Origin of the sequence: Micromonospora sp. NPDC050417, from assembly GCF_044458865.1 — a bacterium.
In the GTDB taxonomy this organism is placed as follows: Bacteria; Actinomycetota; Actinomycetes; order Mycobacteriales; family Micromonosporaceae; genus Micromonospora_G.
In genome coordinates this window covers 405174-462302 of sequence record NZ_JBITIH010000002.1, presented here as the reverse complement: position 1 = coordinate 462302, position 57129 = coordinate 405174, and the positions used below count along the sequence as shown (strand labels likewise).

Below are 57129 nucleotides of genomic sequence, written 5' to 3'. Positions count from 1 at the left end.
CACACACTCGTCACCCTCGGACCAGCCGGCAACCTGGACCATCGCCGCCAGCTTGCGCCGGGACGGCACGTGGTCCTCGGGGCCGAGCACCATGCCGATCCGCTCGTGGCCGAGCGAGCGCAGGTGCCCGTACGCCTGCTCCACCGCCACCGCGTCGTCGGTGGAGACCCGGGGGAACCCCAGCTCGTCCACGCCCGCGTTGACCAGCACCACCGGCAGACCCCGATCGGTCAACCGACGGTAGTGGTCGTGGCGGGCGTCGGCGAGCGCGTACGAACCACCAGCGAAGATCACCCCGGAGACCTGGTGGTCGAGCAGCATCTCGACGTAGTCCATCTCCGAGACGCCGCCGATTGTCCGGGCGCAGAGCGCCGGGGTGAAACCGCGCTGGGCGAGCGAACCGGTGACCACCTCGGCCAACGCCGGGAAGATCGGGTTCTGCAATTCGGGCAGGACCAGACCGACCAGTCGGGCCCGTTCACCCCGCAGTTTGGTCGGCCGTTCGTAGCCGAGCACATCGAGAGCGGTGAGCACGGCGGTCCGGGTCGCCTCGGAGACGCCCTCACGACCGTTGAGCACCCGGCTCACCGTGGCCTCGCTGACACCGGCCTTCTTCGCTACTTCGGTGAGTCGTTTAGTCACGGCCGCAATGGTACGGCAATTTCTTGCAAGAAATTAACTGGGTTCTACCGTGTTGCTACTTCAGATTGTTCACCGCGTCACCGATCGCGCGATGGAAAGTCGGGTACGCGTAAATCATCTGACGCAGCGTCGCCACCGGAACCTCCCCGTGCACCGCCACGGCCAGCGCACCGAGCACCTCCCCGCCGGACGGACCGGCCGACGTCGCGCCAATCAGGATGCCGCGTTCGGCGTCCTCGATCAGCTTGATGAAACCCTCGTTACCGACCTTGTGGATCCAACCCCGGGAAGAGTCCGGCAGCCGGGTCTGGCCGACCCGGATGGTGAACCCACGGTCACGCGCCTGTCGCTCGGTCAACCCGACCGCACCGATTTCCGGATCGGTGAAGGTGACCCGGGGCAGCGCCCGATAGTCCGCCCGGGGCAGCACCCGATCATCGCCGCGTGACTCCGCACCGCCGCCGCTCAGGATGTCCTGGATCACGATCCCGGCCTCGTACATCGCGATGTGTGTGAAGGCACCGTGGCCGGTGACGTCACCGACCGCCCAGATGCCGTCCGCCACCCGCATCCGGTCGTCTGTGCCGAGGTAACGCTGTGCCGGATCGAGGCCCACACTCTCCAGACCCAGCTCTTCCAGGTGAGCCCGCCGCCCGGTGGCAACCAGCAACCGGTCGGCCCGGACCGTACCGTCGCCCGCCAGGTACAGGGTGAATCCGTCCTTGTCGTGACTCACCCGCTCGGTGCGCATCCCCGTGTGGATCTCCACCCCGTCGGCCCGCAAAGCCGCCGTGGCGAGTTCCGACGACTCCGGCTCCTCCATAGCGAGCAGCCGGTCGGAACCCTCGACCACGCTCACCCGTACGCCGAAGCGGGCAAAAACCTGGGCAAGCTCCAGGCCGATGGCCCCACCGCCGAGCACCGCCACCGAAGCGGGCAACTCAGTCAGTTCGACCGCATCGTGGTTCGTCCAGTACGGCGTACCGGCCAACCCCTCGATCGGCGGGATCACCGGGCTCGACCCGGTGCCGATCACCACACCACGACGGGCCCGGAAGACGTCGTCGCCGACCTGCACCAGACCAGGTCCGACGAGCCTCCCCGTGCCACGAACCAGTCGCCCGCCCTTGCCGACGAACCGGTCGGCGGCGCGCTTGTCGTCCCAGTTCGCGGTCGCCTCGTCGCGGATCCGCGCCGCGACCGGTGCCCAGTCCGGCGTGACCGTCGCCCGTCCCGCGAGCTGGTCCACCCGCGCCGCCTCGACCAGGGCGTTCGCCGCTCTGATCATCATCTTGCTCGGGATGCACCCCCAGTACGGGCACTCGCCGCCGACCAGGCCGCGTTCGATCCCGAGTACGGCCAGGCCCGCCTCCGCCAACCGGCCAGCGACCTCCTCGCCCCCGACACCGAGCCCCATCACGATCACGTCGAACTGCTCCGGCTGCGTCACCCAGCCAGCATCCCGCACCGAACCGACCCGGACCACCCGGGTCGCCTTTCCGCTCGCCTACCGTGTGTCGGGTGAGCGCAGACCAGGTACGCGAAGATCGGGTCGACGGGGACTGGGACCGGCGCTTCGTCGCCGTACGGGACGCCTTCGCGGCCCTGCTCGGCGACGAGCGTCCACCGGACCACCGACCGTTACCCGGCACCACCGACGACCTGCCCGGCGGAGCGACGGCCGGAACCGGCACGGTGGCTGAGACCGGTGCGAGCCTCGTCGTGTGGCACCGCGGACGGCCGGTGCTGGACCTGTACGGCGGCTGGCGCGACTCCGCCAGAACCCGCCAGTGGAGCCCGGACACCCTGGTCAACGTCTACTCCGTGGGTAAACCGGTGGCGGCGCTCTGCGTGCTGCTCCTGGTCGAACGGGGCCGGATCGGCCTCGACGACCCGGTCGCCCGGCACTGGCCCGGGTTCCGTGCCGAGGCGACCGTCCGGCACGTGCTGAGCCACACCGCCGGCCTGCCCGTCTTTCCGGTGCCCCGCCCGGAACAGGACCTCGACGACTGGTCGCTGCTCACCGGCGACCTGGCCGCCGCCGAACCGCTCTGGGCGCCGGGCACCGTCGCCGCCGAACACGCACTGACCTACGGACACCTCCTCGGCGAACTGGTACGCCGAGTCGACGGCCGCACCATCGGCCGGTTCCTGGCCGACGAGATCGCCGGGCCGTGGCGACTGGACCTGCACTTCGGGCTCGCCCCGCTCGACCAGGCGCGCTGCGCCGACCTCGGCTACGGGAACCCGGACTGGCCGGTCACCATCCTCGGCGCCCCGGGCTCGCTGCGCGCCCGCGCGCTCGGCAACCCGGCCGGTTGCCTGGACCTGGCCGTACTCAACGGTCCACGGTGGCGGGGCGCCGAGGTGCCCGCCGTGAACCTGCACGCCACCGCCGCCGGCCTGGCCCGGCTCTACGCGGGTCTGCTCGCCGGCGGTGAACTGGACGGCGTACGCCTCTTCGGTGCCGACCTGGTCGCCGAGGCGACCCGGGCCCAGTACACCGGTGACGACCTGCTGTTGGAGCGCCCGGTCCGCTGGACGCTCGGCATGCAGGTCGAGGAGGACGGCAGTTGGGGCATGGGTGGAATCGGCGGCAGCGTGGCCTGGGCCGACCCGGCACGGGACTACACCTTCGCGTACGCCACCCGCCACCTTGCCGGATTTGACCGGGTGGAGCACCTGGTCGACGTACTGCACACCTGCCTCGACGGTTAGGAAGGGCCCCTTCCTATACAGATTCCGATAACAAGGGGCCCTTCCTTACCCCCGGCAGGGCGACGGGGGTGCCGGTACGGGTGAGGAGGGCGCGGACGGCGACCGTGGCCCGGCGACGTCGGGGCACCACGGCTCGGCGGACGAAGACGTCGTACCCGGCGGCGGCGACTTCGTCGAGGATGCCGCCGTAGAGCGCGTACGCGGTCCGCATACACGCCTGCGAGGCGGGGTTGAGCAGGACGATGCCGGGTGCGGCGGCGGCGTAGTGCGCCTGTGCTCGGGTCACCTCGTACTCGATCAGTTCCCGGATGGCGGCGCTTGCCCGGCCCCTGGCGGCGGCCTGGACCAGGTCGTCCCGGCTGACCCCGAACGTCGCCAGGTCCTCGTCGGGTAGGTAGGTGCGCCCCCGGTCGAGGTCTTCGGCGACGTCCCGGATGAAGTTGGTGAGTTGGAACGCGAGGCCGAGTTGGCGGGCTGGTTCGCGGGCCGCGATCGGGTCCGGGGAGCCGAGGATGGGCAACATCATGGTGCCGATCACCGCCGCCGAGCCCTCCATGTAGTCGAGCAGGTCGTCGTAGCTCGGGTACGAGGTGACGGTGAGGTCCATCGCCATGCTGCGCAGGAAGGACGCGAAGTCCTCCGGGTCGAGGTCGAACGTGGCGATGGTGTGCAGGACGGCGGGGAGCAGGGGGTCGGTGACCGGGCCGCCGCGCAGGCCGGCGACGAACCGCTCGGACCAGAGTCGGAGCTGGGCGGCGCGTTCGGCGGGGGGCAGGTCGTCGGTCCGGTCCACGATCTCGTCCGCGTACCGGGTGAAGCCGTAGAGCGCGTGGACATGCCGTCGTTTCCACCGGGGTAGCAGACGGGTGGCGAGATAGTAGGTGCGTCCGTGCTGTTTGTGCAGCTCACGGCAGCGCTCGTAGGCCGCCGCGAGATCGGCCGCCGCGAGACCGGCCAAGGCGGGATCGGTCTCGGCCGTCGGACCCGGCGCCTGGTCGGACTTCGGTGACGCCTCCTGTTCCACCACCCAGCTCCTTCGAGTAATCGACGCACCAATCGACGCAACTCGTAACCCTAAGGTACGCTCCAGCGACGCCCAAGGCCCCACGCCGGAGCACAATCTCCCCGCACTTACTCGTCTTGCTGTGGTAACGACCCATCGGCGGGCATGATGAGGGATCGCAGCAAGGAGGTGATCGAGTGCGGACCGTGAGTGGACGGACCGACCGGGTCGTGGTGGTCGGGGCGGGACTCGGTGGTCTCGCCTGCGCCCTGCACCTGGCCGGCAGTGGCCGACAGGTCACGGTGGTGGAGCGGGAGCCGGTGCCGGGTGGCCGGGCCGGACGCCTCAGCCTCGGCGGGTACGAGTTCGACACCGGCCCGACCGTGCTGACCATGCCCGACCTGATCGCCGAGGCGCTGGACGCGGTCGGCGAGGAGCTGACCGACTGGCTCGACCTGACGCCGCTCGACCCGGCGTACCGGGCCCACTATCCCGACGGCTCCACGCTCGACGTGCACACCGACCCGCACCAGATGGCGGCGGAGATCGCCCGGGTCTGCGGGCCCTGGGAGGCCGACGGCTACCTGCGTTTCGTCGACTACGCCCGGGACCTGTGGCAACTCGAACGGCACGACTTCATCGAACGCAACCTCGACTCGCCGACCGACCTGCTCACCGGCAACCTGGTACGCCTGGTCGCCGCCGGCGCCTTCCGCCGCCTACAGACGAAGGTCAACCAGTTCTTCCGCGACCCCCGAACCCAGCGGATCTTCTCCTTCCAGGCGATGTACGCCGGCCTCGCCCCGCACGACGCGCTCGCCATCTACACCGTGATCTCCTACCTCGACTCGGTCGCCGGGGTCTACTTCCCGCGCGGCGGCATCCACGCGGTCTCGAAGGCGCTCGCCGGAGCGGCCGAGAAGCACGGTGTGGAGGTCCGGTACGACACCACCGTCACCCAGGTGGAGACCGCCGCCGGTCGGGCCACCGCCGTACGCACCGCCGACGGTGAACGGATCCCGGCCGACGTGGTGGTGCTCAACCCCGACCTGCCGGTGGCCTACCGGGATCTGCTCCCGGCGACCCGGCAGCGCCGGCTGCGCTACTCCCCCTCCTGCGTGGTGCTGCACGTCGGCTCGACCCAGGGCTACTCCGGGATCGCCCACCACAACATCCACTTCGGCCGATCGTGGCGGGGCACCTTCCAAGAGGTGATCAAGCGCGGCCAGTTGATGTCCGACCCGTCGTTGCTGGTCACCAACCCGAGCCGAACCGACCCGTCGGTGGCACCGACCGGGCGGCACAGCTACTACGTGCTCGCCCCGGTGCCCAACCTCGACCGGGCCGCGCTGGACTGGCGCGGCGACCTGGCCCGGCGGTACGCGTCCGAGCTGATGGCCACCCTGGAGGACCGGGGCTACGTCGGATTCGCCGACGGTGTCGAGGTTTCCAAAATCATCACCCCGGCCGACTGGGCCGACGCCGGGATGGCCGCGGGCACCCCGTTCGCCGCCGCGCACAGTCTTTTCCAGACCGGACCATTCCGTCCGTCCAATCTGCACCGCACACTCTCCAATGTGGTCTTCGTCGGTTCGGGCACGCAGCCGGGAGTAGGGGTTCCGATGGTCTTGATCTCCGGAAAGCTGGCCGCGGCCCGGGTCACCGGCGGTGGCCGATGACCGCCCGGGAGGAACACCTGGTCGAGCTGGTCGACAACGACGGCACGGTGGTCGGCTCCACCACCGTGGCGGCGGCGCACCAACCGCCGGGGCAACTGCACCGGGCCTTCTCCGTGCTGCTGGTCGATCCGGCCGGCCGGGTGCTGCTGCAACAGCGCGCCTCGGTCAAGACCCGCTTCCCGCTCCGCTGGGCGAACTCGTGCTGCGGCCACCCCGAGCCCGGCCAGTCGCTGCGTAACGCGGCGAACCGGCGACTGATGGAGGAACTGGGCGTCGGCCCGGTCGGGCTGACCGAGGTCGGGGTCCACCTCTACTTCGCCGAGGACCCGTCCACCGGGCGGGTCGAGTTCGAGTACGACCACGTGCTCTGCGCCGCCTTCGCACCGGACCAGCCGGTGTCACCGGATCCGACGGAGGTGGCCGACCTGCGCTGGGTCGATCCGGAGGAGCTACGCGCCGACATCGCGGCCGTACCGGACCGGTACGCCCCGTGGCTGGTCGGGGTGATCGAGCGCTACCTCCAGTCCGCCCCGGTCGCCGGCAACGCCACCGTCCCGACCGGCGGCTCCGGCGCTGCCGGTGTTCCCGCCGGTGCCGCGAGCGGGTCGACGGGGCCGACCGACAACGCGGCGGAGCCGCCGGGTGGGCGATGACGGTCTGAGCGCGGGTACGGTCGCGCGCCGGCTCGGCGTGGCGGTCACCACCCTGCGCACCTGGCACCAGCGGTACGGCCTCGGGCCGAGCCAGCACGTACCCGGCCAGCACCGGCGCTACACCGCGCAGGATCTCGCCCGGTTGGAGGTCATGCGAAGGCTCACCGCCGAGGGGGTGGTTCCCGCCGAGGCCGCCCGCTGGGCGCAACGGACGACTGCACCCGGGTCGGTTGAGCGGGGAGCCGACGTACCCGATCGGGAGTCGGGGTGGTCGACGCACCGGCCGGTGGTGAGGCCGCGCGACGGCGGCGGCCGGGCGATCCCGGTGGCGAACGCCGGGCCGGCTGCCCGGGGGCTGGCGCGGGCGGCCATGCGGCTCGACGCGGTGGCGATGTGCGAGACGATCGAACGGGCGATCGCCGCCGAGGGCGTGGTGGCCGCGTGGGACGGCATGTTGCGCCCGGTCCTCGCCGGTCTCGGTGAACGGCATGCTGCCACCGCCCATCTGATCGAGGTGGAGCACCTGCTCTCCCGATGCGTCTCCGAGGTGCTCTCGGTGGTGGCCCGTACGGCGGCCAAGACCCTGAAGCCGCCCGGTGTCGGTGGCCCGGCGCGTCCGGACCTGCCACATGTCCTGCTCTCCTGCGCGGACGAGGAACAGCACACGCTGCCGTTGGAGGCGTTGGCCGCTGCGGCGGCACAGGCCGGGGTGGCCACCCGACAGCTTGGTGCGCGGATGCCGTCGGCGGCGCTCGTGGACGCGGTGACCCGGACCGGGCCGGCGGTGGTGGTGCTCTGGTCGCACACCCCGGCCACCGGCGATCCGGCCCAACTGCGGGCGGTGCTGGCGAGCCCTCGTCGGCCGGTGCTGCTGCTCGCCGCCGGCCCCGGCTGGCGGGCCGAGGCACTGCCCGCCGGGGTGCTGCGTCCGGCCAGCCTGAGCGAGGCGCTGACGCTCACCGTGGCCGTACCCGAGTCGGGCGACCGCTCGCTGACCGGCTGACCGGCGCATTCCGCCGATCGATCGGCGTCTTGATTCGAGCGGCTTTTCCGGGGCTACGGTGGGTCCTTTGTTGGGCTAGCGTGAGGCGTTCCGCCCCCGCACCCCCTCGCCCGATACCCCTCGGGAGTCAACGATGACTCGACCCGCCGCGCTCGCGGCCGGGCTGGTCCTGGTGGCGCTGTTCGCCACCGCCTGCGGGCCTGATCAGCATGATCAGGCGGGCCGCCCCCAGTTCAGCCCCTTCACGCCGGCAACCAGCGAGCCGGCACCGACGACCACGCCGACAACCACGGCGCCGACGACCGCGCCGACGCCACCGCCGACCGAACCGACACCGAGCCGCCCGCCCGCGCCCCGGAGCACGGTCGGCCCACTCGACACCCGGCGGACGACGGGGTCCCGTGGGGTCGCGCTCACCTTCGACGACGGCCCGTCGCCGGACTGGACTCCGAAGGTGCTCGACCAACTCCGGAAGACGCAGGTCAAGGCGACGTTCTGCGTGGTCGGTACCCGGGTCCGGAAGTATCCACAGCTCGTCGCCCGGATCGTGCGGGAGGGCCACACCCTCTGCAACCACAGTTGGCAGCACGATCTTGAACTGGGCAGCCGGCCACGGGCCGATATCCGGGCGGACCTGACCCGGACCAACGGGGAGATCGGACGGGCGGTACCCGGGGCCCGGATCGGCTACTACCGCCAGCCGGGTGGGAAGTGGACTCCGGCGGTGGTGCAGGTGAGCCGGGAACTGGGGATGGTGCCGCTGCACTGGGACGTCGACCCGAGGGACTGGGACAGGCCCGGCGCCGCCGCGATCAGTAAGCGGGTGCTGGCGCAGGCCCGCCCCGGTTCGATCATCCTGCTGCACGACGGGGGTGGAGACCGCAGCGGCACCCTCACCGCCTGTCCCGGCCTGATCGCTGCTTTGAAGCAAAAGTACGGGATCACGCGTTTGAAGTAGATTTGATGGCAATTTCGACGCGTCCGATACCGGTTTGGTCCGCCGGCCCTCGATCACGTATGCTTTCCAAGCCGCCGGCGGGGCCGGATGGGAGCAAACGCAGGAGTTGCCTTGTGCAATGATGGCGGGGCCGCCCTCATCGTCTAGTGGCCCAGGACGCCGCCCTTTCAAGGCGGTAGCACGGGTTCGAATCCCGTTGGGGGCACGTGTAACATCCGTCCAGCCGGGCGGTGCAAGTGTAAGTGTAAGTGCACGGTAAGTAGCTAGGTCCTGTGGAGCAGTTGGAGTGCTCGCCGCCCTGTCAAGGCGGAGGTCGCGGGTTCAAGTCCCGTCAGGACCGCCAGCGCCGTACGCCGCGCGTACCAACGCGCGGCGTTCTGCGTTTCGGGGAATGTCACCTGTACTGCGGCTCATCCGCCAGACAGGTAACATGACCCGAGCAATACCAGGCCAGGTAGCTCAGTTGGTACGAGCGTCCGACTGAAAATCGGAAGGTCGGCGGTTCGACCCCGCCCCTGGCCACATAGCCTTTCGCCGGGCTACAGCATCGCCCGCCTGCGTTTCCGCAGGTGGGCGTTTTGCTTTCCGGACCATAGCAGCAGTTCGGCCGGCACGGTCTGCGGCATCAGGGCGGCGGCCGAGAACTGGGCGACCCGCTCCGCGCGACCTAAACTGAACTGTCAGTTCAGTTCACTCGACCCGGAGTTCAGATGACAGACGCACCCTCCGTCACCGCAGCACCCAGCGGATCGTTCCTGCTCGGTGGGGACCTGCCGGTGACCCGGCTCGGATTCGGCTCGATGCAACTTACGGGCGAGGGCGTGTGGGGTGACCCACGCGACCCCGACGAGGCCGTACGCGTCCTGCGGCGCTCGGTCGAACTCGGCGTCGACCTGATCGACACCGCCGACTCGTACGGTCCGTTCGTCGCCGAGCTGCTGATCAAGAAGGCGCTCCACCCGTACCCGGAGAATCTGGTCATCGCGACCAAGGCCGGCTTCACCCGCCAAGGTCCGTCCCAGTGGACGGTGGTCGGTCGTCCGGAGTACCTGCGCCAGCAGGCGGAACTGAGCCTGCGTCACCTCGGGGTGGAGCGGATCGACCTGTTCCAGTTGCACCGGATCGACCCGGCGGTCCCGCTGGCCGACCAGATCGGCGAGCTGAAGGCACTCCAGGACGAGGGCAAGATCCGGCACATCGGGCTGAGCGAGGTCTCCGTCGCCGACGTCGAGGCCGCGTCGAAGTTCGCCGACATCGTCTCGGTGCAGAACCTCTACAACGTCGCCAACCGGTCCGCCGAGGCCCTGCTCGACTACTCGACCGAGCACGGCATCGGCTTCATCCCGTGGTTCCCGCTGGCCAACGGCCCGCTCGCCCGCGACGGAGGCCCGCTGGCCCGGATCGCCCGTGACCATGGCGCCACCCCGGCCCAGCTCGCGCTCGCCTGGCTGCTCAAGCGGTCGCCGGTGATGCTCCCGATCCCGGGAACCTCGTCCATCGCCCACTTGGAGCAGAACATCGGGGCGGCCTCCATCGAGCTCACCGACGCCGAGTTCGACATCCTGGCTGCTGCCGCCTGATGAACGTCTGGTTCATCACCGGCGCGACGCGTGGTGACGGTGGTGAACCGAACTACTTCCGTACCGACGAGACGGTACGTCGAGAACTCGCCGAATGGCGCGAGCTGGTTGAATCGACGGACCATGACAATTTCCGGGCCGGCTGACGGCATGACGGCCAGTGGGGTAGGCGGGGAAACCCTCCTCGCCCACCCCACTGGCCGCCGCAGTGACCGCATCCACGAGGCCGTGCTCCGCGCGACCGAAGAACTGCTACGCGAGGGCGGCCTGCCCACCGCCACCGTGGACGCGATCGCCGGCCGCACCGGCGTAAGCAAGGCGACCATCTACAAACACTGGCCCTGCCGTACGGCGGTGGCGGCCGAGGCGTTCGGCCGGATGATGGCTGACGCGCTCCCGCTGCCCGACACCGGCAACGCCGTCGGTGACCTCACCGCCCAGTTACGCCAGGTGAGCGCCTTCTACGCCAGCCCGTACGGGCACATCTTCGCCCAACTCCTCGCGGCCTGCGTGGACGACCCGAAGGCCGCAGCTTACTTCCGCGAGTATTTCCTCGCCGACCGTCGCCGTGCGTTCGCCCATCTCTGGCAACGCGCGGCGGACCGGGGCGAGACCCGCCCCGGCGTCGACGTCGAAACCGCCACCGACATCCTGTTCGGGCCGCTCGTCTTCCGCCTCCTGACCCGCCACCAGCCCCTCACCGACGCTGAAACCAACAAACTGGCCGCCGCCGCCATCCCCGCCCTCCTCTTCCCCGCCCCACCCGCCCGCTGATCGAGGCTGACGGATCATCTGTTTCGGTCTGCGCGGTCACGGCGTCGCACCTCGCAGTAGCACCGGTACCGGTGAGATCGGGTTACCTGCCGCCCGTTGCCGGATCGCCCAGGCAAGTTGGTTACACCCGTCCGGGCGGCACTGGGGGCAGCGGCGGCCTCCGGTGTGTCCGGTGATGGTCATACCGGCTGACCACCAGATGCTGGCCGGGGTGAGTGGTTCGTCGTTGCGGCTCATCAGAAGACGGGGCGGTCGATGTCGTTGCGGAACCGGGTGACCAGTTCCCGGATCACGTACGGCTCGGGCAGCGGGTAGGGCTGGTAGTTGTCACCCATCGCTTCCAGCACGACACAGGCTCGGACGAAGGCGGTGCAGGTCCGTCCGATCAGACAGCGTTGGCAGCGCCCGCCGACCGGCCAGTGCCGGCGCACCATCTTCCGCGCCCGCAACTGGGTCAGCCGCAGCCGCTGGTGCGGCAGGAGCACGCTCACCACTCACCCGGCTTGGTCAGACCCTCCGCCGCCGCGAGCGCCGGACACCCGTCCTCGGTGCACTGCTCACACCGCATGGTCTTGTGCAACTCGACCACCCGCAACGCCGTCCGCACCTGCTCCACCGCATCGCTGGTCACGCCGACCACCGCCCCGAGTTCCGCCGAACCGACCGCGTCCCGGTGCCATTTCGGCGGGAAAGACCGACCGTCGCCATACCCGGCACCGGCTCCCGGTCGCTGCGCCTGATCGGCTCCGTGACCCGTGGCGTTACGGGCAGAACGGCTGGGCTTGGCGGCTCGTCTGGCGGGTCCAGGAACCACTTTCGGCGAGTGCTGTTGATCGACATCTGCCACCTCCGTCGACTGGGGAGGGTGACCAGCGCAGGTTGCCTACCCCTAAAACAACCCTCTGCGCTGGCCACCTAAGAGCAAGCTACACCCGTATAGACTGCCCGTCTAGATAGGTGCATGGACGGGAAGGGCAACCGTCCGAACCACGTTGATCGAAGGTACGGTGACGAACGTGCCTGCCCCGCACGAGCGGCCCCGATATCGACGGGTCGCCGACGAACTGCGTCACCGGATCATGTCCGGTGCGATTCCTGCTGGATCCATCCTGCCGTCCGAGACCAGCATCATGGCGGAGTTCGGCGTGGCACGCGGTACTGCCCGCGAAGCCATCGCCCTGCTCCGCTCCGAGGGCTTGGCCATCACTGAGATGGGACGCGGCACCTTCGCGCGACCGGTGTTGCCCATCCGTCGGCTCGGATCCGAGCGGTACCGCCGCGAACTGGAGCAGATCCGTGGCGACCAGTCGCCCGAGACGTCATTCACCGTCGACCAAGGTGTCCGGTGGAACGACTACCGGCTGGACAAGACGTTCCACGAGGTGCCTGCTGGCGTCGCCACCGCCGACCTGTTCGGGGTGCCGGCCGGGACGATGCTGCTGGAGCGTCGGTTCGTGTTCTACACCGAGGGTGTCGCCCAGCAGATGTCCACCTCGTGCTACCTGCTCGCCATGGTGGCTGGCACACCGGTGGCCGATCCGAACCGGGAGCCATGGCCCGGCGGGAACACCGCGCAGATGCACAGCCTTGGTGTGACAATCACCGGCATTCGGGAACGGGTGCGGTCTCGGATGCCAATGGCGAACGAAGTGGAGACGCTACACATTCCGGGCGGTACCCCGGTCGTTACGATCGGCCGGCAGACGTACGCCGGGGACCAGGTGGTCGAGGTCGCGGACATCGTGATCCCGGCCGACCGCGTGGAGCTGGGCTACTGGATCGACCTGACCTGAACACAGGCCCATGCCAGCGGAGAACGGACCCCTGAGCAGGACCGGCGGTCCCAGGCCAGGAATGCTGGCTGTCTGGGCCAAGAATCTGGCGGCATTCAGCGCTGGTGGCTGGGCCGGCTTCGTCGTTGATGTGGCCGTACTGCTCGGCTTGAACGGGCTGCTCGCGCTTGTGCTGATCGCAACCGGAAACCGCGAACTGTTGCCGCAGGTCGGGATGGCGTTCGTCGGGTTTGCGCTGAGGGGCCCACTTGTGGGGCCACCACCAGGCGGAGGTAGGTGTGTGCCCCTCGCCGCGCCTGCCCCTATCGTTAGGCCGCACGAAGATCGTCACCAGGAGTTACCTGTCCGGCACCTGTCCGGTGAGCGTCGGACAGCCCCTCAGCCGCCGATGCCGGCAAGCGCCTGCCGGTACTCCGTTGTCCACTCGGCACCGCGCTGGTCGTCTGGCAGGCCATCCAGTCCTGCACGCAGGTTGTCTTCCGCAGCGACTGTGTCACCGAGTGCCAGGTAGGCCAGCCCGATGCCCATTCGGGAGAACGTGGGCGTCAGCCAGTACGCGGTAGCCGGCGGCGTCTCGGCCTCGGCGGCGGTGGTGAGGTCGCTCGCCTCACCCAGCAGGCGTCCGGCGGCAGACTGGTCTCCCAGCAGCGCGTAGCCGTGCGCGGACTGCACCGCGTCCCCGACCCGTTGCAGTGCGGTCGCCCCGGGCGTGTGGTACGCCGCGAGGAAGTGCCGAACGATGCCCCGGGCGTTCCCCCGTTGGCGCTCAAGGTAGCCACGAAAGTTCTCCGCCTGGGCCGCAAGCGGGCCATCGTCGATCTCATCAGCTTGGTCAAGGGCCTCGCCCAGCACCTGCATTGCGTCGCTGTCGTTGCGGGCCTCGGCGTGCAACCAACCAACGAACTGGGTCCACTCCGCAGCGACAGCTTGCAGCTTGGGAGCGTGGGGGCCGCGAGCCTGTGCGGTGAGATCCAGAACGGTACGCCACTGAGGTACCGCCCACGGCAGCATCACCGGGGCGGCCAGCACGTCGTCAAGGCGTCGCTGCGCGGCCAGTACCTCGGCGAGATGGTGGACGGCTGCCGCGTCCAACCGGGCGGGCCGGTCGATCACGTACGCGATCCGCTGGTCGTCGTCCGGCGTGGTTACGGCTGGTGCGTCGACGACCAGCGCGGCGAGCACCCCGCCTGCTTCGAGTACGTCGTCCAGGCGCTGGGCGGTCTCGGACGTTGGCCGGCAGCGGCCGGTCTCCAAGTCATGCAGGTAGCTCTTGCTGAAGTAGACACGTCTGGCGAGATCGCGCAGAGACAGGCCACGGGCGAGACGCAGCTCAGCCAGGCGTGCCGAAAATCGCGGGTCGATAATGGGTGCAGGCGGCATGGTCGCTCCCCCAGGTAGCGGTCTGGGCGGCGGCCCCGCCGGCCGCTACAACCAGCGAAGGCCGCCACATCGGACGGTACACGCATCGACGTCTCGTGCTGCTCCGAAGCGCCCGTGGCTGAAGCGCAACGTACCAACGGCCGATCGGACGAAGCGACAGATAGCGCCCGGTAGCCACACTGCGTCTCATGAGCTATCCGCACCCGCAGCAGGACCCGTGGGCCGATCCGAGCGGCGCGCACCCAGCGCCACCGCCCTCGCACCTTCCCCCGACACGGTCGTTCGAACTGCCCGTGGAGCACCACCTGCCGGCCCCCACCTCGCCGGCGCAACCGAATCCGCCGGTTCAGCACCACCCACCCACCCAGCCGTACCCGCCGGCCCAGCAGTACGCGCCAGCGCCGTCGCCGTACCTGCCGGTGCAGCAGCAGCCGTACGGGATGCCGCACCCGGGACAGCCGGTGTACGCCGTGCCGGTGGTCCCCGCGAAGTCGGCCGGGGCGGCGGTCGCACTGGAACTCGTCCCCGGACTGTTCGGGATCTTCGGGATCGGCAGCATGTACGCCGGACGGGTCGGTGCCGGCATCGCGCTGATGGTGTCGTACTGGGTGCTGTTCTGGATCAACGTGGCGCTGTTCCTCGTCGGCATCGGCTTCGTGACGATCTTTCTCACCTGGATGGTGTTCATGATCGTCGGCCCGCTGCTGGCACTGAGCGCGGTGGGACGGCACAACTCCGGCAGGGTCGTGCGCTGACCGGGACGGGCGCGCCTCCGGGCGGACGGCCGGGGCCGACCAGCGTCACCGCCGATCGACCCCGTCCCGGGTGGGCTGACCAGGTCAGTTGCTGTTCCAGACGTACACCTTGGGGTTCGCGGCATCGGCTTGCACGGTCGCCAGGCTGCCCGCGAAGAGCGAGTTGACCCTGGCCGCCTCGGCCGCACTCGGGTTGGCATTGGCACAGGAGACCGGGGCGCTGCTGCCGGACATGAGGTCGGAGCAGAGCCCGGTCCGGTTGTCCGGCAGGCCGAGGATGTGCCCGAGTTCGTGGGTGGCGATCCGGGTCCGGTTGTAGCCCTGGTTGACCGCCTGCCATCCCATGTAGACCCGGCCCGAGCCGAGTCCGGTCACGTACGCCCGGGGCCAACCGCTGTCGACGTAGATGACCACACTCGCCGGAGTGCCGGCGACCAGGCGTACGTTGCTGACCCGGCTGTTCCAGATCTGCGCCGCCTGGGTGAAGTTGGTGGTGAACTCGCCGGCACGGCTGGCGTCGTAGTAGACGGTGCGTACGGCGATGGTGGCGTCGGCCACCGCGGGCGCCCCGCCGACCGCCTGTACGCCGATCACGGAACAGGCCGCCACCAGGGCTGCCGCCACGGCGCGGAGGAAGCGTCGTCTGACCATCGCGGACTCCTTACTCGACGGGTCGCGGAGAGGCTCCCCAATGAATCGATGGCCATTAATCTAATTCGCCTCGGGATCGCGGCCCGCATAGCACTTGCCCCATACCGACCAAGCCAGACCGGGCGGGGGAATCGGATCGTCGTACATCCATGGCGACACGGCGTGACCGCGCGCTCGGCGCAGAGATTCAACCGCTGGTCGGATGGACGCTGCAACGGGGGTCAGGGGCCGGTATGGTCCGGGCCTATGGGACAGGAGACCACCGACCCGGCCGACATCCACCAGGACGTGACCAGGTACTCCCTACGAAGCACCCTGCGCGTCTCCGCCCCGCCCGAACACGCCTTCGCCGTCTTCACCGGAGGACTCGCGGACTGGTGGGTGATGGAGTACACGTGGTCCGGGCCGGGGGCGCTCGCCGAGATCGGCTTCGAGCCGCACACCGGCGGGATGGCGTACGAGATCGGGCCACACGGCTTCCGCTCCGACTGGGGACGCGTCCTGGACTGGCAGCCGCCCCACCGGCTCGTCTTCACCTGGCAGATCGCCCCCGACCGGCTACCGGTCCCCGACCCGAGCAACGCCAGCGAGGTCGAGGTCCGGTTCCTGCCCGACGGCGTCGACCAGACCCGGGTGGAACTCGAACACCGTGCCTTCGACCGGCACGGCGAAGCCGCCGAGGGCTATCGGGAGGCCCTCACCGCCGGCTGGCACGAACTGCTCTCCCGGTACGCCGCCTCCGTCCGGGCCAGCACCAACTGACCAGCCGACCGGCCCGGTGATCAACCGGATCGGCCCGGCAGTTCGCTGGTCGTGCCAGCGTGAACACCCGTGCCACCCAGGTCGGCGCGACGTCCCGCCTCGGCACCGTGGCCCGCGCCGCCGCCGGCCAGTCGTCGGGCCGACGCGGTACGCAGCCTCGGGTAGACCTCGGCCATCCGCCGCTGCACCTGACCGCTCCGATCGGCGAGCACCAGCGCCACCGACGTGTCCCGCGTCGAGGTGTCCGTACCCGCCGCCGCCTCCGCCGCCGACTCGGCCGTACGCAGTCGCTCCGCCACCGCGTACGCGAAACCCGCGAGCCAGGAACGCCGGAACGCCGCCGGTTGGTCTCCCTCCGGCACCGGGGTGGCGGCGAGCCCGTGTGCCGCCTGCACCAGCAACGAGGTGAAGAGGAGTTCGACCCGTTCCAGGTCGCTGGCGAAACCGAACAGGTGCATCGCGAAGCCCGACTCCGACCGACGCCGTACGGCCCGGCACCGCAGCGCGTCCGCGACCGCCGCGAGCAGCCCCGCCTTGTCCAACGCGTACGGTGCCAACAGGTCGACAACCCGATCACCGACCGGGTCGGTGGCCGGGTCCCGGGCGGCGAGCAGAGCCCGGTCGACGCCGTACCGGGCGATCAACTCGGTGGCCTTGGCGGTGAACGCCTCCGCCTCAGCCGCCGTACACGCCGGGTCCTCGGCCATCGCGAGCAGCTTGCGAACCTTCTCCAACACCCGTCCAGGCTCCCATTACCGGCGGCTGTGCCGCTGTGCCGGGGCAGGTCAGGGTGCCCGGTGGCGCAGCGTCGCCACGGCGGAACCGGCGAGGGTGAGCAGACAGTCGGGGAGTTGACCGTCGGTCAGCGCTGCACCGAAGAGCGCCTCGGCGGTGTCGATGTCGGAGTTCGCGTACGCGCTGACGAAACGGGCAACCCAGCGCGCGTCGTAACCGGCCTCGTCGATGCCCGGGAACTCCAGCGTCCAACTACCGCGCGGCACCTGGTCGCCGACCATCGTGGCGGCCAGATACCAGGCGACCTCGTAGGCCCCCGCCACACCGGACCGGTCGACCACGGCATCGAAGGTGCCGACCACCGCGTCACTGTCGCCGACCAGCGCGGAGCGGAGCACCGCGTTGGCGTCATCCAGCGTGTCCCGGGGAACGTCCATCACGTGCGGAAGGGTATGCCGCGAGGTCAAGCCGACGAGCACGAACAGCCAGAATCGATGAAACCGCGTATATTACCGGCGGGTTGGAAGATCCAATTGCGACCACCGTCACACCGTTGGCCAACGACACGCTAGTGTGCGCAGCGGACCTTCGGGGAGGAAGGACGACGTCATGCTCGTACGACGTGGCTCGCGCAACGCTGGTCTCGCCGCCTGCGCCGCGCTTCTGCTCGCCACCACCGCCTGCGGGTCCGACGACGCGGAACAGCCGGCCGCGTCTCCGGTGCGCCTCTACGGCACCGACGGCAACATGCAGAACTCCTTCGTGAAGGAGTTCGACGGGCAGACCAAGCTACTGGACGGCATGAAGGGCACCATCCCGCTGACCCCCCTCTCCGAGGACTTCAAGGAGCGGGTCACCGGACAGGACCCGGGACTGACCGACTTCCTCTACTCGGCCGAGGTCTACGACGCGATCGCGGTGAGCGCGCTCGCCGCGCAGCTTGCCGGTTCGACCGCACCGGCCGAGATCGCGAAGCAGATCAACGGTGTCACCACCGGCGGCCAGCGGTGCGACTCGATCAAGTCGTGCCTGCCGATCGCCCGCAATGGCACGGACATCGAGTACCGGGGCGTCTCGCTGAATCGGGGCGGCTTCACCGAAGCCGGTGAGCCCTCCACCGCCAGCTACGCCACCATGCACTTCGGCGAACAGGCCAAGATCGACGAGGGGAAGACCGAGTTCGTCGGGGCCGGCGACGAGTCGGCGGCGAGCACCCAGGCGCCGCCAGCGCCGAAAAAGCAGGTCGGCGGCAAGACCGACCGGCGCGACGGCTCCCCCCTGAAGATCGGTGGGCTGCTGCCGCAGACCGGTGACCTCTCGCTGGCGTACCCGCCGATGGCCGCCGGCGCGAAACTCGCCATGCGCGAGATCAACGACGCGGGCGGGGTTCTCGGCGAACCGGCAATCTGGGTCGACGGCGACGACGGGACCAACCCGGACGTGGCAAAGGCGACCGTCGCCGAGCACGTCGCGGCCGGCGTACACGTGATCATCGGTGCCGGCGCCTCCGGGGTCTCCCGTGCGGTGCTGCCGGACGTGGTCGCGGCCGGTCTGGTCCTCTTCTCCCCGTCGAACACCGACGCCGGTCTGACCACCATCGACGACCAGGGCCGTTACTTCCGCACCGCCCCCTCGGACATCCTCCAGGGGCGCGCGTTGGCGGACGTCATCATGCGGGACGGGTCGCAGAAGATCGCCATCGTGGCCCGGAAGGACTCGTACGGCGAGGGCCTCCAGGGCAACGTACGGGCCGAGTTGGAGCGGGCCGGGATCGCCGCCGACCGGCTCAAGCTGCTCAGCTACGACCCGCCGGCCAAGCCGGACTCCCCGCCGGTCGACTTCAGCGCGGGCGCGCAGGAGATCAAGCAGTTCGGCGCGGACGCGGTGCTGGTCATCGGGTTCGGCGAGTCCGCTCAGGTGATCAAGGCGCTGGACAGTGCCGGGGTGCAGATCCGGCACTGACGTCGGTCGGCGGCGGTCTGGCACGTTTCCGGGAGCAACCGGGGGCACCGGTCGCCGTACGGTTTCGCTGACACCGAGCGAGCTGACCGAGAGGCGACAGACGATGAGTGACTTCACCAACCCGCTGATTGAGGACGTCGACTTCGACTCGACCGGCGTGGAGGAGCAGGGGCTCGGCCCGAGCGCCACCCCCGACGAACTGCCCGGCTACGACCTCGTCGGGTTCCAGCCGGAAACGGTGGTGGAGCACCACGCCGACGGCTCGACCGAGGTGCTCACCGACTTCGACGGCGACGGCATCGTGGATCTGGCGCAGCGGGACGCCGACAGCGACGGCACCGCCGAGATCACCCTGATCGACGGCGACCACGACGGCTCGCTCGACACCGCCCTGCGGGACTACGACGACAATGGCGTCGTGGACAAGATCGCCAGTGACACCAATGCCGACGGCGTGATCGACCGGGTCGCCACCGACACCAACGCCGACGGCCTGATCGACGCCGTGGCCCGCGACACCGACCTCGACGGCCGGGCGGACACCTGGGCGACCGACGTCAACCACGACGGGCGCGCCGACCACTCGATCATCGACCTCGACGAGGACGGCCGAGCCGACCAGGTCATGGTCGACGTCGACTTCGACGGCGGAGTCGACCGGGTCGGCTACCTCGACGGGGACAGCAACCCGTACGCCAGCCGCTGACGGCGGCCGGCGGGCAGGGTCGAACGGGTCGTCAGCGGTTCTTCCGGTCCAGGAACTCGGTCATTCGGCGGTGCTTCTCCGGATCCTCGAAGAGCACCGCCTGGCTGAGCAGGTCGAGCTGCGGATGCGCGGCGGCCGGCGCGTCGACCGCCAGCTTGGTCAGGCGTACCGCCAGCGGCGACGCCTTCGCGATCTCGTCCAGCAACTCGTGGGCGACACCGAGCAGATCGGCCGGGGAGTCCACCACCCGGTTCACCAGACCGATCCGCAGCGCCTCGGCGGCGTCGATCCGCCGACCGGTGTAGAGCAGTTCCTTCGCCCGGGTCTCGCCGATCAGGGCCGGCAACCGGTGCGTGGCGCCCGCCCCGGCGATGATGCCCAGGCGCACCTCGGGCTGGCCAAAAAACGCTCGCGCCGTACAGATGCGCAGGTCGCACGCGTACGACAGCTCGGCTCCGCCGCCCAGCGCCGGCCCGTCGACGGCTGCCACGGTGGGCATCGGCAACGCCCGGATCCGGGCGAAGACGGCCGAGTTGATCGCGGCCAGGGCGTCGATCCGGTCTCGTTCCCGCAGTTGGGCGATGTCTGCCCCGGCGGCGAAGACACCCTCCGAGCCACCGGTGAGCAGCAGCAGCTTCGGCTCCCGTTCCAACCGGGCGCAGAGTTCGTGCAACGCGGCCACCAGGTCCGCGTCGATGGCATTGCGCTTCTCCGGCCGGTCGAGGGTGACCACCAACCGGTCGTCCCGCTCCTCGATCCGCAGGCCGGCCGGTCCGACGCCGCTCACTGCTTGACCCCGTTCACCCAGCGGTAGAAACCGTGTCCGGACTTCTTGCCCAGCCGGCCCTGCTCCAGCATCGACTCCAGCAGCGGCGGCGGGGCGAACCGGTCGCCGTACGCCGCCTGGAGGGTGCGGGCGATGTCGAGCCGTACGTCGAGCCCCACCAGGTCGGTGAGTTCCAGCGGCCCGACCGGGTGGCGGTAGCCGAGCGTCATCGCCTTGTCGATGTCGGCCGCAGCGGCGACCCCGTCGGCGACCATCCGGATCGCCTCCAACCCGAGCGTGACCCCGAGCCGCGAGGTGGCGAACCCGGGCAGGTCGCGTACGACGACGGGGTCCTTGCCCAGCCGACCGGCGAGGGCGACCGCGGCGGCGGTGGTCTCCGCGCTGGTGGCCTCCCCGACCACCACCTCGATCAGCGTCATCGCCCAGACCGGGTTGAAGAAGTGCAGCCCGATGAAGCGATCGGGGTCCGGAACCGCGTCGGCCAGCTCGGCGATCGCGATGCTCGACGTGTTGGTGGCGAGCAGGGCGGGGTGACGCTTGGCTGCCGCCGCGAGCACGCTCCGCTTGAGGTCGGGGCGTTCGGGCACCGCCTCCACGATCACGTCCGGTCCGTCGGCCACCTCGGCCAGGTCGCGGCGGAGCACCAGCCGGGTACGTCCGGCGGCGGCTTCCTCGGCGGAGAGTTTGCCCCGCTCGACCGCCCGGTCCAGCAGCTTCCCCAGGGCGACAGTGGCCGTTGCGGCCCGCTCCGGGTCGACCTCGACCAGCTCCACCTCGTAACCGGCGGTGGCGGCGACGTAGGCGATGCCCAAGCCCATCGTCCCGGCCCCGATCACTACGAAACGCTCGTTCATGCGGCGACCCTATGCAGTACGACCCGAGCCGCCAACTCGGTCACCTGGTGCCCCGGCGTTCCGCTCGTACTTCGGCGGCACCCGCCGCTCGCCGCCGCTCCGCCCCGGAGCACTCCGACTCAGAGCGCTCCGGCGGTGTCACGAGTGCGCCGCCGGCGGAGGAAATACCCGGCGAACGCCGTCGTGACCAGTAACAACGCCAGCCCGGCGCCGATGGAGAGGGAGAGCAGAAGCGGTCGCGGGCCGGACGACTCGGCCGCTGCGACGGCGCCTGACAGGGAGACCCGCCCCTCCAGGGTGCGTTCGACGGTCCCGCTGAACAGGGTCATCCGGACATCCCAGCGGCCGGATGACAGCGGTTGGTCGATCAGTGCGCTGACCTGGCCGCTCTCTCCGGGGAGGATCGTGACGCCGCTCGCCACGGTGAACGGTCCGGCGCTGACCCTGCCCGACTCGCTGGTCAGGGAGACCGAACCGCCCATGTCCAAGGCCCGTCCGCCGGTGTTGTGGACCCGCGCGGTGAGTACGGGCCACTCACCGCCGCCCAGGCCGACCGCGAGCCCGTCGATCCGGAAGTCGGTCGGCGGTTCGCCGCCCGACCCGATGTCGAGGTACATCCGAATGCCCACACGATGGATCTTGCCGACGTTGTCCTGCGCCGTGGGTGGTTTGGTGATCTGCGCCCAGACCGCCCCGTACCGCTCGCCCTTCGAGGCGGTGTCCGGTACGGCGACGGTGACCTCCACCTGTTTCCGGTCACCAGGTTCAAGGTCGGCACTGCTGGACTCCAGGCTCACCCAGCCGCTGAGTTCGTTGCCGCCACGGCCGTCCGCAGCGGTGAAGACGTTCCTCTCGACCGTCGCCGCCCCGACGTAGAGATCGACCTGCTGAGGCTCCGGCGAGGTGTTGCGTACCTCGACCCGACGGCTGAGGGTCGTTCCGGGCTTGAGGTGGTCGATGATGTACGCCCGCGCACGCGGGTCCTTCGCCCGCGCGGCGGGAATCTCCAGGAGCTGTATTCCCAGCCCCACCGCCTCGCCGTCCGGCCCCCTCCCCGCGACGTGTTCTCTCCCCGCGACGTGTTCTCTCCCCGCGACGTGCTGATCCGCTGAACCGCGCACGGCGACGGCTGGTGCCGTGTGCGGTCCAGACGCCAGGATGGCGGCGGACGCCAGCAGCAGCAGCCGCCGGACGCGGTCAGAGGACCGAATGCGTCACCGTCCCGGTGTACACGCCGACGACGGCGTCGGCGGGAATCGCGACCGCCACAGTGGGATTCCAGGTGGCGAAGTTGTTGGCGGTGCCACCGGTGTGGCTGAACGCCGTACGCGGGACGTTGATGATCACCGCGTCGCCGGCCGACGCCTGACCGGGCGTGAAGGTGCCGCTGCCGGCGGTGGCCGTGGCCCCACCGGACCAGTACGTGATGTTGATGTTGGGAATCGTCTCGGCGGGGGTGCCGCCACCGGTGGTGAAGTCGGTGGCGATGACGGTGGCCGTCCAGTTCGGAGTGAGCGAGGCTCGTTGGTCGATCACGGTGACCGGTCCCAGTTGCCCGCTGACCGTCGTGCCCCCCACCCCGGTGCCGAGACTCACCGAGGCCGGAACCGTGATGGTGAGGCCACCTGCGGCAGCGACGTTGAGGGTGACGGTGGTTTCCTCGGCGTGCGCGGGTGCGGCGAGTCCCACCGCCATCAGAGTGCCGGCAACGACGGCAGTAAGAAACTTTTTCCTCATAAAGTCCCCCGTTTTACGGAAAGCGAGCTTCGCGTAGAGAGCAGACTAACGAGGCGATTCGGCACCAAGAAGGGGATTAGGTAAATTTCGACGCCTGCCAGCGCAAGGGGTGAACCCCTCGTGTCATCGGCCGGCTCCACCCTGAACAGGCTGCGGAGCCAGGCGCGCGTCGAGGCCGGATCGAGGGCACCGGGCCAGCCCCGCCGACGGCTAGCGTATGCGGGGCCGCGGTTCTGGGTACTGCGGACGAGCACCGCCTCAGTCAGCCGGAGAAAGGGCTTCCCCCATGAGCGAGTCGCAGCCGACCACCGAGCCGCAGGAGACCGTCGAAACGCGTGGTGACGAGCGGGTCGACCTGATCCGTGCGGACACCAACAACGACGGTCGTACCGACCTCTGGGTGGCCGACACCGACGGCGACGGCAAGGCCGACCTGTTCCAGTTCGACACCAACGGCGACGGCAAGGTGGACATCACCATGGTCGACCTGACCGAGGACGGTACGCCTGACGAGGTGGTCGACGGCGACGGCGGTCTGCCGCCCGCGCCGCTCCCCCCAACCGTCGCGGTCTGACCCTGCGCCACTGCTCCACGGCACCCGTGTGACGGTTAGGAAGGGCCCCCTCCTATACAAAAAACGATAAGAGGGGGCCCTTCCTTCTCAGGAGGTGAGGGCGGGGGCGGGTTCGGTGAGCTCGTCGAGGCTGACGTGCCGTCATCGCGCGCCACCTGACATGCCGTGCCATGTGGCAGAAGATGACACGTGAGTCGCCATGCCATCCTGTGGGGGTGACATCATCGGAGTCCGCGCTGCCCACCGCGCCGCCGGCCGCCACCGCACCGTCGGCTGACCGACGGGAGCCGCACACGGACCCGCCGGCGAACCGTCGGGAGCGCAAGAAGCTGGAGACCCGGGCGGCGCTGGAACAGGCCGCACTACGGCTCTTCGGCGAGAAGGGCTACGAACACACCACGGTCGAGGAGATAGCCGCCGAGGCCGACGTCGCGGTACGCACCTTCTTCCGCTATTTCGCCTCCAAACAGCACGTCCTCTTCGGCGACGTGGCGCATCAGCGGATCAACCACCTGCGCGCGGCACTCGCCGCGAGTCCACCCGACGAGACTCCGTTGCAGGCGATCAGCTCGGTGCTCAACGCACTCGACCTCGACGAGGACGAGCAGAAACAGATCAGCGTACGACTGCGCCTGTTGGAACGTCAGCCCACGTTGATCAGCATGTACCTGATGCTGAACCACCGGCTACGACAGACCATCGTCGAGTTCGTCGCCGCCCGGACCGGGCTCTCCCCGTGGCACCCGTACCCACTCCTGCTGGCCGGGGCGGCGGTCACCTCGTGGGACACCGCACTGCACGCCTGGCTGGCCGACGACACCGCAACCCTGGCCGACCTGCGCCGGCAGGCGTACGCCGTACTCACCGCCGGCATCCCCGCCGACCCGCCGGCACCTGCCGGACCGACGCTCAGTCGGCCAGCGGGCGGATGACGTCAGGCGGGACGGCGTCGGTGAGCCACACCCCGTTGTCACTGCGGTAGAAGTCGTGCCCCCGCGCGGCCAACTTCGCCGCGTCGACCATCAGCACCGACACCGCACCGCCCCGGCGTCGACCGACGGTCACCGCCGTCGCCACGTCGACCGAGAGGTGTACGTGGTGCCGGCGCCCCGGCCGGAGCCCTTCGACCAGGATCGCGGGCACGTTGACCGCCGCGGTGCCGTGGTAGAGCTGCTCGGGTGGGGTGACCGGGATGAGCGCCAGGTCCACCTGCACCCGGGCCGAGTGCCCCTGGCTGGCCCGTACCCGGTCCACCCCGTCCGGTCCGGTGCGTACCGCGAACCGTTGCTTGTCGTTGCCGGCCACCACCGCGTCCAGCTCGTCCCGGGTCACCGGCCGCCCGTGCCGGGAGAGCGCCGCCAGCAGCTCCGCTACCGGCACCCAACCGTTGGCGTCCAGAGTCAGCCCCACGCTCTCCGGCGCGTGCCGCAGCACCTTGGACATCCGCTTGCTGATCGTGCGCAACTGCGTCGGTTCCATCAGCCCACCAACCGGAGCGTCGCCAGGTAGTACGGCGCATCCGCGTCGTCCACGTCGACCAGCCGCCAGGCGCTGCCCCGGACCAGCTCGGCCAGCTCGTCCGGGGTGCAGACCAGATAGTCGAACCAGGGCGTGCCGAGTTCGCGGTAGCGCAGCCGCAACCGCAACTGGCCGCCGAGCCGGCCCCGAGCCCGGTTCCGCTCGTGGTAGCCGGTGTGCACCGGGTCGGTGGTGCCGTACGGGTCGGTGCCGTGCGCGATGATCTCCGCCCCGGGTTTCGCGAGCGCGGCCAGCGCGGCGAGGAACCCCGGCGCGCGGTCGCGCCCCTCGATCAGCCCCAGGTTGTTGCCGAGCAGCAGGAAGGTGTCGAACCGGTGGGTGTTGGTGGCGTACTCGTCCACCGTGCCGAGCACCAGGCCCCGTACGCCCCGCTTGCGGGCCACCCGGATCGCGCCGGGCGAGATGTCCAGCCCGGTCACCGGCACCCCACGGGCCTGCAACTCCAGCGCGATCCGCCCGGCGCCCACCCCGATGTCGAGCACCTGGCCCCGGACCCGGTCGACGGCCCGGTGGTCGTACGGTTGCCAGTCCTCCGGCCCGTCCAGATAGTGGGCGGCCGGAGCACCGTTGATCAGGCCGTCGTCGCGCTCGATGACCTCGATGACCGGACGGGGCAACCGCCCACCGACCAGCGGTCGGGGCCCGATCCCGGTCGCGACCGCGAGCGTGTCCCGCAACAGTTCGCCGAAGACGTCGCCGATCTGCGGTTGCACCACCATGGGGTAGACGCTAGCCGCCAGTCGCGGTACGCGCGGCGCGAGATCCACGCAGGGTGAACGTCATCGATCCCTTCGGCGCGCAGACGTACCGACTTCCACCGCACGCCGGGCGACTTCCACCGCACGCCGGGCGACTTCCACCGCGCGCTGGGCCGACTTCCACCTCATCGCGCGGCCGACACGACGCGGGCCGAGGGTTCCGCTGGCTGGCCGGGCGGCGGACTGCGAGTGCTGGTCAATGACACGGATCACCGACCCGTCGACACCAGCGAGATAAGGGGTTATTGGGCGGAATTACGGAGCGCTCGAAGGGCCGACCTTTTTCGGTAGCCGCGTCCCGCAGAGTCCCAATGAAGCCATCGACATTGGCGCTGACCTGCGGGAATACCCTGGTAGCCTTGCCCGCTCCCGTTCGCAACGAGTTGATCTCGATTAGGTAATGGCCGCATCACGAACGGCCGGTGGGAAAAATTTCTTCCACCGACTGCGAACCTTTCCGGCCAGCTCACCAATCAGGAGCGATGAGGGCGGCCGGTGGCGTCGCCACGATAGGCAACGAGGGGACGCGGTGGAATGAGGCTGGTGCTACGGCGCGCCCGTGCGGTGAGAGGGCTGTTACTCGCCGCGACTGGGGCGACCTTGATCGCCGCCGCCCTGCTCACCGGCCTCGCTGGCTACAGCCAGCAGGTCGTCGAGACCGGCGCCGAGAGGGCGATCGACTCCGCCAGTCCGCAGGAGCGGTCGCTGCTGGTCCGCGGCTCGACCGGTGGATCAATAGAGGCACTCCGGCAGCGGGACGCGGCACTCCGCAAGGAGGTCGCCGGAGGGCTCAGCGGGTTGCCCACCTCGGTCTCGTCCGCCGGATACGGCGCCGGGCGCCAACTCTCCGGCCAGGTCGGCGAGGCCGTGCCCGACGCCGACGGTGTGGTCTTCGCCTCGGTGGTGTTCCTCAACGATCTCGCCGCGCACGCCGACCTCAGCTCCGGCGCGTGGCCGCAACCGGGCCTCAGCCCGGTGCAGACCGTGCTCGCGGAGCGGATCGCCGGGATCCTCGGCGTGAAGGTCGGCGACCAGGTACCGGTCACCGACCGGGTCAGCGGAAAGATCACCAACCTCTCGGTGGTCGGCATCTGGCACCCACGTGACCCGGCGGCAAGCTACTGGCGGCTCTCCCCGGACGTGGCCGACGGACATCTGCCACAGTCGTCCACGTACGGCCCGTTCGTCGTTGACCAGGCCGACTTCATGAGCCACTTCATCGCCAGTGCCAGCGCCGCCTGGCTGGTCGAGCCCGGCCTGACCGGCGCCAGCGCGGCCCAGCTCAGCCGGCTCGGCAACACGATCTCCCGGCTGACCACCGAACTACCCAAGGCCGCCGGACTCGGCACCTCCGGTGTCGCCACCACCTCCATCGACGCCCTGGCCCAACGGCTCGAACGGGCCAACCTGGTCGGCCGGTCCACCCTGGTCACCCCGATGCTGCTCGTCATCGTGCTCGGCGGCTACGCGTTGGTGCTGGTCGCCGTACTCCTGGTCGAGCAGCGCCGGGGCGAGAACTCCCTCCTGAGAGCCCGTGGGGCGGCCCGCAACCAGATCGCCGGCTTGGCCGTACGGGAAGCGACGCTCGTCGCCCTGCCGGCGGCACTGCTCGCCCCGCTGCTGGCCACCGAGGGCCTGCACCTCGCCGACCGGATACCGATGCTGGCCTCCGTGGGGCTGCGCTTCGACACCCAGCCACGACCGATGAGTTGGCTGGTCGCCGGGCTTGCCGCAGTCGGTTGCGTACTGGCCATCGCCGGTCCGTCGCTACGCCGCAGTGGCACGTACGTCGCCGAACTCGCCAACCGTTCGCGACCGGGCCGGCGGGCCGCCGCCCAGCGGGCCGGCATCGACCTGGCCCTGATCGCCCTGGCCGTACTCGGCTGGTTCCAGCTTCGGCAGTACTCCTCACCCCTGTCCAGTGCGCGGTCCACCGGTCAACTCGGCATCGACCCGCTGCTCGCCGCCACCCCGACACTGGGGGTGCTGGCCGGGGCAGTGGTCGCGCTACGGGTGCTGCCACCGCTCACCCGCTTGGCGGAACGGTTCGTCGACCGGAAGCCCTGGACCGCCACGATGTTCGGCACCTGGCAGGCCGGCCGGCGCCCGCACGCGGGGCCCGTACTGCTGCTCGCCCTCGCGGTCGCGGTCAGCACCCTGGCCTGGTGCCTGGCCAGCACCTCCGAACGGTCCCTGGTCGACCAGGCCAACCACCAGGTCGGCGCAGACCTGCGGCTGGTGGAGACGACCGGGATCCCGAGGGAGGAACGCGCGGCGGAGCTCGCCGCGTTGCCCGGTGCCCGCACGGTGCTGGCGGCCGGGCGGGAGAATCTCCAACTGGGCCCGGCGGCGGAGCCGGCCTCGCTGGTGGCGATCGACGCCCTCGCCGGCGCCGACCTGATCCAGATGCGCGACGACCTGGTCCATGGTGGGTCCGCCGCCGACGTCCTGCGCGGACTCGGGCGACAGCGGGTCAACGTCCCGTACACCGAACTGCCGGCGGGTGCCCGACAGCTCTCCGGCGTGATCAGCACCACCGTCAATGGACCGGACCTGGTCTCCGACCAGATCCGGAGCGAGGCCGTTTTTGTCGATTCGAACAGCAGTTTGCTGAGGGTGCCGATCGGCACCAGCCAGAACGGCAGAGTGCTCCGGTTCACCATCGACCTGCCGGCCGGCGCGACCCCGGCCCGACTGGCCGGATTCACCACCGAAGGCACCGGTCAGAGCGGGATGAAGGTCGACTGGCTGCTGACCGAGCTACGTGCCGGCGGCGGCGACGCCGCCACCCAGGTCGACCTGCGCCCCGGCACCGAATGGCGGGTGGTGAACCCGTTCGACCGGGAGGAAGCGGCCATCGCCGGTCCGGGTTCCCTCTCGACCAGCTATGTGTACATCGGTCCGCCGAACAGCACAGGTGTCAGGGTGACGCAGATGGCGATCACCCGAGCCACCGGCGACGCGCCGGTCCCGGTGCTGGTCACCCCACCCGTACTCGCCGCGCTCCGGACCAAGGTCGGTGAAACGGTAAAAATACCGGTCGGCGTGGCGAAGGCCGAGGCCAAGATCATCGGTACGGTGGAGTCGGTCCCCGGTGACACCGAACCGGCCGCGATCCTCGCTGACCTCCCCTCGCTGAACAACGTGTTCTTCAACGACAGCGGCGTCATCCGGTCGCCGCAGGAGTGGTGGATCGCCACCGAGCCCGGCCAGCAGGCAGCCACCGCACACGCGGCAGCTCAGCTCCCGGACCTGGAGGTGCTCGACCGCCAGGCGATCGCCGGCCGGGTCGACCCGTACGGGGTCGGCGCGCGGGGTGCGCTCTTCGCTGCGGCGTTGGGCGCGCTACTGCTCGCCGCGGTCGGCATAGCCGTCGACGTGAGCGCGACCGCGCGTCGGCGGGCCAACGAGATGGCGGTGCTCCACACCCTCGGCGCCGGGCACCGGCTGCTGGCCCGGTCGCTCATCGCGGAGCAGGCGTTCCTCTCCGGGATCGGCGTCCTCGTCGGACTCGGGGTCGGGGTCGCGGTCGCCGCCGCCATGGCGCCGCTGGTGATCCTCACCCCGTCGGCGGACCGACCGTCGCCGACGCCACTGCTCGACGTGGACTGGCCGCCGGTGATCGGCACCACACTCGGCCTGCTGCTGCTCGCGCTCCTGCTGAGCGGGCTGGTGGCCGCCACCATGCGGCAGCGCCTGGTCGCCGCCCAACTCCGGATCGGGGACGACCGGTGAGCCGCCGGACAGGGGGAGCGGTGGTGGGCGACCCCACACCGGCTCAGGGCACGGGAAACGGATCGGCGAACCCGAGGAAGACATTGATGACACTCACCAGGTCCGGGCCGCTACGTCGGCTGCGTGCCTTCGCCGGTCAGGTCGGGCTGCTCGCCGTACTCGGGCTGCTGGCTGCCGCACTACTCACTGGCGCACCACGACTCGCGAACGAGTACGCCGACCGGGGACTCGCCGCCGACGTGGCGACGCTGCCGCCTCTGGTGCGGGACATCTCAATGCCGATGGTCATCGAACCCGACAACACCGCGCCGGCAGCCGCGGGGGTCGACTCGCTCGACAAGTACCGCGACAAGCTGCCGGAACCGCTGCCGGGGCTGATCGACGACGGATGGTATTCGGCCACGGTCGGCCCGAACGGTGTGAACGCCTCCGGCGACTTCATCCCGCTCAACGGTGACACCAAGCCGGGCATGGCGCTACGGGCTCAGACCGGGCTCCAGGAAGCGGTCCGGATGGTTGACGGCGGTTGGCCGGCCACCAACGGACGGGCTCCCGGTGGCGGGATCGCGATCACCGTGTCGCAACTGACGGCGGAGGTGCTGTCGCTCCGGGTCGGCAGCAAGTTCGAGGTCAATGGCGGCCTCAAGCCGACCGCCGTAGAGGTGGTCGGGATCTTCGACCCGCTGGACCCGACCGCGCCGATCTGGAACGACATGCGGCTGGCGGTGGAGCCGCTGGTGCCGATGGCCGACGGCGACCCGTTCAAGACGATGGCGGTGACCACCTGGGCCGGAATGGACCTGGCCCGTCGGGACGTGGGCATGCCCGTCTACAACTGGTACTACCGGGTCGACGAGAAACGGCTGGATGCCGACGGAATCGAATCGGTGATCACCGCCCTGACCCAGCTCAAGCAGACCCCGCCGGTGCTGGAGAGCAAGGTGGCCACGTCGCTCGATACCGCGCTGGTCAAGATCGGGGAGCGGTTGGCCTCCGTACGGGCGCTGCTGGCGGTCGTGCAGACCGGGGTACTGGCCAGCCTGATCGGTCTGATCCTGCTCGCCGCCCGACTGTCGTTGGAGCGCCGTCGCGAGGAGCTGGCCCTGCTCCGCGCCCGGGGTGCCTCGACGAGCACCATCGGTGTGCGGGTCCTGGCCGAGTCGGTGCTGGTCCAGCCGCTGGCGGTGCTCATGGGCTGGCTGCTCGGCACCCTGGTGCCCGGTCGTTCGGCGGGGACGGAGTGGCTGGTCCCCGTGCTCGCGGTGATCACCACCGGTGCCGTCGCGGTGCTGGCGATGTCGAGCCAGCGCCGGGTGACGTTCGTCGTACGTCGCCAGGACCTGATTCGGCAGCGACCGTCGGCCCGACGGCTCACGGCCGAGATCAGCGTGCTCGCACTGGCCGCGCTCGGGGTGTTCCTGCTCCGGCGGCGTGGGCTCGAACCGAACGGCGGGGTGGACCCGTACCTGGTCTCGGTGCCGGTACTGCTCGCGGTCGGCACCGCGCTGATCGCACTCCGGGTGCTGCCCTGGCCGCTGCGGATGATCGGACAGGTTGCCGCACGGGCCCGGGGGGCGGTGCTCTTCCTCGGGCTGGTGCGAGCCGGCCGGGGTGCCCCGGTGACCATCGGCCCGCTCGCCGTACTGGTCATCGCGATCACCACGGGAGTGTTCAGCGGCGTGGTCGCGGACACCATCTCCACCGCCCGGGACGAGGCCGCCGACCAGGTGATCCCGGCCGATGCCAGCCTCACCGGGGTCACCTTCGCGGCGACCACGACCGACCGGATCAGCGCCCTGCCCGGAGTGACGGCGGTGGCCCCCGTCTCCCTGGAGAACTCCCGGCAACTGCGGTCGGGGCCCGGCGCCGCGGACCACGAACTCGGGCAGGCCCAGGTGGTGGTCGTGGACGTACCGAAGTTCGTGGAGGTGATGCGGCACAGCGGGATCCCCACGGATGGGGTGCCGGCGGCGCTGCGTCAGGCCACCCGGGGTGACGGCCCGGTCCCGGCGTTGGTCTCACCGACGGTCGCGGCGCAGGTCGGCAAGGGCGCGGTGGCGAACGTGCAGGGCCGGCAGTACGCCTTCACCACGAGCACGGTCGCGCCGACCTTTCCCGGCCTGGAACTCGACGTCGAACGCTTCGTCGTGCTGCCCTGGCAGGCGCTGCCGGTGCCGGACTTCAAACCGGTCCTGCCGAACCGGTTCCTGCTCGCCGGGGACGGTTATGACCGGACGGCACTGCTCCGGACCGCCGACGACGGGCAGCGCGAGTGGCGCGAGGGGGCGACGGGCAAGTCCGCCGCCGGCACCACCGTCCCGGCCGAGTTGGTCATCCGGACCGACTACCGGCGCTCGCTGGACCGGACCGGCGGTAACGAACTGCTCAGCCTGACGTTCGCGATCGGCGGGTTGGGGGCGACCGGCCTGGCGCTGCTCGCGGTCGGCTTCGCGGTCGTCGCCGAGGCGCGTACCCGGGGCAAGGTGCTCTCCCGGTTGCGCACGATGGGTCTCTCCGGCCGGCAGGGACGGCAACTGCTGGTGTACGAGCTGCTTCCGCTGGTCGGCGCCGCGGTGCTTGCCGGCGGGGTGGTCGGGGCGGTCCTGCCGGGCCTGCTCGGCCCGGCGCTCAACCTCTCCACCTTCACTGCCGGGGTGGCTGCCCGGACCCACCTCGATCCGCTGCTGGTGGGTGGGGTGCTGCTACTGGTGGTGGTCGGTCTGGCCGCCGCGCTCGCGATCGAAAACCTGATCAACCGACGGATGCGCCTCGGCGAGGTGCTCCGGCTCGGAGAGGAGAACTGATGACCGCTGCCCTGACCACTGCCGTACCCGATCTCGCGGCGTTGCAGCGCCGCGCCGCTGAACGTGCGGCGGAGCGGGCCGGCGGCAACGATCGCCTCCGTGGACACATCGTCTGCGACGGCCTGGTTCGTATCTTCAAGACCGAGGGCGTCGAGGTGGTGGCGCTGCAAGGGCTGGACCTGGTGATCGACCGTGGCGAGCTGATCGCCATCGTCGGCGCTTCCGGCTCCGGCAAGTCCACCGTGTTGAACATCCTCTCCGGGTTGGACGTGCCGACCGCGGGCATCGCCCGGGTGGCCGGCTTCGACCTGCTGACCATGTCGGCGAAGCAGCGGCTGCGCTACCGCCGCAGCACGGTCGGCTTCGTCTGGCAGCAGACCGGACGGAACCTGCTGCCGTACCTGACCGCACGGGAGAACGTCGAGCTGCCGATGCGGCTGGCCCGGCGTACGTCTGCGCGGGCGGCGCGGAAGCGGGCGTCGGAGCTGCTGGAGATGGCCGGGGTCGGCTACTGCGCGGACCGGCGGCCGGGCCAGATGAGCGGCGGTGAGCAGCAGCGGTGTGCGGTGGCGGTGGCTGTCGCGAACGATCCCGAGGTGCTCTTCGCCGATGAGCCCACCGGCGAGTTGGACGAGGCGACGGCGGCCGCCGTCTTCGAGGCGCTGCGTGCGATTAACGCCGAGTTGGGCGTCACGGTGGTGGTGGTGACCCACGACCACAACGTGGCGACCCAGGTCCGCCGAACGGTCGCGATCCGCGACGGGCGGACCGCGTCGGAGGTACGGCGGTCGGCCCGGATCGGCGCGGACGGGCTGGAGGAGTTGGTGACCGAGGAGTACGCGGTGCTGGACCGGGCGGGCCGGATGCAGTTGCCGGCGGCCTTCGTGGACGCGTTGGCCCTACGGGACCGCGTGAAGCTGAATCTGGAGCTGGACCACGTCGAGGTCCGCTCCGGTGACGAACCTCAGAAGGAGCAGTTGTGAGCGGGGACCTGGTACGGGTGGAGGGCGTCAGCCGGGACTACGGTTCCGGCGACCGGGTGGTGCACGCCCTGCGGCAGGTGTCGTTCCGCGCCGGGCAGGGTGAGCTGGTCGCGGTCCGGGGTCGTTCGGGCGCCGGCAAGACCACCCTGCTCAACCTGATCGGCGGCCTGGACCGGCCGACCACCGGCCAGATCTTCGTGGCCGGCCGGGAGGTGACGGCGGCCGGGGAGGGGGACCTGCTGACGCTGCGCCGGGACACCATGGGGTTCGTGTTCCAGTCGTTCGGGCTGATCCCGATCCTCTCCGCGGCGGAGAACGTCGGGGTGCCGCTGCGGTTGGCGAAGGTGCCGGCGGCGGAGCGGGAGCAGCGGGTGGCGATGCTGCTGGAGCTGGTCGGGTTGGGTGGGCACGCGGGCCAGCGTCCGTACGAGCTCTCCGGGGGGCAGCAGCAGCGGGTGGCGCTGGCGCGGGCGTTGGCGAACGATCCGCCGCTGCTGATCGCCGACGAGCCGACCGGACAGCTCGACTCGGAGACCGGCCGGGCGATGATGGATCTGCTCCAGGCGCTGGTCCGGTCCCGCGGGATGACGGCGCTGGTGGCCACCCACGATCCGACCTTGATCGAATTGGCCGACCGGGTGTTGGTGCTGCGGGACGGCCGGTTGGTCGAGGAGGACCGACTGGCGGTGGCGGCTGGCTGACCGCCAGCCGCGCGGGTGGGCGCGGCAGGCACGAATCAGGGGCGGCAGAGGTACGGTTTCCCGTATCTCTGCCGCCCCTGAAACGATTCGCGGCCAGCCCCGGTCGGGGGTCAGTCGCCTTGACGCTGCTGGGGAATCTGCCCCTGCAGCAGGGCGCGAACCTCCGACTCGCGGTAACGCCGGTGGCCACCCAACGTTCGGATTGCGCTGAGCTTGCCCGCCTTCGCCCACCGGGTCACGGTTTTCGGGTCGACACGGAACATCGACGCCACCTCGGCCGGCGTGAGTAGCGGCTCTGGTTCGTGCGTACGCGATGCCATCGGTCACTCCTCCACAGGTGCCTATAGACATCGGCCGGGGTCCCGCCGGCCGACGCGTCTCCCATGGTCCGGCTAGTCCCCGATGTCCGACATGGGCCGAACGGCCGAACGTCCCTGGATGGACGGATGAACAATGACCGATTTATACAACTTTTCTATACTGAAACCTGTCTTATTCGGGCGCATTGTGGCCCATCGTAACCCCAAGATTACGAGTCGACCTCGCGTTGGAAACGCTCCACGCCCCTTTGACCAGCCAAAACGCGATCATGAAGAGCGATCCCCCATTCAGCAAGATCGACTCAATCGGGGTTAGGGGATTCATGTTTCGATCCCCTAATCAATCCCCTAGTCGGTCACCAGTCGATCACTCTTCGAACCGGTTGGCCGGCACCGGTACGACCGGCCACGAGGCCGCCCGGAGCTAGTTGCAACGCTCCAGCAACTGCACCGCGCGCCAGCGGGCGACCAACTTCTCGTACGCCTCGGTGGCCGCCTCGGCGTCACCCCGGGACAGTCCCGCGAGCCCTTCGGCGACCAGCGCCGGCGAGTCGTCGTCGGTCAGCGCCTCGTCCGGCAGCAACTGCACCAGGCCGCCGTAGTCCAACTCCACCACCGACCGGGGGTGGAACTCCTCCAGCCACCGGGCACCCTCTTCGACCGCCTCGGTGATCGGCGCGTCCCCCACGGTCTTGCGCAGCACCGCCAGCCCGCGCGACGCCCGCCGCCGGGCCTTGGAGATCTCGGTCCGGTAGCGCAGCACCCGACGCTCCGGCCGTACGGTCAGGTCCCGCTCGGCGGCGTCGACGAAGACGAACCAGCGCAGCGGGACGCCCCAGGTGGCGATCTGCTCGTGCAGCCGCGGCACCCCGTGCTCCAGCACCCGCGCCCCGCTGCGGAAGTCCTCCACGACCGCCTTGGCCTGGCCGGCGAGGATCGGCGGGACGAACGCGTCGGCGAGCACCGGCGGCACCCCGTCCCGGGCGCTCAGCGCCGCCTCGGCGACCCGGACCCGCAGGTTCCACGGGCAGACCAGCAGCGTGTCGTCGGCCTCCAGCACGTACGCCTCGTCCGGCAGATCGGGCAGCCTGGTCCAGCCGGCACCGAGCGCCTCGATCACCGCCGTACGCTGCCGCCCGGGCCCCTCCAACGGGGCGACCGCCCGGCCCTCCTTGACGTACTGGCGCCAGAAGATCTGGCGGTCCCGGTCGAAGGCGGTCAGCGGCTCATACACCCGCAGGTAGGAAGCGAAGAGCGACGGCACGGCGCGATCCTCCCACGAAACCCGACTTCCCTGCCGCCGACGGCGCCGATCACCGCCCACCGCCCCGCCAGTTGGGACAGGTCGTCCCCCGGCCGGCCCCGCTACGGCGCGACGGCCGATATTAGGCTCGGCAGCACCGGCGTCACCCCGCCGGCCACCGGAGAGGTCCGCGTCCCACAAAGGCGCACACCGACATCAGGAGCAGTCATGGGCGTTTTCGCCAACACCGACCAACAGATCTCGGCCGGTCATGAACAGGTCGTCTTCTGCCAGGACAAGCCGACCGGTCTGAAGGCGATCATCGGCATCTACTCGACCGCGCTCGGCCCCGCGCTCGGCGGGACCCGCTTCTACCCGTACGCCAACGAGGCGGACGCACTGCACGACGTGCTCGAACTCTCCCGGGGTATGGCGTACAAGAACGCGCTCGCCGGGCTCGACCTCGGCGGCGGCAAGGCGGTCATCTGGGGCGACCCGGATCAGCTCAAGACCGAGCCGCTGCTGCGCGCGTACGGCCGCTTCGTCCAGTCGCTGGGCGGGCGCTACTACACCGCGTGTGACGTCGGCACGTACGTCCAGGACATGGACGTGGTGGCGCGCGAGACGCGCTTCGTCACCGGCCGCAGCGTGGAGCACGGCGGCGCGGGTGACTCGTCCGTGCTCACCGCCTGGGGCGTGTTCCAGGGCATGCGCGCCGCCGCCGAGCACCAGTGGGGCTCGGCGACCCTCGCTGGACGTCGGATCGGTGTCTCCGGCCTCGGCAAGGTCGGCAAGCACCTGGTCGGGCACCTGATCGAGGACGGCGCCTCGGTGGTGGCGACCGACGTCAACGAGAAGGCGCTGGAGTGGGCCCGGCACACGTACCCGGAGGTGGACCTGGTGGCGGACGCGACCGCGCTGATCACCTCCGACATCGACGTGTACGCCCCCTGCGCCCTCGGCGGCGCGCTCGACGACGAGACGGTGCCCGCCCTGCGGGCCACCATCGTGGTCGGCGCGGCAAACAACCAGCTCGCCCACCCGGGCATCGAGAAGCAGCTCGCCGACCGGGGCGTGCTCTACGCGCCGGACTACGTGGTGAACGCCGGCGGTGTGATCCAGGTCGCGGACGAGATCGAGGGCTTCAACTTCGAGCGGGCGAAGCTCCGCGCCACCCGGATCTTCGACACCACCCGCGAGATCCTGCGGCTCGCCGACGCCGAGGGCGTGCCGCCGGCGGTTGCCGCCGACCGGCTGGCCGAGCGGCGGATGGCCGAGGTCGGCCGGCTCCGCTCCATCCACCTCACCTGATCGGCCCCACAGCGACTCGTCAGGGGCGTTAACGCGGCGATTCCGCAGACCGTCCGCACGACGGGAGCGGCTGTCGCTCGGCGTCCGGTCCGCGCCACGCCCGGACCGGACGCCGTCCCCTCCACCGTCCGACCAGATCATGACGGCTGACCGGAGCCCGGGGCCGCTCCTTACGGCCGACCCCGACAGGGCAGAACCGGAGACGGACGTCGACCGGCAGGAGCCCGGGTGAGGTGCGTTCCGTATACGGGACACCACAGACGATTCGCCTCGTTTCGCCCGTCATCAAGGGCTAAGGTCGGTCTCGACGGGAACCCGCAGCACAGGGTGATCGAGCCGTCATGACCGGTTTCCGGCACGGTCGTTACCGGGGTGGAAAACCGCCTGGTCGGGTCAACCTCGACGCGCGGGCACCACCGGCGGTAACCCGAGGTGCCGAAGGCGGGCATACCCATGTACCGTAAGAGCCACGAGAGATGCCTGACGTCATCGGGGCCCGCCTTCGGGCTGCCCCGAATTCTGTGCGAGGGGGTCGAGCCATGGGGCGCGGCCGTGCTAAGGCCAAGCAGACAAAGGTGGCCCGGGAGTTGAAGTACCACTCCCCGAACACCGACCTCGCCGCCTTGCAGCGAGAACTCGGCGGCAGCGGCAAGTCGGACCACGACTTCGACGACGACTACAAAGAGTATGTCGACGACGATGACGAGGACCACGACGCGGACGACGGCCCAGACAACTGGTCGCCTCCAGCCCGCTGACCTCCGTCGGGCACATTTGAGCACGCGGTAACGCCCGCGTGCTCACGCGTGTCCGGATGGTGTGGCACACCGTTGACCGACGCGGTTCCATCCGGTCGAGGGTCTGCCGTGCGGATCGTGTTTCGACCCGTGCGGCAGCTCCTCGACCGGTCGGCGGTACCCGGCCTGATCGGTCCGCGCCGGAGCCGCACCACGCGTACCCTCCGGGACCGCCTGTTCGTCTCAGCGCGGCCGATTGTTCCAGTTGTAGAACGTCGGGATGTTCTCGAAGTGGTTCCACGCGCAGACCGCCCCACCACCGGCGTCCGCCACCTCGGCCCGTTCCCGGCGTGCCTCCTCTGCCTCCTGTAGCAGCCTGGTGAGGCCGCTACGGGCCGCACGGACGCGATCGGTCACCGCCTCCAGGGCCGCGCTCCCGACAGGCTCTCCAGGCCCAGCCGGCTCAACGGACCGTACGCTGGTCATCTCGGGCATGGTCCAACACTCCCTCAAGTAAGCGGATCTTGCTGTTACGGCAGTGGTTGGTCTCCGTACCGTCGAAACGTCCCTGCTCGAAGTAACGGTTGGCGGCGTGACCGCCACCACAGAAGCCGAAGTACGGACAGCCGGACCGGCAGGACTCGACCCCGGTCAGGAACTCCCGCACCCAGGGCAGGCCCGCCGCCCCCGCGATGATCTCGGCCAGCCCGGTGGTCAACACGTTTCCGCTGGTGAAGTCGCCGTGTTGCGGGTCGGAGAAGCCGGCGAGTTCCGGCGAGAGCAGGACCACCGAACCGTCGTAGGCGACGGTGGGGATCGGATCGAGTTGGCGGGGCAGCAGGTCGTCGGCGGTGTCGTCGAGAACCGCCGAGGCGTACCGCAGCGACCACTCGATCTCGCGGAGGTGGATCGTCGGGGTACGGCGCCAGGCCGCGACCAGTTCGCTCCAGAACCCGGTGACGTCCGCCTCCGGGTGGGCGTTGAGCCGCGCGTTGACGCCCTCCATCTCCTCGATGTTGATCCCGAGCACGTCGCACCCCAGGTCGAGGAAGTACGCGTACAACTCGGCGGCGAGGCCGGGCTCGGGTCGGGTCACCACGCAGAGCGCCGAGAAGGCGACACCGTTGCGCCGCAGCGCCTCGATGCCCCGTTCGATCCGGTCGTACGCCGGCCGCCCGCCCCGCCCCACCCGGTCGGCGTTGCGCTCGCGCGGACCGTCCACGCTCACGCTGACCCGCATCTGGTGGGTCGCGAAGAACTCGCACCAGGCGTCGTCGATCAACGTGGCATTGGTCTGCACATGGTGCTCGACCCCGTCGTCGAACGGGGCCATCAGGGCGGCCAGATGCTCCCGGCCGGCGGCGAGGGGCTCGCCGCCGTGCCACACCACGGAGAAACGGTCCGTCCGCGCCCACCGGTTGACCGACCCCGCGACGGCGGCCGCCACCGGAATGGGCATCTTCCGATCATCGGCACGAAACGGGAGATAGCAGTACGAGCAGTCCAGATTACAGAGCGTGGTCGGCTGCATCACCACGTACGTCGGCACCGAGGCGATGCCCCGCATCCCGGTTGGCCTCTGCCGCAAGGCAGCCATCGGCCCCTCCTCCCCGTACCTGAGGTGCCCCTCAGGCTAGGTTGCGGTGGCCACCCGGGTGAAGTGCTGATCGGGTATGCGAAGGATCACGGCAATGGATCAGGTATGCACGAATGCACGTTCAGTGATCAACCCCGGGTGTGGTGGCCGATCATCTGCACCTCGCCGGTCCCCTCGATGATCTCGCCGGCCTGCCACGCCTCGACGCCCCGGCCAGCCAGGCAGGCAAGCGCCCGGTCGGCGTCCTCGGCCGAGACGATCGCGAACATGCCCACACCCATGTTGAAGGTGGACTCCATCTCCGGGTCCTCGATCCGGCCCTTGGCCTGGACCATGTCGAAGATCGGCTGCGGACGCCAGGTGGCCCGGTTGACCACCGCGTCGACGTTCTCCGGCAGCACCCGGACCAGGTTGCCGGGGATACCGCCGCCGGTGATGTGGGCCAGCGCCCGCACCTCGGTCTCGGCGATCAGCTTGAGGCAGTCCTGCGCGTAGATCTTGGTCGGGGTCAGCAGTTCCTCGCCCAGGGTGCGCTGCCGACCGAAGTCCTCGATCACCGTGTCCAGCCGCATCCTGCCGGCACCGAGCAGCACGTGCCGAACCAGCGAGTAGCCGTTGGAGTGCAGGCCGGAGGAGCGCATCGCGATGACCGCGTCACCGACCTCGACCCGCTCGGGGCGAAGGATCTCGCTCTCCTCCACCACACCGACACCGGTGGCGGAGATGTCGTACTCGTCCGGCTTCAGCACGCCGGGGTGCTCAGCGGTCTCGCCACCGAGCAGGGCGCAGCCGGCGTACCGGCAGCCGTCGGTGATACCGGCGACGATCTCGGCGACCTTGTCCGGAACGACCTCGCCGGTGGCGATGTAGTCGAGCAGGAAGAGCGGCTCGGCGCCGGTCGCGACCAGGTCGTCGACGACCATCGCGACCAGGTCGATGCCGACCGTGTCGTGGATGCCGAGCTGCTGGGCGATGACCAGCTTGGTGCCGACGCCGTCGGTGGAGGCAGAGAGGACCGGGTTGCGGTACTTGGTGGTGTCCAGCCGGAACAGGCCGGCGAAGCCGCCGAGCTGGCCCATCACCTCGGGCCGCTGCGCCCCCCGCACCTTCGACTTGATCAGCTCGACCGCCCGGTCGCCGGCCTCGATCGAGACCCCGGCGTCCGCGTACGAGACGCTGCGCTTACGGGTGGCACGACCGGACCCGGCGGTCCAGGGCTGGCGCACGCCACCACCGGAGCCAGCGCCCTCGGGCGCGCCGCTACCTGCGCCATTGCGCTCAGACACGTGCGTCACGGTTCTCCCCTTTGTTCCTCGCGGCGAGCCGCGTCGGGTAGCGGTCGAGGATCGCTCGACTCTTGGTACTCACCGGGCGCGGGGCGTGGGCCGCGCCGGTCGGATAGTTAAGGGCGCTGCAGTGCGTCACGTGCGCCCGGGCTGCTGACAAGTGGTTCGGGGGTGTCGACGGCGGCCCCGTCGGGACCGTCGCCGGTCTCCGGCGCGTGGTCCGCGACCCGACGCCCGACACCTTCGAGTACGTGCTTGCCGATCAGGTTCCCCGCCGGCAGTTCGATCGGGTATTCACCGTCGAAGCAGGCCCGGCAGAGCCGCGTCTTCGGCTGCTCGGTCGCCGCGATCAGGCCCGCGAGCGACACGTAGCCGAGGCTGTCGGCCCCGATCGAGCGGCGGATCCCGTCGTTGTCGAGGCCGTTGGCGAGCAACTCCGCCCGGGTGGCGAAGTCGATGCCGTAGAAACACGGCCAGTTGACCGGCGGCGAGGAGATGCGTACGTGCACCTCCAGTGCCCCGGCCTCGCGCAGCATCCGCACAATCGCCCGTTGGGTGTTACCGCGGACGATCGAGTCGTCCACGACCACTACCCGCTTACCCCGGACGTTTTCCCGTAGCGGATTGAGCTTGAGCCGGATGCCGAGCTGACGCAGGGTCTGCGACGGCTGGATGAAGGTACGCCCGACGTACGGGTTCTTCATCAGCCCGGACCCGTACGTGATGCCCGACGCCTCGGCGTACCCGATCGCGGCCGGCGTTCCCGACTCCGGCACCGGGATCACCAGGTCGGCCACGACCGGGTGTTCCTTCGCCAGTTGCCGGCCGATCGCGACGCGGGCCGAGTAGACGTTGCGGCCGGCGATGCTGGTGTCCGGGCGGGCGATGTACACGTATTCGAAGAGGCAGCCCTTCGGCTCCGGCACGGCGAACCGGGCGGAGCGCAGGCCGTGCTCGTCGATCGCGATCAGCTCGCCGGGCTCGATCTCCCGGACCACGCTGGCGCCGACGATGTCGAGTGCGGCGGTCTCGCTCGCGACCACCCAGCCGCGCTCCATCCGGCCGAGGACGAGCGGGCGTACGCCGTGCGGGTCCCGCGCGGCGTAGAGCGTGTTCTCGTCCATGAAGACGAAGCTGAACGCCCCACGCAGCATCGGCAGGACCTCAAGCGCGGCGGCCTCCACCGACAGGTCCGGGCGGCTGGCCAGGAGCATCGTCACCAGGGCGGTGTCGGAGGTCGAGCCGTCGGAGTCCATGCCACGCTCGCGGGCGAGTCGGGCGAGTTCGGTGGTGTTGACCAGGTTGCCGTTGTGGGCGAGCGCGATGGTGGTGCCGGCGCTGTTGGCCCGGATCGTCGGCTGGGCGTTCTCCCAGGTCGAGCCGCCGGTGGTGGAGTAGCGCGTGTGCCCGATCGCGAGATGACCGCGCAGGCTGGCCAGGGTCGGCTCGTCGAAGACCTGGGCGACCAGGCCGAGGTCCTTGTACACCACCACGCCCGAGCCGTCGCTGACGGCGATGCCCGCCGCCTCCTGGCCCCGGTGCTGTAGTGCGTACATGCCGAAGTAGGTGAGCTTCGCGACCTCTTCCTCCGGCGCCCACACCCCGAACACGCCGCAGGCGTCTTGCGGGCCGGGCCGTTGGGGGTCGAGTTCATGGCTCAACCGGCCGTCGCCTCGGGGCACCTGCCGCTCCTCAAACTGAAGGCTGATCCGCACTGTGCAGATCTGCTCGGACTCGCCTAGGGCACGGGAATCTGGAAGTTCCGTCGTCAGACAGTGTACGCGAGCCGGAGAGAGTACAGAAAGTCACCGTTTGGCTCCTTACCGTTACGCCCAAATGGTGCGTGGTGGCCTATTCGAGTGGGACATAGGCCGAAATGTCTGCACGATTCCCGCTGGCCTGGACCCGTCCCGACGCGACCGCATCGGCCCAGCCGAGCCGGCCCGTAGCCAACAGAATCCAGGTGACCGGATTCATTTCCACGACATTGGCAGGCGTACCCCTGGTGTGTCGCGGCCCCACTCCGCACTGAACCGCACCGTAAGGTGGAACGCGTACCTCCACCGAACGGCCAGGAGCGGTCCGCGCCAGCTCCGCGAGGAGCGCGCGGACGGCATCCCGGAGCAGTTCACGTGCCGGGGTACGACCAGCGTCGAGCTCCGCGACCACGGCCGCCACCAGCGAGGACTTACTGTACGGAGAGGACACGACGGGACGATACGGCCTGCCGTCGTGGCAATTTACGCTGCCCCTGGGTCGCGCGACTCCACCCGAACAAGGCATAGTTGCCGACGGTGTATTCGTACGGTAGTGAACCCTGGTCCGAGAAGTCAGACCGGAAGGCGGTGGACGTGACAACACACCGACATGCCTGGAAGCGACGGGCCGGTGTGGTCGTGGCTCTGGCAACCAGTGCCCTACTCGCTATCCCCGCAACAGCGGCCTTCGCCGTCGATCCTGACGTGGCCATCACCACGCTTAGCGCGGGCACTCTACGTAGCGGTGAGACCGCGCAACTTACGTTCACGGTCAAAAACAACAACCCTGCGGCGACGACCTACAGCGTCAAGGTGGAAGTCTTCGATGGGTTGACCTGCGGCGGCAACTGCGATGTTCCCGCTCAGTCACTCGGCCCGAACGAGTCAGCAACCTTCACCGCCACACTCACTGCTGGCGCGCTTAACCCTGGCCAGACCAAGAACGGTTCCGTGCGAGTATCGGCGGGCTTCGGGGCCGACCAGGACAGTGACGCCCGGGGTCTGACCGTACGCGGACCAGATCAACAGCAGCCCACAGAGCCGGCGGTGGAGACGGTCAAGGAGATCTCCGGCCGGGTCAGCGACAACGAGGGCAAGCCGGTGCCGAACGCCTCGGTCGTGCTGCTCGACTCGCAGAACCACAGCTTCGACGCCACCACCAGCAACAGCGGCGCCTTCAAGTTCGTCGGCACCACGTCGAATCCCATCAGCCCGGGTCGAGTCAACCTCGGCGCCAGCTTCGACGGCAAGGACCAGCGCAAGCAGGTCAACGTGACCGCGAACCAGACGCTGCGGGACGTACGTTTCGTCCTGGCCATCGGTGCCGCCACTCCCTCCGCGAGTGCGGAGGCACCGCCGAGCGACGAGGCGGTACCGACCGACGAAGCGGCCCCCACCGACGAAGAGGTGACTCCCGGCGCCGGCCAGCAGGCCGCGAGCAACGAGGAGAGCTCCGGCGGTGGCATGGGCCCCTGGCTCCTGATCATCGTCGGTGGCCTCCTGGTCGCGCTCGGCGTCGGTGCCATCGTGCTGCTCTGGATGCGGCGCAAGGAGAGCACCGACGAGGACGAGGGCGACACCCCGCAGACTGGCGGCGTCCGTACCGCAGCTCCGGCCGGCTACCCGAGCGGTGCCGACCCGACCCGGGTGGCGAACCGCGCCGGAATGGGTGGCGACGCCACCGCGATCAGCCGGTCGATCGCCGACGCGCCGACGATGATGCACAACCGCCCACTGGTCGACGACGAGTTCCCAGACCCGTACGGCGCACCCCTGCCGTCGCAGCAGCCGCAGACCGCCGCCTACGGCGCTCCCGCGGCGGGCGGCTGGGCGGACAACGGCTACGGCGGTGCTCCGGCACAGGGCGGCGAGTACGGCGCAGGCGCACCGGGTGAGTTCGGCGCCGGAGCCGCTGGCTACGGAAACGCCCCGGGTGGCGCGTACGGCAACGCACCCGGCTCCGGCGCGGGCGGCTACGGCGCCCAGGCCGGTGGCTACGGGCCCGGCGGCGAGTACGGCAACGCCCCTGGCTCGGGCGCTGGCGGCTACGGCAACGCACCCGGTTCCGGCGCTGGCGGCTACGGAAACGCCCCTGGTTCAGGTGCCGGCGGTTACGGCAACACCCCTGGCTCGGGTGCCGGTGGCTACGGCGGCAACTACGGCGAGCAGCCTGGCGGGTACCCGCCCCCCACCGCTGGCGGATACCCGCCAGCCGGACCGGCCGGGCGCTACGACGAGCCCACCGGGCGCTACGACGGTCCAAGTGCGGGTGGCAACGAGTACGCCCCGCCGGCCGACCCGTACGCGCAGGGCGGTTCCTACGGGCCTGGAGCGGCCGACGCCGGCCGGGGCTACGGCGCCGACCAACAGGCGTACGGCGCCCAGGGCTACGGCCAGGGCGGCGGCGGTTACGAGCAGCAGGGCCAGGGCGGCGGTTACGAGCAGCAGGGCGCTGACCCGTACGGCGCCGGTGCCCGCGGTTACGGTGAGCAGCCGGGCTACGGTGCCGGCGGGGGCTACGACCAGCCCCAGGCCGGCGGCTACGACCAGCGTGGCGGCTACGACCAGCAGCAACGCGGCGGCGCCGGGTACGACGACCGGGGCGGCTACGACCAGCAGCAGGGCGGCTACTACGACGAGTCCGCCCAGGGCGGGCACGGTGGCCGGGGTGGCGCGGCACCGGGCGGGCAGCAGCCGAACCGGGGCGAGCGCCGCCCGCTGGACTGGATGGACGACTGATCATCGAGGCTGGTCGGGGCTGAAGATCCCCGGCCAGCCTCCACAGTCCACGAAGCCAGAACCCGTACGAAACACAGAGAACCGCACCCCGCGAAGCCGTGGGGTGCGGTTTCCTCTATGGAGCGCAGGCGACTCAGGCGGCGGCGAACACCCCGTCGCGCAGCAACGGCACCACCTGGGAGACACCCACCTGGGCGGCGATCTCCACATCCTCGCCGAATCCGAGGTAGTTCAGTTCACGCCCGGAAACACAGCCCCGGACCGCCGCCGGCAGGTCCGGCACGCTGCTGAGCGCCGCCAGTGCCACGGCCGCCTCAACCGACAGTCCGCCGGGAACGGTAGCGAGCGCGTCGAGCACAAGCGCCGCCGCGAGATGATCCTCCACGCAGGGCCGGACGGTGCCGTCCGGCCAACGTTCGCCGGCAGCGATCACGCCAATCGGTCTCGCTGTCGTGCCGTACCCCTGGTCGACCAGCCAGCGACCGATGGCGGGCGCGTTACGCAGGCACGCCGCCACCACCGGCACCCCGCTCGCGCTGGCGGCGGCCGAGATCGTCGAACCGTTCGGTGAGGGAAGCACCAGGTCGGAGACGACCGGTGCGGTACGCAACGCAGCCGGCGACAGGGACCAGGGGTGGTCCGGGGTGGCCTCTCGACGCCCCACCGCCGCCACCGCGCCGACCCGCCGCGCGTACTCGGCCGCTTGTGCACCCCACGGGAACGGGTACACCCGTATCCCCCGGCTCACCGCCACCTCGACCGAGGTGGTGAAGGAGAGTACGTCCACCACGACCAGTGCCGAACAGACCCGACCTAGCTCGGTGGCACCGCCCAGCCCCCAGTCGAAGCGAGCCCCGGAACCGGGTTGGGCGTAGACGGTGCCGACCAGAGCCTCGGTCACGGCTGGTTTGCGGCCGAAGCCTCCGTCGGGGGGTCCTCGTCCTCGCCCGTCGTCTGGTCCGCCGACGACGCCTCCGGCTCGGTCACGGCTGACGCCGGTAGCACCGTCGACTCGTTGACCACGTCCGCGTCCGCCGCCGCCGACTCGTCGGACTGCACGCTCACCACGCTGGTGACCGTGGCCGGTCCGGTGCCGGTCGGGGCCACCGGTGCCACCGACTCGACGTCGGCCGACGAGAGTTCACCGAAGAGGCGGGGCAGAGTCGACTCGAAGGCCGTCCGCAGCTCGTCCAACCCGAGGGTGAACTGGCCGCGTACGTCCAACGTGCCACCGGCCGGGTCGGTGATCCCGAGTGCGGTCACCGGCACCCCGTGCTCCTCGCAGAGCGCGACGAAAGCCTTGTCCTGGCCACGCGGCACCGTCACCAGTGCCCGCCCCGCAGATTCGCTGAACAGGTAGACGAAGGGCATCGAACCGCTGGTGAAGTCGTCCGGCAGAGTGATCCGGGCACCGACGCCGCGGCGCAGGCTCGACTCGACCAGGGCCTGGGCGAGGCCACCGTCGGAGAGGTCGTGCGCCGAGGTGAGATGCCCCACCCGCGCCGCCGACGCGATCAGGTCCGCCAGGGCCCGCTCGCCGGCCAGGTCGACCCGGGGCGGCACGCCGCCCAGGTGCTCGTGCGTCACCCAGGCCCACTCGGAACCGGAAAGCTCCAGCCGGGTCTCACCGAGGAGGAAGACCAGGTCGTGGTCACCGCCCGGCTTCGCGGCGAAGCCCATCGGCACGCGCTGCGCCACGTCTTCGAGCAGGCCGAGCACACCAAGCACCGGGGTCGGGTGGATCGCCGCCGCACCGGTCTGGTTGTAGAAGCTGACGTTGCCACCGGTGACCGGGATACCGAGTTCGGCGCAACCGTCGGCGATGCCGCGTACCGCCTCGGCGAACTGCCACATCACGGCCGGGTCCTCGGGGGATCCGAAGTTGAGGCAGTCGCTGACCGCGATCGGCTTGGCGCCGGTGACCGCGACGTTCCGGTACGACTCGGCAAGCGCGAGCTTCGCCCCGTTGTACGGATCCAGTCGGGCGTACCGGCCGTTGCCGTCGACGGAGAGCGCCACACCGAGGCCGGTCTCCTCGTCGAGCCGGATCACACCCGCGTCCTCGGGCTGGGCCAGCACGGTGTTGCCGAGCACGTAACGGTCGTACTGTTCGGTCACCCAGGACTTGTCGGCCAGGTTGGCCGAGCCGATCATGCGCAGTACGGTCTCGCGCAGCGCCTCCGGGGTCGACGGGCGGGGCAGCGTCTCGGCCCGGTCCGCCTGGAGCAGGATCAGGTCCGAGGGTTCGCGCATCGGCCGGGCGTAGACCGGGCCGTCGTCCACCAGCGAGCCCGGCGGTACGTCGACCACGACGTGGTCGCGCCAGGTGATCAGCAGCCGTCCCGGCTCGCCGTCGGCCTGGGCGGGGGTGACCTCACCGATGGCGGTGGCGAGCACGCCCCACTTCTCGGCGGTCTTGAGCACCGCGTCGAGCTGCTCCGGCGTGACGACCAGGAGCATCCGCTCCTGCGACTCGCTGGCCAGGATCTCGTGCGGGGTCATCGACGGTTCGCGCAGCGGCACCCGCTCCAGCCAGACCCGCATTCCGGTGCCGGCGGCAGCCGCGGTTTCGGTCAGCGCGCAGGTCAGGCCGGCGCCGCCGAGGTCCTGGATGCCGACGACGAGCTGGGCGTCGTACAGCTCCAGGCAGGCTTCGATCAGCAGTTTCTCGGTGAACGGGTCACCCACCTGAACGGCCGGGCGACGCTGTTCGCTGCCCTCGTCGAAGGTGGCGCTGGCGAGCACGGAGACCCCGCCGATGCCGTCGCGACCGGTCTTGGCGCCCATCAGGACGACGATGTTGCCCGCCCCGGCGGCGGCCTTGTTCTGCAACCGGTCCACCGGGAGTACGCCGATGGAGAGGGCGTTGACCAGCGGGTTGCCCTGGTAGCAGGGGTCGAAGACGATCTCGCCACCGATGTTCGGCAGGCCGAGGCAGTTGCCGTACCCGCCGACGCCGGCGACCACGCCGGGCAGTACCCGGGCGGTGTCGGGGTGGTCGACGGCACCGAAGCGCAGCGAGTCCATGACCGCGATCGGGCGGGCACCCATGGCGAGGATGTCGCGGACGATGCCGCCGACACCGGTGGCCGCGCCCTGGTAGGGCTCGACGTAGCTGGGGTGGTTGTGCGATTCGACCTTGAAGGTGACCGCCAGCTTCTCCGAGATCTGGATCACGCCCGCGTTCTCACCGATGCCGGCGAGCATCCGGTCGCTGGGCGGTGCCTTCTCGCTGAACTGACGCAGGTGCACCTTGCTCGACTTGTACGAGCAGTGCTCACTCCACATGATCGAGTACATCGCCAGCTCGGCCTGGGTCGGCCGGCGGTCCAGGATCTGCCGGATCCGGTCGTACTCGTCGTCACGGAGCCCGAGCTCCGGGTACGGCTGGAGTTCGTCCGGGGTGCTCACCGCCCGATCGACGGTGTCGAGGTCCGGGTACGCCGCCGCGGTCGCGTCTGCCGGCACCGCCTGCGCGGGCGGAAGACCGGTCGACGCAGGCGCGGAGCCATTCGCCGCAGCCTGCGGTGTGGCGGCCTCGGTGTCGTGGGTCACTGGCTGGTCGAGCGGCGGAGTCACCCCACCGGCCTCGCTCGACGCCGTGTCGGGCTGGGTCGTCATGCCGGGACTCCCGCGAGGTGCTTGAGAACGGAGGTGAAGAAGCCGAGGCCGTCGAGCGAGGGGCCGGTCAATGCCTCCACGGCGTGCTCCGGGTGGGGCATGATGCCCACCACGTTGCCCGCCTCGTTGGTGATCGCGGCGATGTCACGCTCCGAGCCGTTGGGGTTGCCACGCTGGTAGCGGGCGACCACCCGACCCTCGGCCTCGAGCTGGTCGAGGACGTAACGGTCGGCGACGTACCGGCCCTCACCGTTCTTGACCGGGATGAGCACGTCCTGCTCCGGCTGGAAGGTGTTGGTCCAGGCGGTCTTGACCGCCTCGACCCGCAGCCACTGGTCCCGGTTCCGGAAGTGCAGGTGCTTGTTGCGGGTGAGCGCGCCCGGAAGGAGGTGCGCCTCACACAGAATCTGGAAGCCGTTGCAGATGCCGAGCACCGGCATGCCCTCGCGGGCTGCGGCGATCAGCGACTCCATGACCGGGGCGAACCGGGCGATCGCGCCGCAACGCAGGTAGTCGCCGTAGGAGAAGCCTCCGGGCAGCACCACGGCGTCGACCTGGTGCAGGTCGGGGTCACCGTGCCAGAGCCGGACCACATCCGCACCGGCGATGCGTGCCGCGCGGGCAGCATCGCCGTCATCCAGTGACCCAGGGAAGGTCACCACACCGATCCGGGCCGTCACGGATGTTCATCCTCGGCATCGACCACACGGATCGCGAAATCCTCGATCACGGGGTTGGCCAGCAGTTTGTCCGCGATTTCCCGGGCCCGATCAAGGTCCGGCTCACCGGCGAACTCGATCTCGATGCGCCGACCGATGCGCACCGAGGAGACGTCGCTGACACCCAGGCGAGGCAGCGCGTTTGCGACGGCCTGGCCCTGAGGATCGAGAATCTCCGGCTTGAGCATGACGTCGACGACGACGCGAGGCACTGGGCACTCCTGACTGTGTACGCAGTTGGGTGCCGGCCCATAGGGGCGAGCGGGGCAAGCGTACCTGGCAGAGCCGCCGCACGACGCACCGGCCGCCCTGTGGACAAGCCTGTGGAAAATCGCACACCCCCTGCCGACCGGCGCGATCGCGGGGCGACGACGGTCCGCGTTGGGCTCCGCCGGTGGCGATCTCTGTTGTACGGACCGGTCATCGCCCCAAGATCATATCGTGATACTTCGATTTGACTCTTGTGAATGGACGACGAACGTCCTAGCGTGTGGCGTCAAACGTCTGGGACCGGTACGCCAAACGTTTGATCTTCAAAGCCGTATGGCGGACACCCAACCGCCGTCGGTGGCTCGACCCGACCCGGAAACCCCGGGTGCCCCCCTCGGAAGGAGCCCGTTAGATGCGCATCCGCCTCACCCTGGCGACCGTCGCCACCGCACTTGTCGGTGTCTTCGTCGCCCCCTCCGCCGCTGCCGCGAGCGACGCGCCGGTCACTCCGCTGATCATCGGCGGCGGCACGGTCACGTCCGCCCCCTGGGCCGCCGCTGTCTTCAGCAACGGCTCGTTCACCTGCTCCGGCACCATCATCGCGTCCCGCTGGGTGCTCACCGCCCGGCACTGCGTCAGCGGCACGATGTCGGTCCGGGTCGGCAGCGTCAACCGGACCTCCGGCGGCGTCACCAGCGGCGTCTCGTCGTACTCCACCCGCTACGACCTCGCCCTGCTCCAACTCTCGACGGCGATCAGCACCTCGTACGTGACGCTCTCCAGCGCGTACCCGCCGGTCAACTCGACCAACTCGATCTACGGCTGGGGCATGACCTGCTACGAGGGCTGTGGCGCCTCGACCACGCTCAAGACCGCCAACGTCCGGGTCACCAGCACCAACGTGACCGACGCGTACGGCGGCCGGGCGATCCGCAGCACCCGGATCAACGGCAACGCCTGGCGCGGTGACTCGGGCGGGCCGGAGTTCTACAACGGCGCCCAGGTCGGCGTCGCCTCGACCGCCGACGGCGTGAACATCCAGAACTACGGCAGCGTGGCGTACAACCGGTCCTGGATCACCTCGGTCGCCGGGGTCTAGTCCTCCTCAGGGGTACGGCGCGGACGTTCCGGATCGCCCCGGGCGTCCGCGCCGCGCGGTTTGCGACACCAGCGGACCGATCCGGCCGACCGCGCCGTTCATCCGCGGGCACACGATTGCGTGCCCGCCACGCCCTTCGCGTCCCGCCACGTCGTTCTACCGCCGCGCGCGGTTTTGCATCATGAGCCGACGTGAACAGACCTCACAATTGCCTCCACCGCTGCTCTGCGAGCATCAACACGTGCTGGTCGTGACGACGGATGTCCTTCCCGGGTACGAGATCCGCGCAGTCCTCGGCGAAGTAGTGTCATCGATGGCCCGAACCCGAAACCCGTACCGCGAAGGGGTGAAGAACCTTCGCGGTGGGGCATACGACCCGAAAGCGCCGGAGAACCTCACCCGGTGGCGGACGGAGGCGGTGGCCAATCTGGGCGAAGAAGCCCGCCGGCTCGGCGCGAACGCCGTGATCGGCATGCGTTTCGACCACCGAGAGGTGGGCGAGATGTGGATGGAACTCTGCGCGTACGGTACCGCGGTCGTGATCCGGGAGCAGCCGAAGGCGCCGCTGCCGGACGAGCCGCTCGCCGCCGCCGAACTGGCGCACAGCGCGGAGATCCTGCCTGATCCGATCGGGGTGTCCGAGCCGCCGACCGCGCCCGACCTGCGCAGTGCGGCGGAGACGCCGACACCCCGCCCGCAGACCTGACCGGTCGACCCGTGGTGACGTACTCCAGTACGCCACCACGGGCTCCGGAACGGGTCAGTGGATCAACAGGTCAGAGGATCGGAGCGGGCTGGTAGCCAGCCGCGTCCGGATGCGCCGCGACCACCTCGGCGACCCGGTCGGCAACCGCGCGCACCTGGGCCGACGCCGCGCCCGCGAAAGCCGACCGGTCGGCGACCAGGGCGTCGATCTCGCTCCGGGTCAGGCCCAGCCGACCATCGGTGGCGAGCCGGTCGAAGAGGTCGTTCTCGGCCGTACCCTTCTCCCGCATGGCCAACGCCACCGCGACCGCGTGCTCCTTGATCACCTCGTGCGCGGTCTCCCGGCCCACACCCCGGCGGACCGCCGCGACCAGGAGCTTCGTGGTCGCCAGGAAGGGCAGGTAGCGGTCCAGCTCGCGGGCGATCACCGCCGGGTAGGCGCCGAACTCGTCGAGCACGGTCAGGAAGGTCTGGAACAGGCCGTCGGCGGCGAAGAACGCGTCCGGGAGCGCCACGCGGCGGACCACGGAGCAGGAGACGTCCCCCTCGTTCCACTGGTCACCGGCGAGTTCACCGACCATCGACAGGTAACCCCGGATGACCACGGCGAATCCGTTGACCCGCTCGCTGGACCGGGTGTTCATCTTGTGCGGCATCGCGCTGGAGCCGACCTGGCCGGGGCGGAAGCCCTCGGTGACCAGTTCCTGGCCGACCATCAGCCGGATCGTGGTGGCCAGCGACGACGGTGCCGCCGCGGTCTGGGCGAGGGCAGCCAGCACGTCGAAGTCGAGTGAGCGCGGGTAGACCTGGCCGACGCTGTCCAGCACCCGCCGGAAGCCGAGGTGCCCGGCGACCCGTCGTTCCAGCTCGGCCAGGCGCTCGTCGTCCCCGTCGAAGAGGTCGAGCTGGTCGGCGGCGGTGCCGACCGGCCCCTTGATCCCCCGCAGCGGGTACCGGTCGATCAGGTCACTCAGCCGCTCGTACCCGATCAGCAGTTCCTCGGCGGCCGACGCGAACCGCTTGCCCAGCGTGGTGGCCTGCGCCGCGACGTTGTGCGAGCGCCCGGTCATGACCAGGTCGGAGTGTTCGACCGCGAGCCGGGCGAGCCGGGCAAGGGTGGCGACCACCCGGTCCCGGACCAGCTCCAGCGAGGCGCGGATCTGGAGCTGTTCGACGTTCTCGGTCAGGTCGCGGGAGGTCATCCCCTTGTGCACGTGCTCGTGTCCGGCGAGGGCGCTGAACTCCTCGATCCGTGCCTTGACGTCGTGCCGGGTGACCCGCTCCCGGGCCGCGATCGAGTCGAGGTCGACCTGGTCGAGCACCCGTTCGTACGCCTCGACCACGCCGTCCGGCAGCGGCACACCCAGATCCCGCTGGGCGCGGAGTACGGCGAGCCAGAGCCGCCGTTCCATCCGGATCTTCTCTTCCGGCGACCAGAGCTGGACCAGCTCGGTCGAGGCGTACCGGCCGGCGAGCACGTTGGGGACCTGGGGGCGATTCTGGTTGCTCTGCGTCACGTACCTCATTCTCCCGCACTGCCGGTCGCCGCTCCGACCCAGGTCACCGCCAGCGCGGCCGACTTGACCACGAACGCCGCCGATCATGAAGTGGCGCGGATCCCGGGGCTGGAATCCGCGCCGACTTCATGATCGACAAATCAGGGGTTCTAGAGGGTACGGGCCAGTCGGTCGGCGAGGAGGCGAGCGAACCGGGCCGGGTCGGCGAGTTCACCGCCCTCGGCGAGCAGCGCGGTGCCGTAGAGCAGTTCGGCGGTCTCGGCGACCGCCGGCTCGTCGGCTCGCTGCTCATGGGCCTTACGCAACCCGCTCACCAGCGGATGCGTCGGGTTGAGTTCGAGGACCCGCTTGATCTGCGGCACCTCGTGCCCCATCGCGCGGTACATCCGCTCCAGCGTCGGCGTCATGTCCTGCGCGTCGCCGACCAGCACCGCCGGCGAGGTGGTGAGGCGGGACGAGAGCCGAACCTCCTTCACCTGCTCCGACAACTGCGTCGAGAGCCACGACAGCAGCGGGGCGAACTCCTCCTTCTGCTGTGCGCGCTCCGGCTCGTCCTCCTCCTTCTCCTGCTCGGCGTCGAGGTCGACCTGCCCCTTGGCAATCGAGCGCAACTGCTTGCCGTCGAACTCCCGAACCGCCTCGACCCACATCTCGTCGACCGGATCGGTCAGCAGCAGCACCTCGTAGCCCTTGGCGTTGAAGGCTTCCATGTGCGGCGAGTTCTCAATCATGGAGCGGGACTCGCCGGTCATGTAGTAGATGTCCGACTGCCCCTCCTTCATCCGCTCCACGTACTGGGCGAGGGTGACGAGCTGCTCCGGGTCCTGCGTCGAGGCGAAGGAGGAGATGTCGAGGATGGCGCGCTGGTTGTCGAAGTCGTTCAGCAGCCCTTCCTTGACCGCCCGGCCGAACTCCTGCCAGAAGGTGCGGTAGCGCTCGGCGTCGGAGGCCATCAACTCCTTCACCGTCGACAGCACCTTCTTGACCAGCCGACGGCGCATCAACTGGATCTGGCGGTCCTGCTGGAGGATCTCCCGCGAGATGTTCAGCGAGAGGTCCTGCGCGTCCACGACACCCTTGACGAAGCGCAGGTACTCCGGCATCAGCGCCTGGCAGTCGTCCATGATGAACACGCGCTTGACATAGAGCTGGATGCCGAGCTTGGCGTCCCGGGTGAACAGGTCGAAGGGGGCCTGGGAGGGAATGAAGAGCAGGGCCTCGTACTCGAAGGTTCCCTCGCCCTTCATGTGGATGATTTCGAGCGGGTCGTTCCAGTCACGGCTGATGTGCCGGTAGAACTCCTTGTACTCCTCGTCGGCGACCTCGGTACGCGGGCGCGCCCAGAGCGCCTTCATCGAGTTGAGCGTCGTGACCTCGGTCTCCGTCGCCCCCTCGGGCTCGCCCTCGACCGCCGGCCGCTGCACCGTCATCCGGATCGGCCAGGCGATGAAGTCGGAGTAACGCTTGACCAGTTCCCGGATCTTCCACTCGGCGGCGTAGTCGAAGAGCTGGTCCTCGGCGTCCTCCGGCTTGAGGTGCACCGTGACGGCGGTGCCCTGAGGCGCCTCGTCCACCGATTCGATGGTGTACGTCCCGGAGCCGGTGGACTCCCACCGGGTGGCGGTCTGCTCACCGGCACGCCGGCTGACCAACGTGACGTTGTCGGCCACCATGAAGGTCGAGTAGAAACCGACACCGAACTGCCCGATCAGATCCTGCGAGGCGGCGGCGTCCTTCGACTCCTTCAGCTGCCGCAGCAGCTCCGCGGTGCCGGACTTCGCGATCGTGCCGATCAGTCCCACGACCTCGTCCCGGGACATACCGATGCCGTTGTCACGTACGGTCAGCGTGCGCTGCTCGCGATCGACCTCGATCTCGATGTGCAGGTCGGTCGTGTCCGCCTGCAGATCCTTGTCGACCAACGATTCCAGTCGCAGTTTGTCCAGTGCGTCCGAAGCGTTGGAGATCAGCTCACGCAGAAAGATGTCCTTGTTCGAATAAATCGAGTGGATCATCAACTGCAAGAGCTGGCGCGCCTCTGCCTGGAACTCAAGCGTTTCGACCCCGGTGCTCATGGAACCTCACTTCCGCTGACGGACCATCTGGACGGATCGTACGACCTTCGCGGGTGATCTTCACGACCGACGCGAGGGCCCCAACCGTGGCCAGCCACGGACACGCGTCCGCCCCGGGGACGTACGCCCGACCCTCCGGTCCGGACCGCGCAACTCCCCGTTCGGGGACAACGGTCCAGGCGACCAAACCAGAGGCATCCTCATCGCGATTGCGGGATTCTTCGGATTCTCTGCAATGCGGGCAATACACCGGGCTTTGCCGCTGCAAAGCGTGACGACACCGCCACAATTGAATGTGGCATTGGCTGCCAAGATCGACCGATCAAAGCGGCAGGTAACGTCTGCGGAATGGGGGAGAAGCTACCACGCCACATTACTGATCGGTATGTTCTGGTAGAGCGAATTGGTCAGGGCGGCATGGGCCGGGTCTGGCGAGCCCGTGACGAGATGCTTCAGCGCGACGTGGCAGTGAAGGAGATCGTTCCGCCGCCCGGCCTGACCGACCAGGCGCGTACGGAGCTGCGCGAACGTTCCCTGCGTGAGGCACGCGCAATCGCGCGACTGAGCCACCCCAACGTGGTCCGGGTCTTCGATGTCCTGACCAGCGACGGCGAGCCGTGGATCGTCATGGAGTACATCCCCTCCCGCTCCCTGGACGCGACGATCAGCAATGAAGGGCCGCTTCCCCCCATCCGAGCGGCCGAAATCGGGCTGGGCGTACTGAGCGCGCTCCGCGCGGCCCACCAGGCCGGAATCATGCACCGCGACGTGAAGCCGGCGAACATCCTGCTCTCCGACGACGGCCGGATCGTGCTCACCGACTTCGGGTTGGCGACCGTCGTCGAGGACACGAACCTGACGCTCAGCGGTGTGGTGCTCGGTTCACCCGCGTACATCGCGCCGGAGCGGGCCATGTCAGGCATCGTGGGCGTCGCGGGGGACCTCTGGTCGCTCGGTGCCACCCTGTTCGCCACCGTCGAAGGCCGCTCGCCGTACGCCCGGCCGTCCAGTCTGATGAGCCTCACCGCGCTCGCCACCGAGCCGCCACCGGTCGCGGAACACGCCGGGCCACTGGCCCCGGTGCTGGAAGGTCTGCTCCGCAAGGACCCGGTCGAACGGATGGACCTCGACTCCACCGAGCGACTGCTCCGGGAGATCCTCCAGGAACCTCCGCACGTGGAGCCGAAGGTCAGTTGGACCGAGCCCGAGTACGGCCAGTCCCGCCCACGGCCGGCAATCTCCTTTGTCATGGCGCCCGGGTTGGCGCAACCGCCGGCTCCCGACCGGAACGAGGAGTCCGCCACGACCGCGCCCCCGGCCACCGAGCCGACCGGCACGGGGTGGAGCGGTGACACCGGACGGGCCGGCAGCACCGAATCGACGGAGAGCGCCGGCTGGATCGCCGGCCTCGGGACGACCCCCGGCACCGATGCCGGCCCCAACGGCGCCGACACCGACGGCGCGTGGGACACCGAGGAGGTCACGCCCGCGTCCCGAACCCGCAACACGCGACGGATCTGGCTGGTCGGCGCCCTCGCGGCGGTCGTCCTGCTCGGCATCGCGGTCGCCGTACCGCTGGTCAATCGCGAACGACCGGCCGCAATGGGCAGCGATTCCTCCGAACCCGGTGCGGCTGACACCGATCAGGTCACGCCATCGCCGTCGCCTGAATCGACGCTTGCCCCGAGCGGCGGGCCGCTTCCCGCCCTCACCTGGTCCAGCCACCAGGACAGCAGCGGGTTCACCGTGCCCGTGCCGAACGGGTGGAGAATCCAGCGGAATGGCGCCCGGGTCGAGTTCCGGGAGCCGACCGGTCAGCGACTTCTCGCGATCACCCCGACCGCCAACCCGAAACCCGACCCGCTGGCCGATCTGACCAGCCGGGAGCGGAGCCGACCCACCGACGGGCAGTTCCGGGGTTATCAGCGGATCGCGCTCGCCTCGGCGGACTACTACGTGAGCGCGGC

General features: G+C 69.9%; 53 protein-coding genes and 3 tRNA genes (2 of these 56 running past the window's edge). 28 read left to right on the top strand and 28 right to left on the bottom strand.

Features of this window, described 5'->3' with window-relative positions:
* Positions 1-642 carry the 5' portion of a LacI family DNA-binding transcriptional regulator gene (locus ACIBF5_RS04700; protein ID WP_396808087.1) on the bottom strand. The gene continues 360 nt to the left of window position 1, outside the view, so 642 of the gene's 1002 nt are visible here — the first part of the coding sequence; its start codon is at positions 640-642; its stop codon lies beyond the left edge, outside the window.
* 55 nt (positions 643-697) lie between these two features.
* On the bottom strand, positions 698-2092 hold the full coding sequence (locus ACIBF5_RS04695) for a dihydrolipoyl dehydrogenase family protein (RefSeq protein WP_396808085.1): 1395 nt from the start codon (positions 2090-2092) through the stop codon (positions 698-700).
* Positions 2093-2163: 71 nt separating this feature from the next.
* Here ACIBF5_RS04695 and ACIBF5_RS04690 point away from each other — a divergent pair, with 71 nt between their 5' ends.
* Positions 2164-3360, top strand: coding sequence for a serine hydrolase domain-containing protein (locus ACIBF5_RS04690; RefSeq protein ID WP_396808083.1), 1197 nt, complete (start codon positions 2164-2166; stop codon positions 3358-3360).
* A gap of 13 nt (positions 3361-3373) precedes the next feature.
* On the opposite strand, the gene ACIBF5_RS04685 is transcribed toward ACIBF5_RS04690, so the two are convergent.
* Entirely contained in the window at positions 3374-4318 is a 945-nt protein-coding gene (locus tag ACIBF5_RS04685) for a phytoene/squalene synthase family protein (protein ID WP_396808294.1), read from the bottom strand.
* Between the two features lie 242 nt (positions 4319-4560).
* Here ACIBF5_RS04685 and crtI point away from each other — a divergent pair, with 242 nt between their 5' ends.
* From crtI to ACIBF5_RS04635, 10 genes are all read left to right on the top strand, one after another.
* Positions 4561-6042, top strand: coding sequence for a phytoene desaturase family protein (crtI, locus tag ACIBF5_RS04680; RefSeq protein ID WP_396808081.1), 1482 nt, complete (start codon positions 4561-4563; stop codon positions 6040-6042).
* Positions 6039-6695, top strand: a complete 657-nt coding sequence (gene idi / locus ACIBF5_RS04675; RefSeq protein ID WP_396808079.1) for an isopentenyl-diphosphate Delta-isomerase — start codon at positions 6039-6041, stop codon at positions 6693-6695. The genes crtI and idi overlap by 4 nt, the downstream gene beginning before the upstream one ends.
* Entirely contained in the window at positions 6685-7698 is a 1014-nt protein-coding gene (locus tag ACIBF5_RS04670; protein WP_396808077.1) for a MerR family transcriptional regulator, read from the top strand. Before idi ends, ACIBF5_RS04670 begins: the two co-directional genes overlap by 11 nt.
* Before the next feature lie 133 nt (positions 7699-7831).
* Complete coding sequence (locus ACIBF5_RS04665) at positions 7832-8656, top strand: polysaccharide deacetylase family protein (RefSeq protein ID WP_396808075.1); 825 nt, start codon at positions 7832-7834, stop codon at positions 8654-8656.
* A 132-nt stretch (positions 8657-8788) separates the two neighbouring features.
* Positions 8789-8861 (top strand) — tRNA-Glu (locus ACIBF5_RS04660).
* 61 nt (positions 8862-8922) lie between these two features.
* Positions 8923-8999, top strand: a tRNA-Asp gene (locus ACIBF5_RS04655).
* A 105-nt stretch (positions 9000-9104) separates the two neighbouring features.
* Positions 9105-9178 (top strand) — tRNA-Phe (locus tag ACIBF5_RS04650).
* A gap of 188 nt (positions 9179-9366) precedes the next feature.
* Complete coding sequence (locus ACIBF5_RS04645) at positions 9367-10236, top strand: aldo/keto reductase (RefSeq protein WP_396808073.1); 870 nt, start codon at positions 9367-9369, stop codon at positions 10234-10236.
* A complete protein-coding gene (locus ACIBF5_RS04640; RefSeq protein WP_396808071.1) occupies positions 10236-10382 on the top strand; it encodes a hypothetical protein in 147 nt (48 codons plus the stop codon). The genes ACIBF5_RS04645 and ACIBF5_RS04640 overlap by 1 nt, the downstream gene beginning before the upstream one ends.
* Positions 10360-11010, top strand: a complete 651-nt coding sequence (locus ACIBF5_RS04635; RefSeq protein ID WP_396808069.1) for a TetR/AcrR family transcriptional regulator — start codon at positions 10360-10362, stop codon at positions 11008-11010. Before ACIBF5_RS04640 ends, ACIBF5_RS04635 begins: the two co-directional genes overlap by 23 nt.
* Before the next feature lie 236 nt (positions 11011-11246).
* Here the strand turns inward: ACIBF5_RS04635 and ACIBF5_RS04630 are convergent, their stop codons facing one another.
* Together ACIBF5_RS04630 and ACIBF5_RS04625 are read right to left on the bottom strand one after the other, a co-directional pair.
* On the bottom strand, positions 11247-11501 hold the full coding sequence (locus ACIBF5_RS04630) for a hypothetical protein (protein ID WP_396808067.1): 255 nt from the start codon (positions 11499-11501) through the stop codon (positions 11247-11249).
* A complete protein-coding gene (locus tag ACIBF5_RS04625) occupies positions 11498-11641 on the bottom strand; it encodes a hypothetical protein (protein WP_396808065.1) in 144 nt (47 codons plus the stop codon). Before ACIBF5_RS04625 ends, ACIBF5_RS04630 begins: the two co-directional genes overlap by 4 nt.
* A 385-nt stretch (positions 11642-12026) precedes the next feature.
* Between ACIBF5_RS04625 and ACIBF5_RS04620 the strand changes: the two genes are divergently transcribed.
* Entirely contained in the window at positions 12027-12803 is a 777-nt protein-coding gene (locus ACIBF5_RS04620) for a GntR family transcriptional regulator (RefSeq protein ID WP_396808063.1), read from the top strand.
* A 378-nt stretch (positions 12804-13181) separates the two neighbouring features.
* On the opposite strand, the gene ACIBF5_RS04615 is transcribed toward ACIBF5_RS04620, so the two are convergent.
* A complete protein-coding gene (locus tag ACIBF5_RS04615; protein WP_396808061.1) occupies positions 13182-14183 on the bottom strand; it encodes a helix-turn-helix domain-containing protein in 1002 nt (333 codons plus the stop codon).
* Between the two features lie 188 nt (positions 14184-14371).
* Here ACIBF5_RS04615 and ACIBF5_RS04610 point away from each other — a divergent pair, with 188 nt between their 5' ends.
* Positions 14372-14938 carry a hypothetical protein gene (locus ACIBF5_RS04610; protein WP_396808059.1) on the top strand — a complete coding sequence of 189 codons (567 nt, stop codon included), beginning with the start codon at positions 14372-14374 and terminating at the stop codon, positions 14936-14938.
* Positions 14939-15022: 84 nt separating this feature from the next.
* On the opposite strand, the gene ACIBF5_RS04605 is transcribed toward ACIBF5_RS04610, so the two are convergent.
* Positions 15023-15589, bottom strand: coding sequence for a snapalysin family zinc-dependent metalloprotease (locus ACIBF5_RS04605; protein WP_396808057.1), 567 nt, complete (start codon positions 15587-15589; stop codon positions 15023-15025).
* 246 nt (positions 15590-15835) lie between these two features.
* Here ACIBF5_RS04605 and ACIBF5_RS04600 point away from each other — a divergent pair, with 246 nt between their 5' ends.
* A complete protein-coding gene (locus tag ACIBF5_RS04600) occupies positions 15836-16351 on the top strand; it encodes an SRPBCC family protein (RefSeq protein ID WP_396808055.1) in 516 nt (171 codons plus the stop codon).
* Between the two features lie 20 nt (positions 16352-16371).
* Here ACIBF5_RS04600 and ACIBF5_RS04595 read toward each other — a convergent pair whose 3' ends face one another.
* Together ACIBF5_RS04595 and ACIBF5_RS04590 are read right to left on the bottom strand one after the other, a co-directional pair.
* Positions 16372-17088, bottom strand: a complete 717-nt coding sequence (locus ACIBF5_RS04595) for a DUF2786 domain-containing protein (RefSeq protein ID WP_396808053.1) — start codon at positions 17086-17088, stop codon at positions 16372-16374.
* 48 nt (positions 17089-17136) lie between these two features.
* Complete coding sequence (locus ACIBF5_RS04590) at positions 17137-17523, bottom strand: hypothetical protein (RefSeq protein ID WP_396808292.1); 387 nt, start codon at positions 17521-17523, stop codon at positions 17137-17139.
* Positions 17524-17695: 172 nt separating this feature from the next.
* Here ACIBF5_RS04590 and ACIBF5_RS04585 point away from each other — a divergent pair, with 172 nt between their 5' ends.
* Both ACIBF5_RS04585 and ACIBF5_RS04580 read left to right on the top strand, forming a co-directional pair.
* Positions 17696-19048 (top strand): ABC transporter substrate-binding protein, encoded by a 1353-nt coding sequence (locus tag ACIBF5_RS04585; protein ID WP_396808051.1) that lies wholly within the window; start codon positions 17696-17698, stop codon positions 19046-19048.
* A gap of 103 nt (positions 19049-19151) precedes the next feature.
* Positions 19152-19754 carry a hypothetical protein gene (locus ACIBF5_RS04580; protein WP_396808049.1) on the top strand — a complete coding sequence of 201 codons (603 nt, stop codon included), beginning with the start codon at positions 19152-19154 and terminating at the stop codon, positions 19752-19754.
* Between the two features lie 31 nt (positions 19755-19785).
* Here the strand turns inward: ACIBF5_RS04580 and ACIBF5_RS04575 are convergent, their stop codons facing one another.
* From ACIBF5_RS04575 to ACIBF5_RS04560, 4 genes are all read right to left on the bottom strand, one after another.
* A complete protein-coding gene (locus tag ACIBF5_RS04575; RefSeq protein WP_396808290.1) occupies positions 19786-20562 on the bottom strand; it encodes an enoyl-CoA hydratase/isomerase family protein in 777 nt (258 codons plus the stop codon).
* Positions 20538-21395, bottom strand: coding sequence for a 3-hydroxyacyl-CoA dehydrogenase family protein (locus tag ACIBF5_RS04570; protein ID WP_396808047.1), 858 nt, complete (start codon positions 21393-21395; stop codon positions 20538-20540). The genes ACIBF5_RS04575 and ACIBF5_RS04570 overlap by 25 nt, the downstream gene beginning before the upstream one ends.
* A 119-nt stretch (positions 21396-21514) precedes the next feature.
* Positions 21515-22426, bottom strand: coding sequence for a hypothetical protein (locus ACIBF5_RS04565; RefSeq protein ID WP_396808045.1), 912 nt, complete (start codon positions 22424-22426; stop codon positions 21515-21517).
* 166 nt (positions 22427-22592) lie between these two features.
* Positions 22593-23132 (bottom strand): hypothetical protein, encoded by a 540-nt coding sequence (locus ACIBF5_RS04560; RefSeq protein WP_396808043.1) that lies wholly within the window; start codon positions 23130-23132, stop codon positions 22593-22595.
* Positions 23133-23418: 286 nt separating this feature from the next.
* Between ACIBF5_RS04560 and ACIBF5_RS04555 the strand changes: the two genes are divergently transcribed.
* Both ACIBF5_RS04555 and ACIBF5_RS04550 read left to right on the top strand, forming a co-directional pair.
* The gene (locus tag ACIBF5_RS04555; protein WP_121157566.1) at positions 23419-23706 is read left to right on the top strand and encodes a hypothetical protein; all 288 of its coding nucleotides are present in this window, start codon (positions 23419-23421) and stop codon (positions 23704-23706) included.
* Between the two features lie 215 nt (positions 23707-23921).
* Positions 23922-24638 carry a TetR family transcriptional regulator gene (locus ACIBF5_RS04550; protein ID WP_396808041.1) on the top strand — a complete coding sequence of 239 codons (717 nt, stop codon included), beginning with the start codon at positions 23922-23924 and terminating at the stop codon, positions 24636-24638.
* Here the strand turns inward: ACIBF5_RS04550 and ACIBF5_RS04545 are convergent.
* The gene (locus tag ACIBF5_RS04545) at positions 24616-25185 is read right to left on the bottom strand and encodes an RNA 2'-phosphotransferase (protein ID WP_396808039.1); all 570 of its coding nucleotides are present in this window, start codon (positions 25183-25185) and stop codon (positions 24616-24618) included. The two genes, ACIBF5_RS04550 and ACIBF5_RS04545, sit on opposite strands and share 23 nt — an antisense overlap.
* Positions 25185-25964, bottom strand: a complete 780-nt coding sequence (locus ACIBF5_RS04540) for a class I SAM-dependent methyltransferase (protein WP_396808037.1) — start codon at positions 25962-25964, stop codon at positions 25185-25187. The genes ACIBF5_RS04545 and ACIBF5_RS04540 overlap by 1 nt, the downstream gene beginning before the upstream one ends.
* Positions 25965-26537: 573 nt before the next feature.
* Here ACIBF5_RS04540 and ACIBF5_RS04535 point away from each other — a divergent pair.
* From ACIBF5_RS04535 to ACIBF5_RS04520, 4 genes are all read left to right on the top strand, one after another.
* Complete coding sequence (locus tag ACIBF5_RS04535; protein ID WP_396808034.1) at positions 26538-29738, top strand: FtsX-like permease family protein; 3201 nt, start codon at positions 26538-26540, stop codon at positions 29736-29738.
* 86 nt (positions 29739-29824) lie between these two features.
* A complete protein-coding gene (locus ACIBF5_RS04530) occupies positions 29825-32542 on the top strand; it encodes an FtsX-like permease family protein (RefSeq protein WP_396808032.1) in 2718 nt (905 codons plus the stop codon).
* Complete coding sequence (locus ACIBF5_RS04525; RefSeq protein ID WP_396808030.1) at positions 32542-33525, top strand: ABC transporter ATP-binding protein; 984 nt, start codon at positions 32542-32544, stop codon at positions 33523-33525. The genes ACIBF5_RS04530 and ACIBF5_RS04525 overlap by 1 nt, the downstream gene beginning before the upstream one ends.
* Positions 33522-34226 carry an ABC transporter ATP-binding protein gene (locus ACIBF5_RS04520; protein ID WP_396808028.1) on the top strand — a complete coding sequence of 235 codons (705 nt, stop codon included), beginning with the start codon at positions 33522-33524 and terminating at the stop codon, positions 34224-34226. Before ACIBF5_RS04525 ends, ACIBF5_RS04520 begins: the two co-directional genes overlap by 4 nt.
* 110 nt (positions 34227-34336) lie before the next feature.
* On the opposite strand, the gene ACIBF5_RS04515 is transcribed toward ACIBF5_RS04520, so the two are convergent.
* Both ACIBF5_RS04515 and ACIBF5_RS04510 read right to left on the bottom strand, forming a co-directional pair.
* Complete coding sequence (locus ACIBF5_RS04515; protein WP_007073996.1) at positions 34337-34546, bottom strand: BldC family transcriptional regulator; 210 nt, start codon at positions 34544-34546, stop codon at positions 34337-34339.
* Between the two features lie 424 nt (positions 34547-34970).
* Positions 34971-35810: a hypothetical protein gene (locus tag ACIBF5_RS04510; protein WP_396808026.1), complete on the bottom strand. Its 840-nt coding sequence runs from the start codon at positions 35808-35810 to the stop codon at positions 34971-34973.
* A 207-nt stretch (positions 35811-36017) separates the two neighbouring features.
* Here ACIBF5_RS04510 and ACIBF5_RS04505 point away from each other — a divergent pair, with 207 nt between their 5' ends.
* Together ACIBF5_RS04505 and ACIBF5_RS04500 are read left to right on the top strand one after the other, a co-directional pair.
* On the top strand, positions 36018-37100 hold the full coding sequence (locus ACIBF5_RS04505; protein ID WP_396808024.1) for a Glu/Leu/Phe/Val dehydrogenase: 1083 nt from the start codon (positions 36018-36020) through the stop codon (positions 37098-37100).
* A gap of 539 nt (positions 37101-37639) precedes the next feature.
* A complete protein-coding gene (locus tag ACIBF5_RS04500; RefSeq protein WP_121157576.1) occupies positions 37640-37858 on the top strand; it encodes a DUF3073 domain-containing protein in 219 nt (72 codons plus the stop codon).
* 222 nt (positions 37859-38080) lie between these two features.
* Here ACIBF5_RS04500 and amcA read toward each other — a convergent pair whose 3' ends face one another.
* The 5 genes from amcA to ACIBF5_RS04475 form a co-directional block, all read right to left on the bottom strand.
* Positions 38081-38332 (bottom strand): multiple cyclophane-containing RiPP AmcA, encoded by a 252-nt coding sequence (gene amcA / locus ACIBF5_RS04495; protein WP_396808022.1) that lies wholly within the window; start codon positions 38330-38332, stop codon positions 38081-38083.
* Positions 38301-39404 carry a cyclophane-forming radical SAM peptide maturase AmcB gene (gene amcB, locus ACIBF5_RS04490; protein ID WP_396808288.1) on the bottom strand — a complete coding sequence of 368 codons (1104 nt, stop codon included), beginning with the start codon at positions 39402-39404 and terminating at the stop codon, positions 38301-38303. Before amcB ends, amcA begins: the two co-directional genes overlap by 32 nt.
* A gap of 158 nt (positions 39405-39562) precedes the next feature.
* Complete coding sequence (gene purM, locus ACIBF5_RS04485; RefSeq protein WP_396808020.1) at positions 39563-40729, bottom strand: phosphoribosylformylglycinamidine cyclo-ligase; 1167 nt, start codon at positions 40727-40729, stop codon at positions 39563-39565.
* A gap of 107 nt (positions 40730-40836) precedes the next feature.
* Entirely contained in the window at positions 40837-42402 is a 1566-nt protein-coding gene (purF, locus tag ACIBF5_RS04480; RefSeq protein ID WP_396808018.1) for an amidophosphoribosyltransferase, read from the bottom strand.
* 169 nt (positions 42403-42571) lie between these two features.
* Complete coding sequence (locus ACIBF5_RS04475; RefSeq protein WP_396808016.1) at positions 42572-42928, bottom strand: sterol carrier family protein; 357 nt, start codon at positions 42926-42928, stop codon at positions 42572-42574.
* A 500-nt stretch (positions 42929-43428) separates the two neighbouring features.
* On the opposite strand from ACIBF5_RS04475, the gene ACIBF5_RS04470 reads away from it, so the two are divergent.
* Positions 43429-45216 (top strand): carboxypeptidase-like regulatory domain-containing protein, encoded by a 1788-nt coding sequence (locus tag ACIBF5_RS04470; RefSeq protein ID WP_396808014.1) that lies wholly within the window; start codon positions 43429-43431, stop codon positions 45214-45216.
* 133 nt (positions 45217-45349) lie between these two features.
* On the opposite strand, the gene ACIBF5_RS04465 is transcribed toward ACIBF5_RS04470, so the two are convergent.
* Genes ACIBF5_RS04465 through purS form a run of 4 tightly spaced genes read right to left on the bottom strand, consistent with a single transcriptional unit; the run spans position 45350 to position 49768 of the window.
* The gene (locus tag ACIBF5_RS04465; protein WP_396808012.1) at positions 45350-46117 is read right to left on the bottom strand and encodes a 2-phosphosulfolactate phosphatase; all 768 of its coding nucleotides are present in this window, start codon (positions 46115-46117) and stop codon (positions 45350-45352) included.
* Positions 46114-48837 carry a phosphoribosylformylglycinamidine synthase subunit PurL gene (gene purL / locus ACIBF5_RS04460; protein ID WP_396808010.1) on the bottom strand — a complete coding sequence of 908 codons (2724 nt, stop codon included), beginning with the start codon at positions 48835-48837 and terminating at the stop codon, positions 46114-46116. The genes ACIBF5_RS04465 and purL overlap by 4 nt, the downstream gene beginning before the upstream one ends.
* Positions 48834-49517 (bottom strand): phosphoribosylformylglycinamidine synthase subunit PurQ, encoded by a 684-nt coding sequence (gene purQ, locus ACIBF5_RS04455; RefSeq protein WP_396808008.1) that lies wholly within the window; start codon positions 49515-49517, stop codon positions 48834-48836. Before purQ ends, purL begins: the two co-directional genes overlap by 4 nt.
* Positions 49514-49768, bottom strand: coding sequence for a phosphoribosylformylglycinamidine synthase subunit PurS (gene purS, locus ACIBF5_RS04450; RefSeq protein WP_121157581.1), 255 nt, complete (start codon positions 49766-49768; stop codon positions 49514-49516). The genes purQ and purS overlap by 4 nt, the downstream gene beginning before the upstream one ends.
* Before the next feature lie 410 nt (positions 49769-50178).
* Here purS and ACIBF5_RS04445 point away from each other — a divergent pair, with 410 nt between their 5' ends.
* Positions 50179-50865, top strand: a complete 687-nt coding sequence (locus tag ACIBF5_RS04445; protein ID WP_396808006.1) for a S1 family peptidase — start codon at positions 50179-50181, stop codon at positions 50863-50865.
* Positions 50866-51106: 241 nt separating this feature from the next.
* Positions 51107-51571 (top strand): YbjQ family protein, encoded by a 465-nt coding sequence (locus tag ACIBF5_RS04440; RefSeq protein WP_396808286.1) that lies wholly within the window; start codon positions 51107-51109, stop codon positions 51569-51571.
* Positions 51572-51641: 70 nt separating this feature from the next.
* Here the strand turns inward: ACIBF5_RS04440 and purB are convergent, their stop codons facing one another.
* Positions 51642-53087, bottom strand: a complete 1446-nt coding sequence (gene purB, locus ACIBF5_RS04435) for an adenylosuccinate lyase (RefSeq protein ID WP_396808004.1) — start codon at positions 53085-53087, stop codon at positions 51642-51644.
* A 149-nt stretch (positions 53088-53236) separates the two neighbouring features.
* The gene (gene htpG / locus ACIBF5_RS04430) at positions 53237-55162 is read right to left on the bottom strand and encodes a molecular chaperone HtpG (RefSeq protein ID WP_396808002.1); all 1926 of its coding nucleotides are present in this window, start codon (positions 55160-55162) and stop codon (positions 53237-53239) included.
* Positions 55163-55510: 348 nt separating this feature from the next.
* Between htpG and ACIBF5_RS04425 the strand changes: the two genes are divergently transcribed.
* Positions 55511-57129, top strand: partial view of a protein kinase gene (locus ACIBF5_RS04425; RefSeq protein ID WP_396808000.1) — the 5' portion only. 649 nt of this gene lie beyond the right edge of the window; only the first 1619 of its 2268 coding nucleotides appear in the window; it begins with the start codon at positions 55511-55513; the stop codon falls past the right edge of the window.

What these genes read in the sequence shown, in the direction of transcription:
- ACIBF5_RS04545 (WP_396808039.1), bottom strand. Translation starts at nt 25,185, where the DNA reads ATGGAACCGACGCAGTTGCGCACGATCAGCAAGCGGATGTCCAAGGTG.
- ACIBF5_RS04500 (WP_121157576.1), top strand. Translation starts at nt 37,640, where the DNA reads ATGGGGCGCGGCCGTGCTAAGGCCAAGCAGACAAAGGTGGCCCGGGAG.
- ACIBF5_RS04615 (WP_396808061.1), bottom strand. Translation starts at nt 14,183, where the DNA reads ATGCCGCCTGCACCCATTATCGACCCGCGATTTTCGGCACGCCTGGCT.
- ACIBF5_RS04665 (WP_396808075.1), top strand. Translation starts at nt 7,832, where the DNA reads ATGACTCGACCCGCCGCGCTCGCGGCCGGGCTGGTCCTGGTGGCGCTG.
- ACIBF5_RS04610 (WP_396808059.1), top strand. Translation starts at nt 14,372, where the DNA reads ATGAGCTATCCGCACCCGCAGCAGGACCCGTGGGCCGATCCGAGCGGC.
- ACIBF5_RS04580 (WP_396808049.1), top strand. Translation starts at nt 19,152, where the DNA reads ATGAGTGACTTCACCAACCCGCTGATTGAGGACGTCGACTTCGACTCG.
- ACIBF5_RS04590 (WP_396808292.1), bottom strand. Translation starts at nt 17,523, where the DNA reads ATGGACGTTCCCCGGGACACGCTGGATGACGCCAACGCGGTGCTCCGC.
- ACIBF5_RS04560 (WP_396808043.1), bottom strand. Translation starts at nt 23,132, where the DNA reads ATGAGGAAAAAGTTTCTTACTGCCGTCGTTGCCGGCACTCTGATGGCG.
- purL (WP_396808010.1), bottom strand. Translation starts at nt 48,837, where the DNA reads ATGACGACCCAGCCCGACACGGCGTCGAGCGAGGCCGGTGGGGTGACT.
- ACIBF5_RS04585 (WP_396808051.1), top strand. Translation starts at nt 17,696, where the DNA reads ATGCTCGTACGACGTGGCTCGCGCAACGCTGGTCTCGCCGCCTGCGCC.
- ACIBF5_RS04635 (WP_396808069.1), top strand. Translation starts at nt 10,360, where the DNA reads ATGACAATTTCCGGGCCGGCTGACGGCATGACGGCCAGTGGGGTAGGC.
- ACIBF5_RS04540 (WP_396808037.1), bottom strand. Translation starts at nt 25,964, where the DNA reads ATGGTGGTGCAACCGCAGATCGGCGACGTCTTCGGCGAACTGTTGCGG.
- ACIBF5_RS04530 (WP_396808032.1), top strand. Translation starts at nt 29,825, where the DNA reads ATGACACTCACCAGGTCCGGGCCGCTACGTCGGCTGCGTGCCTTCGCC.
- ACIBF5_RS04535 (WP_396808034.1), top strand. Translation starts at nt 26,538, where the DNA reads ATGAGGCTGGTGCTACGGCGCGCCCGTGCGGTGAGAGGGCTGTTACTC.
- ACIBF5_RS04445 (WP_396808006.1), top strand. Translation starts at nt 50,179, where the DNA reads ATGCGCATCCGCCTCACCCTGGCGACCGTCGCCACCGCACTTGTCGGT.
- ACIBF5_RS04645 (WP_396808073.1), top strand. Translation starts at nt 9,367, where the DNA reads ATGACAGACGCACCCTCCGTCACCGCAGCACCCAGCGGATCGTTCCTG.
- ACIBF5_RS04555 (WP_121157566.1), top strand. Translation starts at nt 23,419, where the DNA reads ATGAGCGAGTCGCAGCCGACCACCGAGCCGCAGGAGACCGTCGAAACG.
- ACIBF5_RS04505 (WP_396808024.1), top strand. Translation starts at nt 36,018, where the DNA reads ATGGGCGTTTTCGCCAACACCGACCAACAGATCTCGGCCGGTCATGAA.
- ACIBF5_RS04570 (WP_396808047.1), bottom strand. Translation starts at nt 21,395, where the DNA reads ATGAACGAGCGTTTCGTAGTGATCGGGGCCGGGACGATGGGCTTGGGC.
- ACIBF5_RS04605 (WP_396808057.1), bottom strand. Translation starts at nt 15,589, where the DNA reads ATGGTCAGACGACGCTTCCTCCGCGCCGTGGCGGCAGCCCTGGTGGCG.
- ACIBF5_RS04640 (WP_396808071.1), top strand. Translation starts at nt 10,236, where the DNA reads ATGAACGTCTGGTTCATCACCGGCGCGACGCGTGGTGACGGTGGTGAA.
- htpG (WP_396808002.1), bottom strand. Translation starts at nt 55,162, where the DNA reads ATGAGCACCGGGGTCGAAACGCTTGAGTTCCAGGCAGAGGCGCGCCAG.
- amcA (WP_396808022.1), bottom strand. Translation starts at nt 38,332, where the DNA reads ATGCCCGAGATGACCAGCGTACGGTCCGTTGAGCCGGCTGGGCCTGGA.
- idi (WP_396808079.1), top strand. Translation starts at nt 6,039, where the DNA reads ATGACCGCCCGGGAGGAACACCTGGTCGAGCTGGTCGACAACGACGGC.
- amcB (WP_396808288.1), bottom strand. Translation starts at nt 39,404, where the DNA reads ATGCGGGGCATCGCCTCGGTGCCGACGTACGTGGTGATGCAGCCGACC.
- ACIBF5_RS04525 (WP_396808030.1), top strand. Translation starts at nt 32,542, where the DNA reads ATGACCGCTGCCCTGACCACTGCCGTACCCGATCTCGCGGCGTTGCAG.
- ACIBF5_RS04515 (WP_007073996.1), bottom strand. Translation starts at nt 34,546, where the DNA reads ATGGCATCGCGTACGCACGAACCAGAGCCGCTACTCACGCCGGCCGAG.
- ACIBF5_RS04600 (WP_396808055.1), top strand. Translation starts at nt 15,836, where the DNA reads ATGGGACAGGAGACCACCGACCCGGCCGACATCCACCAGGACGTGACC.